Origin of the sequence: Paenibacillus xylaniclasticus, from assembly GCF_004001065.1 — a bacterium.
GTDB lineage: Bacteria > Bacillota > Bacilli > Paenibacillales > Paenibacillaceae > Paenibacillus_T > Paenibacillus_T xylaniclasticus.
The window spans coordinates 1-57,671 of the sequence record NZ_BIML01000019.1 but is presented as its reverse complement, the minus strand read 5'-3'; the positions used below and the strand labels follow the sequence as shown (position 1 = coordinate 57,671).

Annotated in this window: 52 protein-coding genes (2 of these 52 only partly in view); 50 read left to right on the top strand and 2 right to left on the bottom strand. The window is 52.8% G+C overall.

Annotated elements, in window-relative coordinates:
* On the top strand, window positions 1-47 hold the end of the coding sequence (locus PXY01_RS16270; protein ID WP_127571180.1) for a PDGLE domain-containing protein. 316 nt of this gene lie to the left of the window's left edge; only the last 47 of its 363 coding nucleotides appear in the window; its start codon lies beyond the left edge, outside the window; it ends in the stop codon at window positions 45-47.
* Window positions 1-1,671, top strand: the 3' portion of a protein-coding gene (cbiQ, locus tag PXY01_RS16265; protein ID WP_164744465.1) for a cobalt ECF transporter T component CbiQ. The gene continues 3 nt to the left of window position 1, outside the view; only the last 1,671 of its 1,674 coding nucleotides appear in the window; its start codon lies beyond the left edge, outside the window; it ends in the stop codon at window positions 1,669-1,671. The genes PXY01_RS16270 and cbiQ overlap by 50 nt, the downstream gene beginning before the upstream one ends.
* 2 nt (window positions 1,672-1,673) lie before the next feature.
* Complete coding sequence (locus PXY01_RS16260) at window positions 1,674-1,910, top strand: hypothetical protein (RefSeq protein WP_127571176.1); 237 nt, start codon at window positions 1,674-1,676, stop codon at window positions 1,908-1,910.
* 116 nt (window positions 1,911-2,026) lie between these two features.
* A complete protein-coding gene (gene spoVT / locus PXY01_RS16255) occupies window positions 2,027-2,569 on the top strand; it encodes a stage V sporulation protein T (protein WP_127571174.1) in 543 nt (180 codons plus the stop codon).
* 108 nt (window positions 2,570-2,677) lie between these two features.
* On the opposite strand, the gene PXY01_RS16250 is transcribed toward spoVT, so the two are convergent.
* A complete protein-coding gene (locus PXY01_RS16250; RefSeq protein ID WP_164744464.1) occupies window positions 2,678-3,406 on the bottom strand; it encodes a metal-dependent hydrolase in 729 nt (242 codons plus the stop codon).
* 207 nt (window positions 3,407-3,613) lie between these two features.
* Between PXY01_RS16250 and PXY01_RS16245 the strand changes: the two genes are divergently transcribed.
* From PXY01_RS16245 to spoIIE, 14 genes are all read left to right on the top strand, one after another.
* Window positions 3,614-5,302, top strand: a complete 1,689-nt coding sequence (locus tag PXY01_RS16245; protein ID WP_127571170.1) for an oligosaccharide flippase family protein — start codon at window positions 3,614-3,616, stop codon at window positions 5,300-5,302.
* A 76-nt stretch (window positions 5,303-5,378) separates the two neighbouring features.
* Window positions 5,379-6,911, top strand: a complete 1,533-nt coding sequence (gene yabN / locus PXY01_RS16240) for a bifunctional methyltransferase/pyrophosphohydrolase YabN (protein ID WP_127571168.1) — start codon at window positions 5,379-5,381, stop codon at window positions 6,909-6,911.
* 194 nt (window positions 6,912-7,105) lie between these two features.
* Window positions 7,106-7,378 carry an HU family DNA-binding protein gene (locus PXY01_RS16235; protein ID WP_127571167.1) on the top strand — a complete coding sequence of 91 codons (273 nt, stop codon included), beginning with the start codon at window positions 7,106-7,108 and terminating at the stop codon, window positions 7,376-7,378.
* A gap of 3 nt (window positions 7,379-7,381) precedes the next feature.
* Window positions 7,382-7,660, top strand: coding sequence for an RNA-binding S4 domain-containing protein (locus PXY01_RS16230; protein WP_127571165.1), 279 nt, complete (start codon window positions 7,382-7,384; stop codon window positions 7,658-7,660).
* 322 nt (window positions 7,661-7,982) lie between these two features.
* Window positions 7,983-14,756, top strand: coding sequence for an S-layer homology domain-containing protein (locus PXY01_RS16225; RefSeq protein ID WP_164744463.1), 6,774 nt, complete (start codon window positions 7,983-7,985; stop codon window positions 14,754-14,756).
* Complete coding sequence (locus PXY01_RS16220) at window positions 14,756-15,265, top strand: GNAT family N-acetyltransferase (protein ID WP_127571161.1); 510 nt, start codon at window positions 14,756-14,758, stop codon at window positions 15,263-15,265. The genes PXY01_RS16225 and PXY01_RS16220 overlap by 1 nt, the downstream gene beginning before the upstream one ends.
* A 24-nt stretch (window positions 15,266-15,289) precedes the next feature.
* Complete coding sequence (locus PXY01_RS16215; protein ID WP_127571159.1) at window positions 15,290-15,805, top strand: phage tail protein; 516 nt, start codon at window positions 15,290-15,292, stop codon at window positions 15,803-15,805.
* Window positions 15,806-15,838: 33 nt separating this feature from the next.
* Window positions 15,839-16,342 (top strand): phage tail protein, encoded by a 504-nt coding sequence (locus PXY01_RS16210; protein WP_307719389.1) that lies wholly within the window; start codon window positions 15,839-15,841, stop codon window positions 16,340-16,342.
* A gap of 17 nt (window positions 16,343-16,359) precedes the next feature.
* On the top strand, window positions 16,360-16,878 hold the full coding sequence (locus tag PXY01_RS16205; RefSeq protein ID WP_127571155.1) for a phage tail protein: 519 nt from the start codon (window positions 16,360-16,362) through the stop codon (window positions 16,876-16,878).
* 58 nt (window positions 16,879-16,936) lie between these two features.
* Complete coding sequence (gene yabP / locus PXY01_RS16200; RefSeq protein WP_127571153.1) at window positions 16,937-17,221, top strand: sporulation protein YabP; 285 nt, start codon at window positions 16,937-16,939, stop codon at window positions 17,219-17,221.
* Complete coding sequence (gene yabQ, locus PXY01_RS16195) at window positions 17,218-17,841, top strand: spore cortex biosynthesis protein YabQ (protein WP_127571151.1); 624 nt, start codon at window positions 17,218-17,220, stop codon at window positions 17,839-17,841. The genes yabP and yabQ overlap by 4 nt, the downstream gene beginning before the upstream one ends.
* A 17-nt stretch (window positions 17,842-17,858) precedes the next feature.
* Window positions 17,859-18,170 (top strand): FtsB family cell division protein, encoded by a 312-nt coding sequence (locus tag PXY01_RS16190; RefSeq protein WP_127571149.1) that lies wholly within the window; start codon window positions 17,859-17,861, stop codon window positions 18,168-18,170.
* Between the two features lie 132 nt (window positions 18,171-18,302).
* On the top strand, window positions 18,303-18,782 hold the full coding sequence (locus tag PXY01_RS16185; protein ID WP_127571147.1) for a S1 domain-containing RNA-binding protein: 480 nt from the start codon (window positions 18,303-18,305) through the stop codon (window positions 18,780-18,782).
* Between the two features lie 367 nt (window positions 18,783-19,149).
* Entirely contained in the window at window positions 19,150-21,627 is a 2,478-nt protein-coding gene (spoIIE, locus tag PXY01_RS16180) for a stage II sporulation protein E (RefSeq protein ID WP_127571145.1), read from the top strand.
* A 231-nt stretch (window positions 21,628-21,858) separates the two neighbouring features.
* On the opposite strand, the gene PXY01_RS16175 is transcribed toward spoIIE, so the two are convergent.
* Complete coding sequence (locus tag PXY01_RS16175; protein WP_127571143.1) at window positions 21,859-22,131, bottom strand: hypothetical protein; 273 nt, start codon at window positions 22,129-22,131, stop codon at window positions 21,859-21,861.
* 340 nt (window positions 22,132-22,471) lie between these two features.
* On the opposite strand from PXY01_RS16175, the gene PXY01_RS16170 reads away from it, so the two are divergent.
* The 32 genes from PXY01_RS16170 to lysS all read left to right on the top strand — a co-directional run bounded on the left by PXY01_RS16170 (window position 22,472) and on the right by lysS (window position 57,456).
* Window positions 22,472-22,888 carry a hypothetical protein gene (locus PXY01_RS16170; RefSeq protein WP_127571141.1) on the top strand — a complete coding sequence of 139 codons (417 nt, stop codon included), beginning with the start codon at window positions 22,472-22,474 and terminating at the stop codon, window positions 22,886-22,888.
* A gap of 95 nt (window positions 22,889-22,983) precedes the next feature.
* Window positions 22,984-23,676 carry an ABC transporter ATP-binding protein gene (locus tag PXY01_RS16165; RefSeq protein ID WP_127571139.1) on the top strand — a complete coding sequence of 231 codons (693 nt, stop codon included), beginning with the start codon at window positions 22,984-22,986 and terminating at the stop codon, window positions 23,674-23,676.
* A 1-nt stretch (window position 23,677) separates the two neighbouring features.
* Window positions 23,678-26,047 (top strand): ABC transporter permease, encoded by a 2,370-nt coding sequence (locus tag PXY01_RS16160; protein ID WP_307719390.1) that lies wholly within the window; start codon window positions 23,678-23,680, stop codon window positions 26,045-26,047.
* Window positions 26,048-26,078: 31 nt separating this feature from the next.
* Window positions 26,079-26,624: a VanZ family protein gene (locus tag PXY01_RS16155; RefSeq protein ID WP_164744461.1), complete on the top strand. Its 546-nt coding sequence runs from the start codon at window positions 26,079-26,081 to the stop codon at window positions 26,622-26,624.
* 321 nt (window positions 26,625-26,945) lie between these two features.
* Window positions 26,946-27,671, top strand: a complete 726-nt coding sequence (locus PXY01_RS16150) for a vWA domain-containing protein (protein ID WP_127571133.1) — start codon at window positions 26,946-26,948, stop codon at window positions 27,669-27,671.
* Window positions 27,655-28,587: a protein kinase domain-containing protein gene (locus tag PXY01_RS16145; RefSeq protein WP_127571131.1), complete on the top strand. Its 933-nt coding sequence runs from the start codon at window positions 27,655-27,657 to the stop codon at window positions 28,585-28,587. The genes PXY01_RS16150 and PXY01_RS16145 overlap by 17 nt, the downstream gene beginning before the upstream one ends.
* A 60-nt stretch (window positions 28,588-28,647) precedes the next feature.
* Window positions 28,648-30,093 carry a tRNA lysidine(34) synthetase TilS gene (tilS, locus tag PXY01_RS16140; protein WP_127571129.1) on the top strand — a complete coding sequence of 482 codons (1,446 nt, stop codon included), beginning with the start codon at window positions 28,648-28,650 and terminating at the stop codon, window positions 30,091-30,093.
* Between the two features lie 262 nt (window positions 30,094-30,355).
* Window positions 30,356-30,895 carry a hypoxanthine phosphoribosyltransferase gene (gene hpt / locus PXY01_RS16135; protein ID WP_127571127.1) on the top strand — a complete coding sequence of 180 codons (540 nt, stop codon included), beginning with the start codon at window positions 30,356-30,358 and terminating at the stop codon, window positions 30,893-30,895.
* Window positions 30,896-31,026: 131 nt separating this feature from the next.
* Window positions 31,027-33,045: an ATP-dependent zinc metalloprotease FtsH gene (gene ftsH / locus PXY01_RS16130; protein WP_127571125.1), complete on the top strand. Its 2,019-nt coding sequence runs from the start codon at window positions 31,027-31,029 to the stop codon at window positions 33,043-33,045.
* Between the two features lie 173 nt (window positions 33,046-33,218).
* Window positions 33,219-34,829, top strand: a complete 1,611-nt coding sequence (locus PXY01_RS16125; protein WP_127571124.1) for a glycoside hydrolase family 26 protein — start codon at window positions 33,219-33,221, stop codon at window positions 34,827-34,829.
* A gap of 402 nt (window positions 34,830-35,231) precedes the next feature.
* Entirely contained in the window at window positions 35,232-36,317 is a 1,086-nt protein-coding gene (locus PXY01_RS16120) for a BMP family lipoprotein (RefSeq protein ID WP_127571122.1), read from the top strand.
* 101 nt (window positions 36,318-36,418) lie between these two features.
* The gene (locus PXY01_RS16115; protein WP_127571120.1) at window positions 36,419-37,972 is read left to right on the top strand and encodes an ABC transporter ATP-binding protein; all 1,554 of its coding nucleotides are present in this window, start codon (window positions 36,419-36,421) and stop codon (window positions 37,970-37,972) included.
* The gene (locus PXY01_RS16110) at window positions 37,972-39,084 is read left to right on the top strand and encodes an ABC transporter permease (protein ID WP_127571248.1); all 1,113 of its coding nucleotides are present in this window, start codon (window positions 37,972-37,974) and stop codon (window positions 39,082-39,084) included. The genes PXY01_RS16115 and PXY01_RS16110 overlap by 1 nt, the downstream gene beginning before the upstream one ends.
* Window positions 39,071-40,033: an ABC transporter permease gene (locus PXY01_RS16105; RefSeq protein WP_127571118.1), complete on the top strand. Its 963-nt coding sequence runs from the start codon at window positions 39,071-39,073 to the stop codon at window positions 40,031-40,033. Before PXY01_RS16110 ends, PXY01_RS16105 begins: the two co-directional genes overlap by 14 nt.
* Window positions 40,034-40,177: 144 nt before the next feature.
* Window positions 40,178-41,128, top strand: coding sequence for a nucleoside hydrolase (locus PXY01_RS16100; protein ID WP_127571116.1), 951 nt, complete (start codon window positions 40,178-40,180; stop codon window positions 41,126-41,128).
* Between the two features lie 333 nt (window positions 41,129-41,461).
* Window positions 41,462-42,400, top strand: coding sequence for a quinolinate synthase NadA (gene nadA / locus PXY01_RS16095; protein ID WP_127571114.1), 939 nt, complete (start codon window positions 41,462-41,464; stop codon window positions 42,398-42,400).
* 36 nt (window positions 42,401-42,436) lie between these two features.
* Window positions 42,437-44,053, top strand: coding sequence for an L-aspartate oxidase (gene nadB, locus PXY01_RS16090; protein ID WP_127571246.1), 1,617 nt, complete (start codon window positions 42,437-42,439; stop codon window positions 44,051-44,053).
* Complete coding sequence (nadC, locus tag PXY01_RS16085) at window positions 44,046-44,909, top strand: carboxylating nicotinate-nucleotide diphosphorylase (protein ID WP_127571112.1); 864 nt, start codon at window positions 44,046-44,048, stop codon at window positions 44,907-44,909. Before nadB ends, nadC begins: the two co-directional genes overlap by 8 nt.
* Window positions 44,906-45,673 carry a type III pantothenate kinase gene (locus tag PXY01_RS16080; RefSeq protein WP_127571110.1) on the top strand — a complete coding sequence of 256 codons (768 nt, stop codon included), beginning with the start codon at window positions 44,906-44,908 and terminating at the stop codon, window positions 45,671-45,673. The genes nadC and PXY01_RS16080 overlap by 4 nt, the downstream gene beginning before the upstream one ends.
* A 34-nt stretch (window positions 45,674-45,707) precedes the next feature.
* Window positions 45,708-46,610: an Hsp33 family molecular chaperone HslO gene (gene hslO / locus PXY01_RS16075; protein WP_174721841.1), complete on the top strand. Its 903-nt coding sequence runs from the start codon at window positions 45,708-45,710 to the stop codon at window positions 46,608-46,610.
* 20 nt (window positions 46,611-46,630) lie between these two features.
* Window positions 46,631-47,560, top strand: a complete 930-nt coding sequence (locus PXY01_RS16070) for a peptidylprolyl isomerase (RefSeq protein ID WP_127571106.1) — start codon at window positions 46,631-46,633, stop codon at window positions 47,558-47,560.
* A gap of 91 nt (window positions 47,561-47,651) precedes the next feature.
* Window positions 47,652-48,590 carry a cysteine synthase A gene (gene cysK / locus PXY01_RS16065; protein WP_127571104.1) on the top strand — a complete coding sequence of 313 codons (939 nt, stop codon included), beginning with the start codon at window positions 47,652-47,654 and terminating at the stop codon, window positions 48,588-48,590.
* 285 nt (window positions 48,591-48,875) lie between these two features.
* Complete coding sequence (locus tag PXY01_RS16060; RefSeq protein ID WP_127571102.1) at window positions 48,876-50,474, top strand: anthranilate synthase component I family protein; 1,599 nt, start codon at window positions 48,876-48,878, stop codon at window positions 50,472-50,474.
* Window positions 50,475-50,500: 26 nt separating this feature from the next.
* Window positions 50,501-51,082, top strand: coding sequence for an aminodeoxychorismate/anthranilate synthase component II (gene pabA, locus PXY01_RS16055; protein WP_127571100.1), 582 nt, complete (start codon window positions 50,501-50,503; stop codon window positions 51,080-51,082).
* Window positions 51,079-51,960: an aminotransferase class IV gene (locus tag PXY01_RS16050; RefSeq protein WP_127571098.1), complete on the top strand. Its 882-nt coding sequence runs from the start codon at window positions 51,079-51,081 to the stop codon at window positions 51,958-51,960. The genes pabA and PXY01_RS16050 overlap by 4 nt, the downstream gene beginning before the upstream one ends.
* Window positions 51,961-52,011: 51 nt before the next feature.
* Window positions 52,012-52,878, top strand: a complete 867-nt coding sequence (folP, locus tag PXY01_RS16045) for a dihydropteroate synthase (protein WP_127571245.1) — start codon at window positions 52,012-52,014, stop codon at window positions 52,876-52,878.
* Between the two features lie 31 nt (window positions 52,879-52,909).
* Window positions 52,910-53,296, top strand: coding sequence for a dihydroneopterin aldolase (gene folB / locus PXY01_RS16040; RefSeq protein ID WP_127571096.1), 387 nt, complete (start codon window positions 52,910-52,912; stop codon window positions 53,294-53,296).
* A complete protein-coding gene (folK, locus tag PXY01_RS16035) occupies window positions 53,274-53,801 on the top strand; it encodes a 2-amino-4-hydroxy-6-hydroxymethyldihydropteridine diphosphokinase (protein ID WP_127571094.1) in 528 nt (175 codons plus the stop codon). The genes folB and folK overlap by 23 nt, the downstream gene beginning before the upstream one ends.
* The gene (locus PXY01_RS16030; RefSeq protein WP_127571092.1) at window positions 53,783-53,995 is read left to right on the top strand and encodes a helix-turn-helix domain-containing protein; all 213 of its coding nucleotides are present in this window, start codon (window positions 53,783-53,785) and stop codon (window positions 53,993-53,995) included. The genes folK and PXY01_RS16030 overlap by 19 nt, the downstream gene beginning before the upstream one ends.
* Window positions 53,996-54,057: 62 nt before the next feature.
* Window positions 54,058-55,086 (top strand): tRNA dihydrouridine synthase DusB, encoded by a 1,029-nt coding sequence (gene dusB / locus PXY01_RS16025; RefSeq protein WP_127571090.1) that lies wholly within the window; start codon window positions 54,058-54,060, stop codon window positions 55,084-55,086.
* A 212-nt stretch (window positions 55,087-55,298) separates the two neighbouring features.
* Entirely contained in the window at window positions 55,299-55,775 is a 477-nt protein-coding gene (greA, locus tag PXY01_RS16020; RefSeq protein ID WP_127571088.1) for a transcription elongation factor GreA, read from the top strand.
* 163 nt (window positions 55,776-55,938) lie between these two features.
* A complete protein-coding gene (lysS, locus tag PXY01_RS16015; RefSeq protein ID WP_174721840.1) occupies window positions 55,939-57,456 on the top strand; it encodes a lysine--tRNA ligase in 1,518 nt (505 codons plus the stop codon).
* The last annotated feature ends 215 nt before the right edge of the window (window positions 57,457-57,671 follow it).

The following is a 57,671-nucleotide window of genomic DNA, read 5'->3' as shown; positions in this document are numbered from 1 at the left end:
GGCAATCGACATCAGGCGGAAACAAGGGGATATACGACAGCAAATGAGCAGCATCATGAGAACAGCCTTGCAGCAGTAACAGACTCACAAGCCGTGAGAAGCAGAAGAACAAGCATCAAGCTGTTAAGTGTTCTAGGCATACTGGCGACGGTCATGTTCTTTCGACATCCTGCTGTCCTAATGGGGGCAGCGGGATGTTTTTTATTCGGTATGCTCTGGAGCGGCATTGGACTGCGAATGATTGGCCGGAGGCTGCTGCTTATCGTGCCGTTCGCGCTCGGCGCCATCGTATTCGTTCCATTCCAGCATACGGCTGGCGAGACGGCTGTTTTTCATTTGCTGGGACAGGCAGCGACGGAGGAAGGTATGGAGCGTGCGCTCGTTCTGCTGCTTAAAATTGTATGTGCGAATCTGCTGGTTACGTATTTGCTGCTGTCGACACCGACCTTCGAGTTGATCAAAAGTATGCGGTCGCTCGGCGTGCCCTCCGTGCTGCTGGAGATTGTCGGCCTCATGCTGCGATACCTCGTATTATTGAAGGAAGAGGTGCAGAGCATGGTGAAAGCGCAGCAGTCCCGTGGACTGCGAATTGACGGATGGCTGTGGACAAGAAGTGCGTATAGACGATTGGGAGAGCTGCTCGGCGTGTTGTTTCTGCGCGCTTATAGTCGAAGTGGCAGGATTTATCAATCCATCACTGCCCGCGGCGGCTTTGGAGCCGGGGATGGAGAGAACCGTGAACAAGCTGAAGACCACGAGGATAAGCAAGAGCGAAAAGGGGGAATGGACATGGACATGGTGCTGCAAGTGCAAGAGGTAACCTATCGGTACGGCCAGTTCGAGGCACTGCGCGGCATTACGTTCGGACTCGAGCATGGTGCTAAAGCGGTTCTGATGGGGCCCAATGGAGCAGGCAAGTCGACGCTTATTTCGTTGCTGAACGGTTTGGAGCAGCCGGCAAGCGGACACGTTACCGTGCTGGGTGAGACGATGTCGAAGGATAACGCGCTGCGGCTTCGCCGCAGCATCGGAGTCGTGTATCAAGACCCGGACGATCAGATATTCTCTTCAACAGTGGAGGAGGATGTCGCATTCGGGCCTCGTAACCTCGGGCTCTCTGAGCAGGAGGTGGAGGAACGGGTTGTAGAAGCGCTTCGCGCTGTCGGTATGAGCGAATACCGACGTTGGTCGCCATTTGAGCTCAGCTACGGGCAGAAGAGACGAGTCGCGATTGCGGGGGTGCTTGCGATGCGGCCGGAGCTTGTTATTTTGGACGAACCGATGGCATTCCTCGATCCGAGAAGCCGGGATGAGCTGCAGCGGCTGCTGGAGCAAATGCATGATGACGGATATACGCTGCTTGTTGCGACGCATGACGTCGATTTTGCGGTTGAATGGGCAACTGATGTGCTGGTGTTAAAGGACGGTAAGCTGCTGGCTGCTGGCAATGCAGATTTGCTGTTTGACGATCGGCTGTTGGAGCGGGCAGATCTCCATCTTCCGCGGCTTGCCAGACCGTTCCGGCTGCTTCACGAGATGGATCATGTACGTCCGCGCACCGTTCGGGATGCAGCGCAAGCCATCTGGCAGCTTATCGCCCGGGGAGGGGAAGGAACGAAAGGTCGATTGTTCAAAAGAATGGATGGAGAATCAAGACAGCGGGAAAGATAACGGTGCGGTCGACAGCAGGATTGCCTTTAGCAGGAGCACAGCGGGGCGAGGACGTTAAAAGGCGGCAATTCGCCAAGCGGCAGTCCAGAACTGGCAGTATTCCAAGCGTGACGGCGAACGGTCTGCATTCCGCTAAGCCGACTAGGCAGCGAATAAGAAAATGGGAGGGGATGAATACTATGGTCAAGTTCCAAACATCCCTTCTACACAATATAAGCGGACGAACGAGCGGCGGTTGATTAACGCTTATAGCAGGCAGCAATCCGGAACGTAACATAGCTTCCTTCACAGTGCGATAACCGGCGGCAGGTATCCAGTGGACTTAAAATCTTCAGGGAAAGTGGGGCATCAAGACATGAAAGCAACTGGTATTGTGCGTCGCATCGACGATCTTGGCCGTGTAGTAATCCCGAAGGAAATCCGCAGAACGCTTCGCATTCGAGAAGGCGACCCGCTGGAAATATTCGTGGACCGAGACGGCGAGGTCATCTTGAAGAAGTATTCCCCGATTGGGGAGCTTGGCGATTTCGCGAAGGAATATGCTGAATCGTTGTCCGAAGGTACAGGCCATGTAACGATCATCTCTGATCGCGATACGGTCATTGCAGTGGCCGGCGCCTCCAAGAAGGAATATCTGGACAAGGCGGTCGGCAATATTCTGGAGAATTGTATGGAGAATCGGAAGACGATCATTGAAACCAACAGCGGCACTTCCGAATTGATCAAGGATGTAGACGAAACATACGCCTCTTACGTCGCAGCGCCGATTATTGCAGGCGGCGATCCGATTGGAGCCGTCGTACTGATTTCTAAGGAAGAAGGCGTCAAGATGGCGCAAATGGAACAAAAAATGGCGGAAACCGCTGCCGGCTTTCTGGCTAAGCAGATGGAGCAGTAGGCTGAGCCCGCCGTATTCCATACGAATATTACAGCCTTCTCGTTGCTAGGGTCTAACGCCCTGGCATTGGGAAGGCTGTTATTGTTATAGCGGTGCTAGCTCTTCTCTTCAGGGAGTGATCCACTGCTTCCAGCCGCCCATCTGGGCGAAGACGATCCAGGCCAGGATGAACGTGACGCCGATGGCGGAAGTCTCCACGACGGCGGCGCTGAGCTTGCCCGAGCGCATGAGCGGAATACGCAGCTTCCAAGGAAGTGGAGGCAGCGGCTGAATGCCGCGCTTCGACAGGGCGTCGGCCAGCAGATGAAGCAGGTAAGATAGTCCGCCCGCGATTGGAACGGCGGGCGATTGCGGCGCCATCCAATAGAGCGCAGCACACCATAAGCCGGCTGCATACAAGGTATGGGTGAAACCGCGATGAGGGACGAGTGCGCAGATGACAAGCGTTATTCCGGCAGCGGTCCTTCTTGTATCGTAGACCGTACCGCCTATCGTTAACGCTCCGCCGACAATAAGCATAAGCAGCTGGCGCAGCCATCGAGTCGAGGCGAATGCCGAGAGAGCGATAACAGCTCCAGCTCCCCAATTCCAAGGATATTGTGTACGAGTTAGCCACACGGCGAGCCCGGCTGCTGTAAGCAGCAGTACCTGCAGCGTACGAATAGCTGGCTTAGGAAACGTTCGATTCGCGAGCAGGCCATTGGGTTCGTCGAGATCTGGCAGCAGACTGCCGACGATGGCTGCAGCGGCAGCGGCAGGAGTTAAAGTAACATCGAGTAAAGCGGATATGGACAACGATATCCCGGTGCTGACGACTAGATGTGTTGAGCCTTTCAAGGACGCACCGCCTTTCTTCCAAGCATAAATATCTCGAGTACACCCGTACTGCAATTGTATATAAGATAGTCAACCAATGCAAACGTATGTTTGTGTTCGAGCAGTAAGATCGGCTCGACATTATGAATAATATTTTTTAATTAAAAAAACACCGCCGCGTTCCTGCTATAATAATGCCATCGTATTGAATGGAAGGTAACGGACAGAATGAATAGTGTATTCGTGGATGAGCGGCGGGAATCTGCATGGAATGGAGCGCTGCTGATGGCGGCAACGATGATCGTATCGAAAATGATCGGCGTGCTTCAAAAAATCCCATTGCAAAATTTAGCGGGTGACCGCGTATTCGGCATCTACAATGCCGTGTATCCGCTGTATCAAATGCTGCTCGTCGCAGCAACGGCCGGGCTGCCGCCGGCAGTGGCGATCGTTGTCGCCAAACGGCTGGCAAGCGGCGACTATGAAGGGGCGAGAAGCGCGAGACGAGCTGCGCTCTGGCTGCTGGGGCTGACTGGCGCCGCCGGATTCGCCCTGCTATGGCTTGGAGCTCCACATATTGCAGCGGCGATTGGTGATCGTGCTGCAGCGGATGCCATTCGCTCCGTCGCGTTCGCGCTATGGTTCGTGCCGGCGCTGTCGGCACTTCGCGGCTATTCGCAAGGAACGGGCGATATGCCGGCGTCGGCGCTGTCACAGGTCACGGAGCAGCTGCTGCGCGTGTCCGTAATGGCTGGGATGCTCGCCTGGGGCATGTCGGACGCTTGGCAGGATGGTGATATTGCAGCCGGCGCAATGGCCGGATCCGCCGCTGGCGCGGCGGGAGCGATGTCTCTTATGGCTTGGAGGCAGCGCCGTCAGCGGCGGTTAAGACTGCAAGCGGCTATGGAGACGGCTTCGGCAGGAACAGCAAATGTGGAGCGTACGGGGAGCGGCCTGCCGTTTATGATTCGTCTTCGGCAGCTTGCGTCGGAGATGATCGGGCTTAGCAAGCTTGCTTTTCCGATGGCGTTCGGGGCGGCGGCAGTTCCGCTCGCGGCCGTTGTGGACGCATTCATGGTGCCTCAGCTGCTGGGCGGCACCGGATTGGCCGATGCGGAAGCGATGCGCCAGTTCGGCCTGTACGGCCGCGGACAGACGTTGGTACAGTTAATCGCAATGGTAAGCGGAGCGGCGGCATCGGCGCTCGTGCCTTCGCTTGCGCTTGCGCGCAAGCAGAACAGCTGGCAGGAGGCGAGGCTTGCGGCAAGCGTCGGATTGCGGGTATCCTGGTGGATCGGAGCGGGCGCTGTGCTCGGGCTCGCCTTGCTTGCACGGCCGATCAATGTTATGCTGTTCGCCGATGACCACGCGACGGGTACGCTAGTTATTGTCGGCTTTGGTACGCTTGCTGCGGCGGTTCAGACCGTGTCGGCCGCTGTGCTGCAAGGCTGCGGCAGAGTCCGTCTGCCGGTGCTGCTGCTTATTGCCGGCGCGGCGGGCAAAGCGCTGCTGAACGCGCTGCTTGTGCCGGCGTACGGCATCGCCGGCGCCGCTGCGGCGGGCGCAATCGCGCTGACCGCCGCAGCTCTTGCCGCCGCATGGGCGGCGCACGCCGCGCTGCGCGGCGGCGACAACGCGCCTGCCGCACCGCTGGCTGCGGCTTGGCGCATCGGCTTCGCGCTCGCGTGCATGGCCGCGGCGCTCATCTTGCTCGAGCTCGGCATGCGCGAGCTCGACAGCCTGCTGCCGCCGCGGGCGGCAGCAACAGCGCAGGTGCTGACGGGCGTAGCCGTCGGCGCCGCCGTGTTCGCCGCCGCGCTGCTGCGCAGCGGCGGCATAGAGGCGCGCGAATGGCGCGCGCTGCCGGGCGGCGGCAAGCTGGCCGCCCGGCTGAGGCGGCTGCGGCTTATTCCGTGAAGCAAGCCGCAGCCGCCTTGAGGATCGGCCGCCGCGCGAATGGCGGCGCCGGCATGATAAGGGGGAGGAACGATCGATGGCGACGAATTCCACATTGACGGTTGTCGGGCTAGGGTCCGGCGATGCGGATCAATTGACGCTCGGCGTCTGGCGCACCATTCAGAATGCATCTCGAGTGTATGTGCGAACCGAGCATCATCCGATGATGAGCCTGCTTCGCGATAACGGGATCGGCTATGAGTCGTTCGACCGTATCTATGAGCAGTTCGATAATTTTCCTGATGTGTACGATGCGATTGCTTCTGAACTGATCCGACTTGCGCTGTCCGCTGACGACTCGGATGAAGCAGGTGCAGGTGCGTCTTCTGCGGGAGGAAGTGCAGGGATTGTGTACGCCGTTCCTGGCCATCCGATGGTCGCGGAGCGGACGGTTCAGCTGCTGCGGGAGCGGTGTGAGGAGGCGGGCGTTGCCCTGCGCATTATGGGCGGCGAGAGCTTTCTCGATCAAGCGTTCGTCCGGCTCGGCTTCGATCCGATCGAAGGCTTCCAGCTTCTTGATGCGAGTGGTGTGAAGCCATCGCTGCTTCAGCCGCTGCTTCACACCGTTATCGGACAGGTGTATGACGTCTTCACCGCCTCCGATCTAAAGCTGACGCTGATGGAGCGTTACCCGGACGATCATCCGGTCGTCGTGGGGCACGCGCTCGGCGTGCAGGGTGAGGAGCAGATTGTGCGGGTGCCGCTGTATGAGCTCGATCGAATTGAGGGCTATGGCAATCTGTCGCTGGTATGGATTCCACGTTCGGAGGACGAGGCGCTACAGAACCGTTCGTTTGATCGTCTACACGAGATCGTCTCGATTCTGCGCAGCCCCGAAGGCTGCCCGTGGGACCGCGAGCAGACGCATCAATCCATTCGCAAAAATTTTATCGAGGAGCTGTACGAGGCGCTCGAAGCGATCGATAATGACGATCCGGACAACATGCGCGAGGAATTCGGCGACGTGATCCTTCAGGTCATGCTGCACAGCCAGATCGAGGAGGAGGTCGGATCGTTCAACGTGTACGACGTTATTCAGACGTTGAACGAGAAGCTCATTTTTCGCCATCCGCATGTGTTTGGCGACCGCGGCGCGAGCAACGCGGAGGAGGCGCTTGGCAACTGGGAGCAGATGAAGGCCGAGGAGAAGAAGCGTAACGGCACCGCCGAGCAGCGCAAGTCGGTTCTAGACGGCATACCGCGCGATCTGCCAGCGCTCATGAAGGCATATAAGCTACAGAAAAAAGCGGCCAAGGTCGGTTTCGACTGGGACGATCTAGACCCGGTATTGGCGAAAATTCAGGAGGAGCTGAGCGAGCTTCGCGAGGCTGCAGCGTCGGGCAGTGCAGATGAGAAGATCGGGGAGCTGGGCGATCTGCTGTTCGCGGTCGTCAATGTGGCAAGGTTCATCGATGCTGATCCGGAAGAGGCGCTTGCGCGTACTAATGCAAAATTCAAGCGAAGATTTTCCTATATTGAGGAACGGCTCCGTATAGAAGGTAAAACTTTTGACCAGACTGATCTAATAGAAATGGACCGGTTCTGGGAGGAAGCAAAGTCGAAAGAATAGCGTTTTTTTCGTCTTTGTTCGCCATTATGCGGCTCTATTCTTCATCATTCGCAAATTTTTTTACACAAATAGCAGGATTTTTTTAGCATCAGGAAGAAATACTAGGGAGCCTGACGGTGATACTTCCCGAGACGTATTGACTTCCGGGACCATTTCTACGAATCTGACCGATGAACTATAGGAGGCAATTACGAATGAACAAGACGGATTTGATTAACAACATTGCAACGAAGAGCGGTTTGACGAAGCGTGACGTAGAGGCTGTATTGAATGGCTTCCTCGGCGAGGTTACAGATGCGCTCGCTAGCGGCGACAAAGTGCAGCTGATCGGCTTCGGCACGTTCGAAACTCGTACTCGCTCCGGCCGTACAGGCCGCAACCCGCAAACGGGCAAACCGATCGAGATCGCGGAATCCAAAGTCCCTGCATTCAAGGCTGGTAACAAGCTGAAAGAAGCTATCAAGTAATCCATGCGTTTAGATAAGTTTCTCAAAGTATCGAGGCTGATCAAGAGGCGTACCGTCGCGAAGGACGTATCCGAGCAGGGGCGCGTCTGGCTGAACGGCCGGGAGGCTAAGCCTAGCAGCACGGTGAAGCCCGGAGACGAGCTGACTATTCAATACGGGACGAAGCTGGTTACGGTCCGCGTCGAGCGTCTGGCCGAATCGACTCGTAAGGAAGAGGCTGGAGAGCTTTATACTTTGTTGAAAGAAGAAACGCGTCAGCCTGAATCACAGGATTGGCCATAATTGAGAACCGCCCAGCAGGCCTGGTGATAACGCCAGCCTGTAGGGCGGTTTTTTTGCTGCGGTCATCCTCTTCCAATGTCCTTTCCTTACCCGCCTCATTATTAGTCCGGTAACATTCCCCACTGTAGTTCTAATAGTCTAGACACGTCGCAAAATATTCCTCTAGACCTCATGATGGATATAGTCAAAATGTTCCTATTATGCTAGCATAAACAATAAACAATATAAACATTTTTTGCTAGTTCAAAACTTTTAATTTTGCATGAAGGAAACATTCGAACTGTGCAAGCACGGCCTATTTTTCGTTAGAGGAGTGTGTTCAATGAAGCAGTTAGCAAGGTGGCTGTTGGCGGTCATGCTGATCGCAGTTGTACAGCCATTACTAGTAGCACCTAAGGTCTATGCGGCTACCCCGGATGCGACCATTACTACAGTGGAGGACAAGTCTTATGATGCGGGGGGCTATTACCCGACGGGAGCAGGTTCTAACGAGCATTTGGCCGGCTACTCCTGGTATGCAGGAGTGAACTACGGGGATTCTTACTATGTTATGAAGTATAAGATCGATTCCTCGAAATTCGATACAAGCAGAACGATAGAGAAGGCTGAGCTCGTTCTTAATATAGTAGCGAAGGAATTCCAACCCAACATTCCATCGGCACTAAGGAAATTAAGGATCTATACGTCTACGGATACAAGCTGGCTAGAAACGAATGCGGCAAGGGTCGACCCGGCGACGCTGGTGCTAGCAAGGGAGTATAACGCGGATGAAATTGCTAAGGATACGAATACACTGGATGTTACCGCTGCCTTTAATGCTTATCGGGCGGCCCATCCGAGTGCGACGGAAATCACGTTTGTGTTAGAGGGAACGACAGAGGCAGAACTTCTCGCCAACAACGTCGCGATAACCAGTGCAGATTTCAGTGCTTATTTTGTAATTTCCGACAGATTAAGTGCATCCGGTAATGCCCCGCATCTCGATTTGACTTACTCGGCGAACACTGCCCCGACAGGAATTAGTCTGGACACCAGTACGGTGTTAGAGAATAGTCCGGTCGGAACGGTGGTAGGCACACTGAGCGCCGACGATGCGGAAGGGGGTACCATGGCATACAGCATGGCACCAGGCGGGGTGGACAACAGTTCGTTCCAGATATCAGGCAATCAGCTGAAGACAGCAGCCTCATTCGACTACGAGACAAAGAACAGCTATTCGATCAAGGTGCAGGTTGCCGATTCGGGCAATCTGACCTACACTCAGGACTTTACTATTAGCGTAGAGAATGTAAATGAGGCCCCGACCGGATCGATTATCATTAACGGCGGTCAAACGGCAACGAACAGCCAGGATGTAACGCTCACTCTCACCGGCTCGGATCCCGAGAATGATCCGCTCATGATGAGCTTTAATGCAGATGGAGGGCCCTGGACTACTCCGGTAGTATTTGGCACATCGGCAACCTATACGCTGCCGGCGGTCGAAGGGACCAGAACCATCAATTTCAAGGTTACCGACAGCCAAGGTCTCAGTCATACCAGCAGCAGCACGATTATACTCGACAAGACGGCACCGACGGGGACGTTGTCGATTAATAACGGAGCGTCCGTGACTTCTTCTACGTCCGTGACGCTTGGGATAACGGCGTCGGACTCACTTTCGCCTTCTGTGGAGATGCGATTATCCAACGACGGTTCGACTTGGAGTGCATGGGAGCCGGCAGCAGCATCCATGCTGTGGACGCTTGCGTCCGGGGACGGCAATAAGACGGTAAGGCTTCAGCTTCGCGATATTGCTGGCAATACGGTAGAAATCACCGATTCCATCGTCCTCGATACGGTTCCGCCAAACGGCGTGTTGGCGATAGCGGGCGGAGCGAATTATACGAATTCGGCTACAGTGAATTTGAATCTGGCGAACCCGGATGGGACTGCAATCGAGATGCGGTTCCAGAACGAATCCGGAGCGTGGAGCAGCTGGGAGACCTATGCATCGACGAAGAGCGGCTGGTTGCTGTCGAGCGGAGACGGCGTCAAGACGGTCAATGCTCAGCTAAAGGATACGGCCGGTAATACGGTGGAAATCAGCGATACGATTACGCTCGATACCATTCCTCCCGTTGTAACGGGAATTGCTGATGGAGACGTTAAGAACACGGATGTCACCATCACCTTCGATGGTAGCGGCACTCTGAATGGAAATTCGTTCAGCAGCGGCACCAGTGTGACGGCAGAGGGCACATATACGCTAGTCGCGGTCGACGCTGCAGGTAATATGACGACTGTCCATTTCACGATCGACAAGACAGCGCCGGATGGTTCCGTCGTGATTAACGGCGGAGCGGCTGAAACGAACGATACGACGGTTACGCTGACGATCAGCAACCCGGACGGCACGGCGGAGCAAGTGCGGTTCTCCAATGATGGCTCGACATGGAGTACGTGGGAAGCTTATACGGCTACGAAGAGCTGGACGCTTGCAGCCGGCGACGGTACGAAGACGGTAAGCGTGCAATTGAAAGACGCGGCGGGCAACGCGGTGGTGGTGAGCGACAATATTACGCTTGATACGACGGAACCAGATGGTGCGGTTACCATTAATGGCGGGGCAGCAAATACGAACGATACGGTGGTCAGTCTCGCGATCAGCAACCCGGACGGCACAGCAAAGCAAATGCGGTTCTCGAATGACGGCTCGACGTGGAGCGCATGGGAAGCTTATGGGGCTACGAAGAGCTGGACGCTTGCAGTTGGTGACGGCACGAAGACGGTAAGCGTCCAGCTGCAGGATGCAGCAGGCAATGTGAAGACGGTGAGCGACACTATCAATCTCGATACGACCGCGCCGGTTATTACCGGCGTAACAGACGGCGGTCTGTATAACGCAGATCTAACGATTACGTATAACGAAGGCAGCGGCGATCTGAACGGCGCTCCGTTCAGCAGCGGCAGTCAGGTGACGGCGGAAGGCACTTATACTTTAACGGTGACGGATGCAACCGGCAACGCAGCAGTCGTAACCTTCACTCTGGATAAGACGGCACCGACCGGCACCATTACGATTAACGGCGGGGCATCGGATACGAATTCGCTGACCGCAGAGCTGACGCTGACCTCGGACGGTACGGCTGATCAGATGCGGTTCTCGAACGATGGCTCGACGTGGAGCTCATGGGAAGCTTATGGGGCCACGAAGAGCTGGACGCTTGCAGCCGGCGACGGTACGAAGACGGTAAGCGCGCAGCTGAAGGATGCAGCGGGTAATGCGCGTACCGTTAGTGACACGATTAACCTCGATACAGTCGCACCTGTTGTTACCGGCGTAACGGATAGTGGTCTGTACAACACAGATCTTACCATTACGTACAACGAAGGCAGCGGCGTTCTAGACGGCGCTCCGTTCAGCAGCGGCAGTCAGGTGACGGCAGAAGGTACTCACACGCTGAAGGTAACGGACGCTGCGGGCAATGTGACAACCGTTACGTTCACACTCGATAGGACGGAGCCGGATGGCACGGTCACCATTAACGGTGGTGCAGCGGCTACGAACGATACGACGGTAAGCCTGGCAATCAGCAATCCGGACGGCACGGCGAAGCAGATGCGGTTTTCGAACGACGGCTCGACATGGAGCGCATGGGAGACCTTCGCTGCGACGAGAAGCTGGACGATTGCAGCTGGTGAAGGCACGAAGACGGTAAGCGCGCAGCTGAAGGATGCAGCGGGCAACATACGGACGGTCAGCGATACGATTACGCTCGATACGACGGCACCGACCGGCACCATTACGATTAACGGCGGGGCATCGGATACGAATTCGTTGACCGCAGCGCTGACGCTGACCTCGGACGGTACGGCTGATCAGATGCGGTTCTCGAATGATGGCTCGACGTGGAGCGCATGGGAAGCTTATGGGGCCGCGAAGAGCTGGACGCTTGCAGCCGGCGATGGTACGAAGACGGTAAGTGTCCAGCTGAAGGATGCAGCGGGCAATGTGCATACCGCTAGTGACACGATCAACCTCGATACAGCCGCACCTGTTGTTACCGGCGTAACGGACGGCGGTCTGTACAACACAGATCTAACGATTACGTATAACGAAGGCAGCGGCGTTCTAGACGGTGCTCCGTTCAGCAGCGGCAGTCAGGTGACGGCAGAAGGTACTCACACGCTGAAGGTAACGGACGCAGCGGGCAATGTAACCACCGTCACGTTCACGCTCGATAAGACAGCGCCGGATGGCACGGTCGCCATTAACGGCGGCGCAGTGGCTACGAACGATACGACGGTAAGCCTGGCAATCAGCAATCCGGATGGCACGGCGAAGCAGATGCGGTTCTCGAACGATGGCTCGACATGGAGCGCATGGGAAGCTTATGGGGCCGCGAAGAGCTGGACGCTTACAACAGGCGATGGTACGAAGACGGTAAGCGTGCAGCTGCAGGATGCGGCGGGCAATGTACAGAACATGAGCGATTCGATCGACCTTGATACGGTTGCGCCGGTTATTACCGGCGTAACAGACGGCGGTCTGTATAACACAGATCTAACGATTACGTATAACGAGGGCAGCGGCGATCTGAACGGCGTTCCATTCAGCAGCGGCAGTCAGGTTGCGGCAGAAGGAACTCACACGCTGAAGGTAACGGACGCAGCGGGCAATACAACAACCGTCACGTTCACGCTCGATAAGACGGCGCCGGATGGCACGGTCACGATTAACGGCGGCGCAGCGGCTACGAACGATACGGCGGTAAGCCTGGCAATCAGTAATCCGGACGGCACAGCCGATCAGATGCGGTTTTCGAACGACGGCTCGACATGGAGCGCATGGGAGGCCTTCGCTGCTACGAAGAGCTGGACGCTTACAGCCGGTGAAGGTACGAAGACGGTAAGTGTACAGCTCGTAGATGTGGCAGGCAATGTTGGAACTATGAGCAGCACGATCGAAATGGATACGACTCCGCCGACCGGGAGTGTAAGCATTAATGGCGGCGCGCCGATTACGACCAGTTCCAATGTAGTGGTTACGGTATCGGCCTCGGGAGCGGCACAAATGAGCTATTCGATCGATAATGGAGCGACCTGGAGCGCCTGGACGGCATACGTACCGACACTTTCTGTCCAACTGCCGAACGGGTATGGAACGAAGACGGTGTTGATTAAGCTTAAGGATGCAGCGGGTAATGAAAGCACTCCATTGTCAGGCAGCATTATACTGCGCTCGGTTCCAGTATTGAACAATAATGAAGCTAACGGGACGGAGGATACCCCTTACGCATTCAAGGCATCTGATTTTGCATTAACGAATGAGGATGGAACGGCGCTTTCCACGATCGAGATCGTCTCCCTGCCGGCACATGGCTCGCTGCAATTGGGCGGAGCTGCAGTGAAAGCAGGCGATAAGCTGAGCGCGGGAGATGCCACTGCCCTTAGCTTTATTCCTGAAGCGGACTGGAACGGGCAGACATCACTGACTTGGAAAGGCGAATTCAGCGGCGTAGCTTCATCGTCAACGGCTGTGCTGACCCTGACGATTGCGGCGGTTAATGATGCTCCGATTGCACAGAACGCAAGCTATACGACAACCGATGAAGCTGAAGTTAAGGCAAAGCTCATTTCAACAGATATTGATGGGGACACATTAACGTACAGCATTGTCGATCAGCCGTTATCGGGACAGTTGACATTAGATGAAGCTTCTGGAGCGTTTACGTATAAGCCGAAGCAGGCTGGAACCTTTACGTTTACGTATCGGACGTTCGATGGAACGGTCTTCTCTAATACGGCAGAGGTAACCATTAAGCACAGCTATACGCCTTCATCTCCAGTGTCGGTGCCAGTAAATCCGAGTACATCGGCAGAAAGACTGGCTACGATCAACGGTGATGAGAAATCGCCGCTGAACGACAATTTGCAGATTGAGGCTTCGGAGACGAAGTCGGGTAGTACGATAGCCGTTACGGTTAGCGGTGACAAGTGGAAAGGTGAGTTCCCAGGCAAACCGGGCGAGTCGGTGAGGATTGTCATCGTGTCTAGCGCATATGCCGGAAGTGTCACCCTTGATTCTTCAATGGTAGATCGGCTTTCCTCGGGAAGCCGGGGTGTTGCAGTGGAGCTGGGCGATCGCGCCATTTCAATTCCGGCCGATATGCTTTCGCAATTAGCCGAGGCTATGAAAATATCAACAGCTGTGCTCCGAATTGAGATTACCAAGGCAACCGAAGCCGATGCTGAGACGGCGAACAAGGCGGCGAGTAGGAGCGGCGCCCGCATCGTAGCTGCTCCAATGCAGTATCGGGTATATGTAGAGGCCGACGGCAAGCGCACGGAGCTGTCTTCATTCAATGGGTATCTGGATATTTACTATAAATCAGAGGAACTGCAAGGCGCGAATCCGACTACAGCTGCACTGATCGGGAACAACAGTAAGCTCAGACCGCTGCCGACGAAGTTTGACCGCACGTCCAGCAGTACGTATATTCGCGTACATGGCTTAACGTATGGAACGTTCGTGCTGGTTGAAGCTGACGCAGCGTTCCATGATACGAAGGGCCATTGGGCGGAAGGATCGATCGACACACTCGCGGACCGTCTAATTATTAATGGTGTGGGCAACGGCAGGTTCGAGCCGAATCGAACGGCGACGCGCGCGGAATTCGCTTCGATTCTTGTCCAAGCATTCGGCTTATACGGACGCAGTCAAGCGTTGAATTATTCAGATACGACGGCAGGATTGTGGTATGAGGAAGCGCTGGAATTTGCGAGCGGCTATGGATTGATTACTGGTTACGCAGATGGCTCGTTCCGTCCGAATGCAACGATTACGCGCGAGGAAGCGATGGTTATCATGGCGCGTACGGCCAAGCTTCTTGGATTAGACAGTGATTTGACTAAGCAGCAAGCCGCGGATGCCCTTAATCCGTTCGGGGATCAAGATGCACTGCATGATTGGTCTCGCGAGTCGGCGGTATTGTGCGTTGCGCTTGGGATTGTGAACGGCATTGACGGAGATCTGAAGCCGGAGCAGCCGATCACCCGTGCGCAATTAGTGGTCATGATAGAAAACCTGTTGAACAAGGCGGACTACATCTAATGCCGAGGTTTGTAATTGAACGGCTCTTACTGGAAAGCAGCAGCATTCAACTTGTACTCACACGTCAGGATGACCCTTTCATGATGGCCGTGTATGAAGCGGTTCGGAGGGTAGAGATGGCAGGATGGGGATGGGAGGAAGAGGCTGCTGCTTCCTTCCTCGCGATGCAGTACAGTATGCAGCAGCGTTCATATGAGATGTATTACCCAGAATCGAGCTTGTTTATCGTCTCGATTGAGGGGGCCTCAGCGGGCAAGCTGCATGTAGCTGAAGGCGATCAAGCGATTACGTTAGTTGATATCGCTCTGCTCCCGACCTATCAAGGGCGGGGGGCAGGAACGATATTGCTGCGCGGCTTGCAGCGATACGCGCAAGAGGCAGGCAAGCCGCTCCGGCTGACGGTGAACACCGACAGCCGTGCATTGAGGCTGTACGAGAAGCTGGGCTTTCGTACCCTTGAGGCGAATGAAGTGAATACCAGAATGGAATGGAATGCGGTACATTTTTAAAGGAAATTGGAGGAGAGGCTACGAATGGAACCGTATATTGGAGAAATTAGAATGTTTGCGGGTAATTTCGCTCCGTCCGGCTGGCATATATGCGATGGATCGATTCTGCCGATCAGTGAGAATGAAGCCTTATTCTCGCTTATTGGTACGACGTATGGCGGCGACGGACAGACAACCTTTGCCCTTCCGGATCTGCGCGGTCGAGTGCCTGTCGGACAAGGCATGAATAGCGCAACAGGGACTACGTATACGTTAGGTCAGAAAGCGGGAACTGAGACCGTAACGCTGACGAGCAATGAACTGCCCGCCCACATCCATGGGGTGGTAGCATCATCGGCGGTGACGACATCCCACCCGCAGGGTGCGGTATGGGGAACTGGCGATACGGTGCAGTACGTAGCACCCAGCACAAGCGGTGCGCCTATGCTTGCAAGCGCTGTATCGGTCGCTGGCGGCGGACAGCCGCATGACAATATGATGCCGTACTTGCCGATCGGGTACATCATTGCATTGGAAGGTATATATCCAACTCAGGGTTAAGCTTGAGCTGGTAGCTTAGGAGGGACTTCGATTATGGAACCGTTCTTAGGGGAAATTCGTTTGTTTAGCTTCGGTTTTGCGCCGCAGGGCTGGATGCTCTGCCAAGGACAACTGCTGAGTATTAATTCGAATACGGCTCTATACGCTTTGTTAGGGACTCGATACGGCGGCGACGGCATAAGTACTTTCGCTCTGCCTAACTACAGCGGCCGCGTGCCGGTCCATCAGACCGCTGGTATGCCAGTGGGGGCTACTGGCGGGGAAGAGAAGCATACGCTGACCGTCTCTGAGATGCCAAAACATATTCATACCGTGTGGGCAAGCGCGAATGCGGGGAATTCCAAAACACCGAACGGCTTGACTTGGTCGGTACCACTCAATGATACGTCAATATACTCGAGCGAACCTTTTGACAAGTTGATGGCTAGCGATGCGATCAGTGTGGCTGGAGGCAGTCAGCCGCACAACAATATGCAGCCGTATACGACGCTTAACTACTGTATTGCCGTTCGGGGTATTTTCCCGCCAAGAGACTAGATAAGGAGGCGTTTGATATGGCTGATGCATATATTGGAGAAATTCGAATGTTCGCAGGTGATTATGCGCCCAAAGACTGGGCGTTCTGTGAAGGGCAGCTGGTGTCCATCCAGCAAAATCAGGCATTGTTCAGTATACTAGGAACGATGTACGGCGGCGACGGTAAAACGAACTTCGCCCTTCCGGACTTGAGAGGACGCGTACCGATCCAATATGGTCAAGGGCCGGGACTGTCGCCGAGGACTCAAGGCGTACCTGGAGGATCCGCTGCTGTTACGCTGCTAGAGAACCAAATGCCCGCTCATAACCATGTACCGCAAGGCGGCGGCGCGGCAGATAAGACGGACCCGGCTGGTGCAGTCTGGGGAGCAACAGGGCGATCGGGCACACAGCTCTACGATGGTACGATAAACGTTGACATGAACCCAATGGCACTGCAACAGGCAGGGAACTCCCAGCAGCATAACAATATGCAGCCTTATCTGTCGTGCAGCTTTATCATTTGTATACGAGGGTATTTTCCTCCTCGCTCATAGAGATGTTCTAATAGCGTCCCCTTCTTCATAGGCTAGTCTCGAAGGAGGGGACGCGTCTATGTTGGAACAAGGCAAGGGCCAGAAGCGGCAAGAGATGAAGATGATGAACCGCAAGCTGCTAGAATTGACAGGCGTGCTGAACGTTGACAGCTTTGACAGCGAGGAGTTTCTGCTCGAGACCGATCTTGGATTTCTAACCGTTCGGGGACAAAATCTGCATATGAAGCATCTTAGCCTTGAGCAGGGGCAGGTTGCAATTGAAGGGCTGATCCATTCGCTCGCCTATTTGGATGGCAGCTCGCAGACGAAGTCCAAAGGGCTGTTCGGGAAGCTGTTCAAGTGAACTTAACGTTAAGTGAACAGTGGCTTACGATGGGCCTCATGCTGCTGTCCGGCATCGGCATGGGTGTCGTCTTCGACGGCTATCGCGTCGTCTCGCACGAGCTGCGCTTCGCCAAGTGGACGCTCCCTCTGTTCGACTTGCTCTACTGGGCGGCAGCGACTTTCATCGTGTTCCAGGCGCTGTCCGCCGGCAATAATGGCGAGGTGCGGGCGTACGTGTTCCTGGGATTGGCAGTTGGAGTCATCATTTATTTTCTTATGCTTAGTCGAGCGGTCATCGCGATTGTCCGATGGACGATCGAGGCGATACGCTATTTAATTGGTCTGGCAATCCGCTTGTTCGATTTGCTCATATGGCGGCCGATGATTGCATTGTACAAGCTGGGTAAAGTGCTGATTGGTTTTTTCGCGGCGCTTACTATATTCTCTTTTAAAATTGTGGTACAATTGATGCGTCCTTTTTGGTTTCTCGGACGCTGGATGCTAGGGCCGCTGCTGCGGCCGTTGCTCAAGCGGCTACGACCTGTCGTTGCAGGCTGGGAGCTGAAGGAGAAGACGACGCGATTCTTTCACTGGATTCGTGAGTGGTGGAAGCGGACGTTCGGACGTTCATCATCGTGAAAGGTGGTACAGTGTTCATGGCGAATGAAAGACGACAATCGGGGCAATCGGCGGCATCCGGGACAAAGCGGCGTATGCGGTTCTATATTGCCGGAATTGTAATCTTCTCGTGCTGGGCATTGTACGCGCTGATTAACCAAGAGCATCGGCTGAATGTCGAGTCCGGAAGGCTGTCCGAAGCGAAGTCGGAGAAGGCGGCCACCGAACGGCAGATTGCTAACCTTAAGCAGGAAATCGAGCGTCTTCACGATCCTGAATATATCGGCCAGCTAGCCAATAAGCAGGGGATGGTGCGCGAGGGCGAGAAAGTGATTGAGGTGACCGAATAGACGCTAAACCTTATCAAATCGGGTTTTTCGTCTGTTGACCTTGCTTTCTTCGGTAAGCTATAATCATTTTTAGTAAGGTCTTTTATTTAAGGACCGTCATGTATAATTCCTTAGGGAGGAACGTTTTCTTTTATGGCAATTGAAGTGGGCGCAAAGTTAGAGGGGAAAGTGACAGGCATCACGCATTTCGGAGCATTCGTCGATTTGTCTGGAGGCGTGACGGGTCTTGTTCATATCTCCGAGATAGCCGACAACTACGTTAAGGACGTCAAGGATCACCTGAAGTTAGATGACATTGTTAAGGTGAAAGTCATTAATGTCGACAAGGACGGCAAGATCGGCTTATCCATTAAACAGGCAATCGACCGGCCAGAAGGTCAACTGGCACCGCAAGCGCGCGAGCCGCGTCCAGGCGGATTTAATCGTGGCGGCGGCGGTGGACAAGACCGCGGCGGACGCCCGTTCAAGTCATCCTCTGGTAAAGCGCCGTATGGAAAACCGTCATTCGAAGACAAAATGTCGCGCTTCCTGAAAGACAGTGAAGAACGCATTTCTTCCCTCAAGAAGAATACCGAGGGCAAACGCGGCGGTCGCGGTGCCAAGCGGGTATAACATCATAATGCGGATGCAAAGCAGAACCTACGGGTTCTGCTTTTTTTGCGTTATGGAGTCGTATTCCAAAAACTTTCCCCTGAAACTCCGGTAATCCCGACAATAGAGGACGCTTATTGCCACACGGATCGTGTCGTCTCCAGCGACGGGATACGCGCAAGTCCTCCTGGCAATCGCATTCAAACCCAGTCTGGGCCTGAACGAACACGTTGCCGACAAGCGTGCGGCGCGAAGAACGTTTTGTCGGAAAAAAATTAGCTGCAATGAACGAGTTGTGACAAACTTTATAAAAACAGGCCTCTATAATGGGACTCACATTAATTCGGAAATGGTGGTGTGTCTCGTGAAAGAGAGGAGCAAGCTGATCATGTTTCCAGATGTACAGCAGGCAGGAACGGCTGTAGTGCAGCGCGCGGTCCGCAAGGGGAGAGATTGGGCTGCCAGCCGCAAGCTGTTCCAATTCATTGCCGCTAAGAAGTGGACAATCCTTCTAGTTGTCGTCGGATTTCTGCTGGGACGAGCTGTCTTATTGGAATCGCTCATGCCGTTTGCCGCTGCCTATTTCGCCGTTTTGTATTTTTTGAGAAGAGATGCTAGCTTCTGGGCAGGTGTAGCGCTTGTCGCGGGAAGCTTCTTCTCTCCCGTTCCTTCGCCCGTTTGGATTGCAATGGAGCTTGCGGTCGTTTTCTTATTGGTGAAAGGGCTTGAAGCTTATGAGAAAGCCGAGCTGTCCTATGCGCCGCTGCTCGTGTTTATCTCTACGCTACTCGTTCAGCTGTTCGGTACTGTCATTGATAATCTGCTCGGCTGGTATGATTTGTTGATGATCGTCGTTGAAGCGTCACTGTCCTTTGTGCTGACGCTTGTATTCGTTCAGGCGATTCCTGTGATGACGATGACGAAGCGGACGAGCGGGCTGCGCAACGAAGAGATCATTTGTCTTATGATTCTGATGGCTTCGATTATGACAGGGGCGGTTGGCTGGAGCATTAGCGGCATGTCTTGCGAGCATGTCATGTCTCGTTACATGCTGCTGTTGTTCGCCTTCGCCGGCGGAGCGCCGCTTGGCGCCTCAGTCGGAGTCGTGGCTGGACTTATCTTAAGCCTCGCTGATTTTAATGCAATCGTACAGATGAGCTTGCTTGCCTTCGCAGGCTTGCTGGCTGGACTTATGCGTGACGGAGGTAAAATGGCAGTATCGTTCGGTATGCTGCTCGGCACTTCTATTTTGTCCATATATATTGGCAATCAATCGGACGTTATGTCATCCACTTATGAATCAGTTGCCGCTGCCGTGCTGTTCCTATTAACCCCACGCATTATGACTCGCATGATCTCTAGATATGTGCCAGGTACGCAGGAGCATGTTAAATCCCAGCACGAGTATGCTCGACGGGTGCGTCAAGTGACCGCTGAGCGCGTCGAGCAGTTCTCGGAGGTGTTCCGCCAGCTGTCGAAGAGCTTTGGTCAGCTGAATGGAGCAGTCGAGGCGGTGAAGAAAGAGGAGAAATTCAATCATTTCATGAATGCGGTTGCGGAAAGAAGCTGCCAATCCTGCCATCGCCGTAGTATGTGCTGGGAAGGAAAGTTCTATCAAACGTACAAGCTTATGACCGATATGATGACATCTGTAGAAGAAGGGAAGAAGCTTGCGAATAAAGATATGCCAAGAGAGTGGACGACGCACTGCGTAAAGCCGCAGCAGGTCATTGGTGTTATGCAGCAGCAGTATGAGCTGTACAAGAACGATCAGCATTGGAAGAAACAAATTATTGAATCCCGCCAGTTGGTCGCGGATCAATTGTCGGGTGTGTCGCAGGTGATGGAGGATTTAGCGAAGGAGATTAAGCGAGAGGGGCAGATGCTTCACCTGCAGGAGGAGCAAATTCGGGAGGCGTTAGAGGGACTTGGGCTGTCGATCAGCGGCATCGATATTATTAGTTTGGAGGAGGGGAATGTCGAGGTTGAGGTGTACCATACGTTCGCGAGGGGGTACGACGAATGCCGTAAAATTATTGCGCCGCTGCTGACAGACATACTTGGCGAGCATATTGCGGTCAAGTCGGAGCGTTATCCGGAAAAGCCGGGTGAGCCAGCGCTTGTGACATTTGGTTCGGCGAAGGAATTTGAAGTGGAAACTGGGGTAGCCGGTGTGGCTAAAGGAGGCGACCTGCTGTCAGGTGACAGCTTCAGCACTATTGAGCTTGGGAATGGCAAATTTGCGGTCGCAATCAGCGACGGTATGGGCAACGGTGAGCGGGCGCGGCTGGAAAGCAGTACGGCGTTAACCATTTTACAACAGCTGCTTCAATCTGGAATGGACGAGCGGCTGGCGATTAAATCGGTTAATTCAGTGCTGCTGCTGCGCTCACCTGATGAAGTATTCGCCACGGTTGATGTTGCTTTGATCGATATGTATACGGCCAAGACGACGTTCTTGAAGATCGGCTCGACGCCAAGCTTCATTAAACGGGGTAACGAGGTGATTCCGGTAACGGCGAACAACCTTCCAATCGGCATTCTGCAGGACATTGATGTCGATCTCATCACGATGCAGCTCCAGCCGGGCGATACGCTCATTATGATGACCGACGGCATTTATGATGCGCCTGGACATGCGGTGAACAAGGAGATGTGGATGAAGCGGATCATTCAAGAGATTAACGCAACCGAGCCGCAAGAAATCGCCGACACGCTGCTCGACAGAGTTGTGCGTCATCATAAGGGCGATATAGTGGACGATATGACGGTCGTTGTCGCAAGAGTGGACAAGCATCAGCCGGAATGGGCGACTTTTCGCTGGACCGGTATTCCGCGCTTTGAGCGCCCAAGGACGGTGAGCTAATATGAAGTGGAGAGTCAGTGTGAATGGGAAGAGAGTATCGAGGGAGAAGGTAAGTCGCCAGCGGAATGTGCAGGAGGAGCAGCAGAAGCCGGCTGTAGTGGAAGCGATAGAGCCGGTAGAGTCAATAGAGTCAATAGAGTCAATAGAGTCAATAGAGCCAATGAAGTCACTAGAGTCTGTAATGTTAATAGAGACTAAAGAGGTTAATAAAGAGTCATCATCAGAGGTCCGCTATGTCCAGCACGCTGCTGGGGTACAGCCTTTGATGCCGCTCGCGGGGTCTTTACTAACGCGGCTGCCGTTACCATTGCCAGTGCGGTTGACCCAAGCACAAGCGGAACCAAAACGGTCGACACGAGCGCCTGGGCATCCGAAAGCGCGAATGCGCATACGAACGCGGCGGCGGATCGCCGCGGCACACACGGTCCGAATGCGAATGGGTACCGATTGGCTGGCAGCCCATACTACCTCCTCCCGTAAATTACGACGAAGCAGCCCGCCCATTCGGGTGCCTCCAGGTTCAGTCAGGGAAGGCTGCTGGAGGTTGGCATAAGCTTATCTCCCGGCTGTTATAATGAATCCGCCGAGAACGTGCCCATTCGTGCGTCTCGGCATGCAAGTTATGAAAGCCCGATTGACGTGAGCGGTCTCGAGACGCTCACATCGATCGGGCTATTTGGCCTGTTGCTGGCCTATGGCTGAAGGGGCGGGTTACTGCGCAAAACTAGTAATAAATTACCAATATTAGAAAATACATTGACTTATATAGATAGAATGATTTAACCTTTTATTGTAATTATTAGCTAATATTACACTCATTAAATTGGATGGAGGGAATTTATAAGTGGCGCTTAGAAGTAAGTTGATTGTTGGTGCTGTTGTTAGTTCTTTATTTCTGGGGGCTTTGTCTGTATCGGCGTATAGCGGTAAATATTCATTTACGATTTCATACAGCATAAAAGGTAAGACCGAACATTCGCTGGATAATAAGTCAACTTCGACGGATGTTACTGCTCAATCCTATGACTATGACTATAGCTCCGGGTATGAAGGTCAAAAGATCAGCAGTAATAAGGATAATTTTACAGTATCCATTATAAAAGGTTTGTTTACGGAATATAGTGTTTCGGGAATAAAAGCAGATGGAAATTCATATTCTAAGAACTTTGGAGTTGTAAGTAAAGGGGACTATGTCGTAAAGGTGACTAAGAATGGCGGGGGCAGCGATTTTATAGATGGAATAGGTTATATTAAGCAATAGGATACACAGAGAGAAAGCAGCCCTGCATGAAGCGGGATTGCTTTCTCTTTTGCCAATATAGCAGTCTACACTGACTCTAAGGAGAACCGTTACGTATGGGGGATATTCTTACCGCTAGATCAATTAGTAGAAAATATAATCCTAATAGCGACCATCAGGAGCTAAAAAATGTGTATTTAAATTTTCAAGAAAATAAAATATATCTGATTAGAGGAAAAAGCGGGTCGGGCAAGACGACCTTATTGAATATATTGGGCGGCATGAGTAAGCCAGACACCGGAAGTGTAAATTATAAGCAGCGGTCAATCTACGATCTCTCCGAGAAGGAGCAGGCACTTATTCGCAATAAAAGCTTCGGATTTGTTTTTCAATCTTTTAACCTCATACCCGAATTATCGGCGAAGGAAAATATCCTGCTGCCTAAATATTTTAATCCGAAATTGACTCTAACCGACCGCGATGTAAAGGACTTGTCGGACGAGTTAGCGATTGGATCATTGTTACATAAAGAAGTTTACCTGCTATCTGGCGGGGAACAGCAAAGGGTCGCTATTGCACGAGCGTTAATTACCCAACCGGATATTATCTTTGCCGATGAACCTACAGGTAACCTCGACTCCACTAACTCAAGCAATGTGTTTGATTTGCTAATGAAAAGTGTTTTGGTTAGAAAAGCAACCTTGTTAATGGTTACTCATGAGAACCGAGCGATTCAGTATCCGCATGAGAATCTGTTCATTCGTGACGGAGTCGTGGAACAGCTTGAAGAGGGTGTGGAACGTGTATAGAATGGCGTTCAAGCTATTGCTTCAAAGGAGCAACTGGACAGTTCTAACGATAATATCTTTAGCCTTTACGATTGCGGTATTGGTTTCGGTTATCACTTCGACGGAGTCCATTAAGCAAACACTGCTTAATAATACGATGAAACAATACGGGGGGTATTCCGGAGCCATTACAGATGCAGCGAATGCAGAATCAGCGTCTCTCGGATTGCCAGTGGGGTTGTATAAGACAACAAAACCGATCATCCTAAAGGATAGAAAGGTTGTACTCGGCGCAGTAGATGAGAAATTTATATCAATTGGCAATATCGAGCTAGTTGAAGGGCGATTTCCTAAGAAGGCTGGGGAAGCAGCGGTCGAGAGCTACTATTTAAAGACGCTATTTCCCGATTGGCATGTTGGGGAGTCTGCAGTGATTCCGATTCAAGGAGACAATAAAGAATTTAGGCTGGTAGGCATCGTCGAAAACTACACGTCTAGGCTGTATTCTGGTGTTACATCATTTCCGAGCATATTTCTCTCATCCAGTGAGACAGGTATAAGGATGTCCAGCAATTATGTAGTGGGGTATGACCGTTCTCAGAGCGTTAACCAGAACATTGAGATGATGATGAGAATAATATCAAGAGAGGGGAGCCAGGGCTTTCTTAACGAGAGGTTGTTTAATAAAGGATTGTTGGAAGCCCGCAATCTAAAAAATATTTCTACAGCATTGCAATTGGCGATTTTGGTCACCTCGGCCATTCAGATTTTGACGTTGTTCTCGTTTTATTATTACAATAATCGCCAGAAATTTTCTGTCCTCAAGACGGTTGGAGCAACATCAGGACATTTGGGCAGGCTGTCTGTCATACAGATATCCATGATGTTTATCGGCAGCAGCATCATTTCTATCCCCATTATTATCGCGGCTCATCTTGCAATTACCCGCAGCACTTATAAGATGTCAGTATTTAATACAAGTGTAATGAAAGAAATCGTTCCTGCCATCCTGCTTTGGAGTGTTCTCGTTTACTCCATTGCAATTGTTTCTGCATTAGCATCTATTGTGAACAATAAGGGGACCATTGGAGCTGCTCTAATCAATCCTGGCAGCATATCTAAGCGCGTTCTGCAATATATGACCTCAATAAGGAAATTCGAGCGCAAGCAGCTGTTGATGCAGCTCGGCCTGTTCCCCAAGCAAATTATCTTTCTGGTGCTATCTCTAGCCTGCTCGATCCTCATTGTTCTTGTTTCTATTGTATACGCCAAAGAAGCAGCCGGAATTTGGAATACGGACATCGATTATTACCTGACCTCACAAGAGAATATCATATCCAGACAGATTGAAGGTCATCGAGTTTTAGTGTCAGAGGAACGTGTCTTTACGAGTCAAGCTGTAGACAAGCTTGAGTCGTTGGACGGGATAAAGCTTGTGGTGAAAGAGCCATTTATGAATGATGTTAAAATCACAATTAATCAAGGTCGATTTACAGGTGATCAACAACTATATTCGGTAAGCGGCGGTCCTGATGTGGAATATGTTTTGATGAACACGAATGAAATGACTCGTGCTTTTCATTTAAGTGAGGCTGAGGCCGTTAACTCGGCAGTCATTTATTCTCCCGACTTCCTAGCGGAAGAGGCGAATGAATGGCTGGGCGGTACGGTGACCTTATCCAAAATAAAATTGAACGGCCAGGGAGGGTATGATAAGAGAAGCTGGGATTACACTGTGGCGGCTGTCATCGATTCCAGTTTCGGTGATATCCCGACCGATATAGACAGCGGCACCAATCAGTTGGTTGTCATTTTAAACGAGGATTCTGCTATTCAGAACGGAATAACGGCCGGGTATAAAGATTTGTCTATTTATTTGGAAGATCATTTAACGGCGGAACAAAAAAATAACCTGTATAACCAAGTGTATGATATGACGCTCGGAGTTCCGGGCAGCCTGTTTCAGTATATACCGGACCTTAAGCAGGAGAACGGCAGATTACCTGGCTTTATGTCGTTTATCGGTTCTCTGGTATTTTACATCACCATGTTGTCATCAGGGTTTTGCATATATGTAGTATTACTATTTAAATATAAATTGCAAAGGAGATACTGGGGGATTTACAGATCGCTGGGCATGCAGCCTGGACAGGTCTTTAAGCTGTTATGCAGTGAGGCGTACATTTACTTCCTCATCGCAGCGGTATTAAGCAGTGCACTGTATGTTCTGTTCTTGCTGTTAGTTTCACCTTCCTATTCTACGTTGAGCTATGTCCAGGTTCTACTGACCATATTGCTGTCCGCAGGCTCAATCATCACGCTGGCTGTGCTGTCGTTATATAAGAGGGTAAAGAGCGATTCTATTGCCCGGTTGCTGAGAGTTTCGGGATAGTCGATTTGTCCAGATGAAAGGAGAAAGGCAAGTGCTGATAGAAGCTGAAAGGCTCGTATGGTTTGCGCTCCCAATTATTATATTGTATATAATCGTTCGACTGCTGCTGATTAAGATAGTCAGGTATAACCCGATGAACGATTGGCTTCGCTTCGGTTTTGTTTGCTACTTGGCAGCTCTATTCTATATTGTGTGGATCTACGGGGCACTTCCAGTCGACTATTTGTTATATAATTGGGTTCCGTTCAAAACAATCCTCGGGTATCTGAACTACAACATTCCGTCCATTGCAGTTAAGAATCTAGTCGGAAATATTGCGATTACGATACCGCTCGGACTATTCGCGGCGCTCGGTTTTCGAATACCGCGGCTTCATATTGTTGTATACGCTGTAGGAACTTCAGTATTTATTGAGGCTGCGCAGTTTGTTTTCTATCAGCTTGGTTTAGGCATGCGAACAATTGATATTGATGATGTATTGCTAAATACTTGCGGCACGATAATGGGGTACTATGCCGCGATAGTGGCTGTTCCTAGACGCATTCGTCTCCGTGCAGACGTTCGAAGAACGGCTTAGTATAGTGCGGTATGAAAGGGGAGCAGCCAATTAGAGGTGGCAATGCGGGGATCGTTGAGCCCTTGCATCGCCATTTCTTTATTTTATATCAGCGATCTCCACAACGTAGCTGCTCCATTATTAGGATAGCCCCTTTGATGCTGTTATGTAACGAGACGCGTGTGCAATAACAAAGGGTGCAAGTCTTAGCGGCGGCGTACTCTAAAAACACGCTTAATGTCGCAACATCCGATGCGTCTATTCTGTTCTTAATCTGGCAAAGCTAATAGAGACAACTAATAGATGCACTCGCACAGTCTCAATACGGCTAGGAGGTACGCGATGAAGCAGATTCTATTAATTACGGACGGCTGCTCGAACGTAGGGGTCAGTCCGGTCGTGGCGGCGGCGCATGCGTATTCGGAAGCGATTACGGTCAACGTAGTGGGAGTAATCGACCAGAGTGATGTGGGCGAGTTCGGAGCGTCGGAGATCGAAGAGATTGCAAGAGCGGGAGGCGGCATGAGCCGACTTGTACACACGAAGCAGCTGTCGCAAACGGTTCAAATGATGACGCGCAAGACAGTTATGCAGACGATACAGCAGGCGGTGCATAAGGAACTGAAGCAAGTGCTCGGCCAGTCGTCGATCGAATCGCTTCCGCCGGACAAGCGCAGCGAGGTTGTGCGCGTCATGGATGAGCTTGGCGAGTCGGCGAAGCTGCGCGTCGCTCTTCTTATCGATGCCAGCGCAAGTATGAAGCCTAAGCTGGCGGCTGTCGAGGAGGCAATTCGGGATCTGATGTTAAGTCTGAGATCAAGGCAAGGAGCAAGCGAGCTGGCTGTGTTCCACTTTCCAGGATCAGGATACGGTGACGATTGCACGCTAGACCTGGATTGGACGAATGATCTGACCGGAGTGCAGTCGATTTTTCCTAAACTTCAGATGAGAGGCACGACGCCGACAGGCCCGGCGATTATGCAGGTCATTGATTTTTACCGTCAAGGGGATTATCGTAGGGATAGCAGAGACGAAACGGACGGGATGATGAGTGACTACGTCGTTTAATTTCACCCTCGGCCGTGGATCGGTCGTGACAGGCAAGTGGAGAGGGGCCGCATACCACGTGGAGCGTCTGCTCGGCGAAGGAGCGAATGGCAAAGTATATCTGGTACAGCGGGACAAGACTTGGTACGCATTGAAAATCGGCGCCGATGCTGTCGATCTTCAGTCGGAAATCAATGTACTGCAATCGCTCGACCTGCAGAAACGATCGAAACGGCCCGACCTCGAGCCGTTTCTTGTCGATGTAGACGATGCTGTGCTCGAAGCGGGCAAGGAGTTTCCATTCTATGTCATGCGGTACGTTCGCGGCTCAACGCTGTCGGGGTTTCTAGCGAAGGCAGGGACGCAATGGTTTCCTCTGGCGATGTACAATCTGCTTCGCAAGCTCGGTGATCTCCATGAGGCAGGGTGGGCATTCGGCGACTTAAAGGTAGAGAACATTCTCGTAGCGGAGTATGGGCGGGTCGAACTGGTCGATTACGGAGGCTTGACCGGCTTCGGCAAGGGTGTACGTCAGTTTACCGAAATTTATGACCGCGGTTATTGGAATGCAGGGACGAGAACGGCGGATGCGGGATATGATCTATTCTCGTTTGCAGTGCTATGTATTCAGCTGTTTGACAGCAAAAGATTGCAGCTGCTTCCGCATCAATTGCTTCCACAGAATCGCTCGCCTGAGGAGCTGCTGCGCCTGGCGCAGAGTAACTCGGCGCTGCGCCCTTTCGTCGGCTGGCTGAACAGAGCCCTGACAGGCGGCTTTGCCGATACTAGGGAGGCGGCTGCGTCGTGGCAGCGGCTTGTGACCCGTTCCGATACGCATAAAATGGTGCAGCCTGTCCCGGCATGGGTGAAAGGACTGTTTCTGCTATCGGCGTGCGTCGCAGCAAGTGCAGCTGTCTGGCTGTGGCTTGGTGGATAGAGTCGGAATGATCTGCATGGTAGCAGTTGCATTCGATTAACGAAGGGGATTAGGCACAGCATGGATGAGTTGCTGAAGCGGTTAATGGCGGCCAAAGAAGCGGATGGGTTATGGGGCGAAGGGGATACGATTGTCGTGGCCGTATCCGGAGGGCCGGATTCGATGGCGCTGCTTCATTTGATGCATAGGGCGGCGGCTATCGACCGGCTGCAGTTGATTGCTGCACATGTCGATCACGGATTTCGAGGGAAGGAATCAGAGAATGAGGCTGCTATGGTGGAGGCATACACCCGAAGCTCGGGCATTTCATTTGAATCGATTAAGCTTGATATGCCAACATATATTGAAGAAACAGGATTAAACGGACAGCTCGCAGCTCGCATCAAGCGGTATGAATTTCTCCATCAGGTTGCCAAGAAGAGCGGCGCGTCACGCATTGCACTTGCTCACCATGCTGATGATCAGGCGGAGACGGTATTAATGCGATTGTTAAGAGGCACAGGCACAAGCGGCTTAGCGGGAATTCCGGTTCGCAGGGTCGATAAAAACGTGGAACTAATCCGCCCGCTGCTGCGTATTTACAAGACAGAGCTAGAAGCCTATGTGAAGCAATATGGAATTCCGTTCGCGATTGATAGCAGTAACCTGAAGCGTGATTATTGGCGTAATGAGCTGCGGCTTGATGTTCTTCCTCTGCTATCTCAATATAATCCACAATTGACGGTATCCTTGAACCGACTTTCTGAGATTGCAGCGGCGGAGAACGAGTGGATGCAGCAGGAGGCGCAGCGGGCTTTCAAGCATCTGGTCAAGCGCTGCCCGGGGCCGACGTTTGAACTGAATCGAGTGGACCTGATGAGCCTTCCTGTCGCTTTACAAAGGAGATTGATTAAACTAATATTAAATTATCTCTCCATGGAAACGGCTGGTCTAGCGCCCGGTGACGGCGCGGAATTTGAGCAGATTGAGAGAATGAGAAGTGCAGCGTCGGACGAGTCTCCATCGACATGGGGCATGGACGCAGGTGCAGGAATCCGGTTCGACCGTGAGTACGACCGATTGCGATGGGTATGCCGTGGAAGAGAGGCGCAAGAGCCTTGTCCGCCGTATGCGTACACGCTTAATGGGGAGAACGGAATCGTTCATATTCCGGAAGGGGGAATGACGTTCCGGCTGACGCACGACGCCGCGGCAGCCGTGGAGCGCGGGCCGTATATGGCAGCATTCGATGCGGATAAGCTTGCTTACCCGCTCATCGTACGCAACCGCAGGCCGGGTGATCGGATGAGCGTATTTGGATTAAAAGGAACGAAAAAGGTGCAAGATATGTTCGTTGATCTAAAGATTCCACCGTCCATCCGAGACCGAATGCCATTGCTCGTTGATGCGGAAGGGAAGCTGTTATGGATTCCAGGAGCAAGACGTTCAGCAGTTGCGCCGGTAACGCCGGACACGACGAGTCTGCTTTGCATTCATGCTGTACCTTTCGCAACGAACCTTGAATAAGCGGCCCTTGTATGATCATACATATAAGTTACAAGCTATCCCGATTAGGGCGGGAGCAGCTTGAGGGTAAAGTATCTCAGCAATGTCTCAGTACACGCTTAATCTAAGGTCATGCTTTTGAAGCAGCTTAAGCTTCACTCCGGCCGCAATACCGACCGAAGCAATACGCTTAATCTAAGCGAATGCTTACGAAGCAGCTTAAGCTTCGCTCCGGCCGCAATACCGACCGAAGCAATACGCTTAATCTTTAGGAGGAACCATTTTGCTAAACGATATCCAGGAAGTTCTTTTTGATGCCGAGACGATTCAGAACAAGATTAAGGAGCTAGGCGAACAGCTCAGCCACGATTTCGAAGGGCGGACTCCGCTAGTGATCTGCGTCCTGAAAGGCGCGTTTATTTTTATGGCGGATCTGGTTAAACAACTAAATATACCTTTGGAAATTGATTTCATGGCTGTATCGAGCTACGGTGCATCTACCAAGTCGTCTGGCGTAGTCAAAATCATCAAGGACCTGGACGTCACTGTTGAAGGTCGTGAGGTGCTGATTGTAGAAGATATTATTGACAGCGGCCTTACATTAAGCTATTTGATCGATGTGCTGGAACGCCGTAATGCGAAGTCGGTGACAGTCGTCACGCTGTTTGACAAGCCGGCCCGCCGGACTGTCGAGCTGGAGGCAGACTATAAGGGCTTCATCCTCCCGGATGAGTTCATCGTCGGCTATGGTCTCGATTATGCAGAGCGTTACCGCAATCTGCCGTTCGTTGGCATCCTGAAGCCTGAAGTATACAGTAAGTAATATACTCTTCTCGCGAAGGAACGCGCCCGATGGTTATGCGATTCACCTAAGTATGGCAACGTCCGTCTTCTATTGTGATGGAAAGTCATGCTATGGTAAAATATTTAAAGCGTCTCGAGAGGAGGTTGGGGATGAATCGAATCATCCGGAACACTGGATTTTATTTACTTATTTTTTTGGTGACCGTGGGGATTGTCCATTTTATCAGCAACCAAAACGACTCATCAGCCGAAATCCGCTACGATGAGTTCCGGCAAGCACTTAGCTCGGACAACATTAAAAGCTTGGATCTTCAATTTGATGGCTATTCCTATTTGGTCACTGGTGAATATAGAAACCCGCCGGAAGCCAACACGAAGAAATTTTATACCCGAACCAGCGTCGACGAGTTTGTTACACAAGAAATTGCCGATGCTTCGGAGCGTAATCACTTTGAAATCAAGTATAAGAAGATGAAGGGCGAGAGCATGTGGCTCACGCTGCTGACATCTATCATTCCTTTCGTGATTATCTTTATCCTGTTCTTCTTCTTGATGAATCAGGCGCAGGGCGGCGGCGGCAAAGTGATGAACTTTGGCAAAAGCCGTGCTCGTCTATACAATGAAGAGAAGAAGCGCGTTACGTTCGAGGACGTGGCTGGTGCGGACGAGGAGAAGCAGGAGCTTGTTGAGGTCGTCGAGTTCTTGAAAGACCCTCGCAAGTTCACAGCGGTCGGTGCGCGTATTCCGAAGGGCGTCCTGCTCGTAGGTCCTCCGGGTACCGGTAAAACGCTGCTTGCTCGTGCTGTCGCAGGCGAGGCTGGCGTACCGTTCTTCAGCATCTCTGGCTCTGACTTTGTTGAAATGTTCGTCGGCGTAGGTGCATCCCGCGTTCGCGATTTGTTCGAGAATGCGAAGAAGAATTCTCCTTGTATTATCTTTATCGACGAGATCGACGCTGTCGGTCGCCAGCGGGGCGCAGGTCTTGGCGGCGGTCACGACGAGCGCGAGCAGACACTCAACCAATTGCTCGTCGAGATGGATGGTTTCGGTGCGAACGAAGGTATTATTATCGTCGCGGCGACGAACCGTCCGGACATTCTAGACCCGGCTTTGCTCCGTCCAGGCCGTTTCGACCGTCAGATTACGGTAGACCGCCCGGATGTGAAAGGCCGCGAAGCGGTATTGAAGGTGCATGCGCGCAACAAGCCGCTCTCCAAGGACGTCAAGCTCGACATTATTGCGAAGCGGACGACGGGCTTTACCGGCGCCGATCTGGAGAACCTGCTGAACGAAGCAGCGCTTCTGGCAGCTCGCCGCAACAAGAAGGATATTGCAATGGTCGAGGTCGACGAAGCGATCGACCGTGTAATCGTCGGTACGGAGAAGCGCAGCCGCGTCATCAGCGACCGCGAGAAGCGCATCGTCGCTTACCACGAAGCGGGTCACACGATCGTCGGTTACTTCCTCGAGCATGCCGATATGGTTCATAAGGTTACGATTATTCCGCGCGGTAAGGCTGGCGGTTACGTCATTATGATGCCGAAGGAAGACCGCATGCTCGTAACGAAGCAGGAGCTGCTGGATAAAGTAACAGGGCTGCTGGGCGGCCGCGTAGCCGAAGAGCTGTTTATCGGCGAAGTCGGAACGGGCGCTTACAGCGATTTCAAGCAAGCGACTGGCATCGTACGCAGCATGATTATGGAATACGGGATGAGCGAGAAGCTCGGCCCGATGCAGTTCGGCAATTCGCAAGGCCAAGTGTTCCTTGGACGCGATATTGGACACGAGCAGAACTATTCCGATACTATCGCGTATGAGATCGATCAGGAGATGCAGCGTTTGATTAACGAGTGCTATACGCGCGCGAAGAACCTGCTCACTGAGAAATCGAAAGAAGTGCATTTGATTGCACAGACGCTCCTCAGCGAAGAGACGCTGGAGCTCGATCAGATCAAGCGTTTGATCGAGACCGGCACGATCGACGGCGAACTGCCGCCAGCTCTCGAGAACTCCTCGTCATCTGAAGAGTCCCGCAACGACGTAAAGATCGATCCGATCGGCGGCGTGAAGGTACGCATTCAGACCAAAGAGGACGAAGCTGCAGGACCGGTAAGCGATACAACGAATAACGGCGAAGACGAGGGCGGCTCCGGCTCTGACAAGGTATAGAGAGCAAGCTTGCCTAAGTTGAATTGAAGAAGGCTTAGATCCTTTAGCAGCGGCTAGAGGGGCTGAGCCTTCATTTTTATATGTGTAATCCCTTTAAGTCCACTAAAGCGTATGGTAAACTTATCCCGTTGTTCACAGCATAGCTAAGACCTATCAGATGGGGGATCGATACAGTGGGAGAGGGAAGACAGTGGAGAAAATTTGCGCTGGCAGCAGTCGCGGCATTGCTGATTATTGCAGTGTGGCCAGCGGGCAGCGCATATGCGCTCAATGTGTGGGCCGTTTACAAAGAGGCCCAGCAGCTTGACGCAAAAGGGAAATATGCGGAAGCGATAGCGAAGTATAAGATCATTGCCGAAGAGTTCGTTAAGAATAAGGAGTACGGCAATGCGACGAATATGTATCGTAATATCGGAAATGACTATGCGAAGCTGAAGAAGTATGATGAGGCGGTAGCGAGCTGGGACAAGGAGGCATTGTATGCCGACAAGGCCGGACAGCTGCAGGTGAGTCTGGCGGCTAAGCGCAAGGCGAACATGCTGCGCAGCAGCGTTCAATTGTACGTGCAGATCGACGCAGCGGCTGCAGGCAAAACAAATTATCATGGTGAGATCTTTGAGCCGAAGAATGGTGCGTACATCGGCGCATATGCGGAGCTTGATTCGGCTGTTCATAACGCCAAGACGGGCAAGCCGTTTTATACGGAGGCCTTTCCCGCAATGACAGGCAAGAAGCATGCGGCGTATTTGCTCTATTTTACATATGGAAAGCCGTTGTCGACGCTGAAGAGCCATCTAGAGCATGCGCGTGCGAACGGAACAGCGCTCCAGCTCGGTATTCAGCCGATGCAAGGACTGGATCAGGTGCAGGATAATGAGTATCTGCATCAGTTCGCCCGAGATATTGCCGAATCCGGTGTCAATGTGTTTCTCCGCTTTGCGAATGAGATGAATGGTAATTGGGTGCCGTGGCACGGCGACCCGGACAAGTATATCGAGAAATTCCGTCTTGTCGCGAATGTGATGCACAAGGAAGCGCCGAACAATGTGGCGATGGTATGGGCGCCTGGGGCGTCCCCAGAGTATAATATCGAGGAATATTATCCGGGCGATGCCTATGTAGACTGGGTGGGCGTAAGCGTCTACTCGATCTTTAATCCGACGCTTGATCCTCTCAAGGCAGGGGAGGACCGCGCCAGCCATCTGGACAAGTTCGATTATATTTATAAGCACTATGCCCAGAGGAAACCGGTGTTTATCTCGGAAGGCGGCGTAGCTTACATGTACCCAGAGAAGCTGCAGGATAAGACGGGATGGGCAAGCTACCAGCTGAAGCAGTTCTACCTTACGCTGCCGATGGTGTATCCGAAGGTGAAAGGGGTATTCTACTTCGATAGCAACCATGACTCTTCTAATAGAGTCAAGTATTATATGCTGTCCGCGAATGCAAAGCTTCTGGATGCGTACAAAACGTCGATTGCCAGCCCGTTCTATCTCAGTTCGATTGGTGAGGAATCGACGATCGCTTACCGGAAAGTGAGCGGCTCGACAATTTCGGCAGATGTACAGACCATTTCGGCTTATATGAAGACGTGGACACCAGTGCTGAGCAAAGTAACGTACGAAATTGGCGGCAAGACAGTCGCATCCTCGACACAGCTGCCTTGGAGCGTGAAAATCAACTTCAAACCGTATCATGGCAAGAAGATTGATGTTGTGGTTAAAGCGTATGATACGGCCGGCAAGCTGGTTACGACACAGAAGACGGCCGTTACGGTCAAATAGTGGTTGGGTGAAGAAGGGGCGAACCGGAAAGTCAGTGAAACAGACTGATTTTCTGGTTTGCCCCTTTTCTCAACCCATTCTTCAAACATAACGAATGGGGTTGCTTGCGCGATGGATTATCAAGGTGACAAATGCAATCCAGCATCTCTCTTGCAGAAAATGACCGTTGATTTGGTCATGCTGTTGAGTAAGCAGCATATACTTTTTTTGTGCAAGCAGTTTAATATTTTGTGTAGCGGCACAATATGTAAGGTTATCTCACTTCGTAATATTGACGGCACCTTCTGTCTCCCTATAATAGGGAGGTAAAAAGAGCAGCCTGATATGAGACTCGCATGTAAGTAACGCACCATGGGAAGGCTGCTGATCATTCCCATACTCAGTAGCAGGGGAGAGAGCGGTATGAACAAGAAGCTGGTTCTTATGATCGTGGCGGTTATGCTGGTCGTAATTGCATTAGCGGGCTGTGGAAGCGAGAAGAAGGAGCCGGACAAGGCGGCAGCTCCCGAGTCTTCGAACACGGCGGCGGGGACTGCAGCAGGCTCGAACCCGGCTGGGAGTAAGGGGACAGAGCTTAAGATCGGCATGGCGACTGACGGAGGCGGTGTGAACGATAAGTCGTTCAATCAGAGTGCGTGGGAAGGGCTGCAAAGGCTGGCGGAGGAGACGGGCGTCTCTGTTAAGTATTTGGAGAGCAAGACAGATTCGGACTATATTCCAAACTTGAACACCTTCGTGAAGAACGGCTACACCTTGACGTGGGGGATCGGCTTTCTGTTCGTTGATGCGATGAAGACGATTGCGGAGCAAAATCCTGATGCGAAGCTTGCAATTATCGATAACGTGGTGGAGGCGCCGAACGTGGAGTCGGTTACTTTTGCAGAAAATGAAGGCTCGTTCCTCGTTGGTGTCGTAGCGGGACTCATGACGAAATCTAATAAAATCGGCTTTGTAGGCGGAATGGAAATTCCGGTTATTAAGAAGTTCGAGGCGGGCTTCTCTGCTGGTGTCGCAGCGGTTAATCCGGATGCTAAGGTGCTCATTAACTATGTAGGGGATTTCAATAAGCCGGATATTGGCAAGCAGCAAGCGGCGACCATGTATAACGATGGTGCGGATATTATTTTTCAGGCGGCAGGTGCATCAGGTAATGGCGTCTTCACGGAAGCGCTTGACCGGTTTCAATCGGGCAATCAAGTGTGGGTTATCGGCGTAGATAAGGATCAGTCGCTAGAGTTCGGTGATGATGTAACGTTGACATCCATGATGAAAGGCGTTGAGGCGGCGGTTCTAAAAGTGTCCAAGGACGTTCTCGACGGCAAGTTTGAAGGCGGCACAACGGTAGAGCTCGGTCTGAAGGATAACGGCGTCGGACTGCCTGCTAAGAACAAGAACGTACCGGACGTCGTGCTGGCTAAGGTAGAGGAATTCAAGGGCAAGATCATTAGCGGTGAGATCGTTGTGCCGAAGGAGCCGGCGGCGAAATAATGCTAAGGCTGAAGTCAGCGATGCTGTGACGAAATGCTGTCCATCCAGGTGAGGGGGCCGGCCATCGGCCGGTCCTTTCGCCTATGGCGGGAGGATTCGAAATGAAGAATACGAACGTATCGGCGGCAGTAGAGTTGATTGGCATTACGAAGCGATTTCCCGGATTGACGGCGAACGATCGTATCGATTTGCGGTTGAATCGGGGCGAAATTCATGCCCTGCTCGGTGAGAACGGGGCGGGCAAATCGACGCTGATGAACATTTTATTTGGACTGTATCAGCCTGATGAAGGTGAGATACGCATTAATGGACGGACCATGAACATTGACGGGCCGTCACGGGCAATCGCGCTTGGCATTGGTATGGTACATCAGCACTTCAAGCTGGTGCAGACATTTACGGTAGCGGATAATATCATCCTTGGCAGCGAACCCGCAGTTGCAGGAGGGCTGCGTCTGAAGAAGCGAGCTGCAGAGAAACGGGTACGTGAGCTGTCGAACAAGTATGGCTTGGAGGTCGATCCACGGCTTCGGGTAGAGCAAATTTCGGTCGGAATGCAGCAGCGGGTTGAAATATTGAAGGCGCTGTACCGGGGGGCAGATATTCTAATTCTTGATGAGCCGACAGCGGTGCTTACAACTAGCGAGATCGAGGAACTGATGGCGATTCTGAAGGGGCTGGCAGCCGAAGGAAAAGCGATCATTCTCATTACACACAAGCTGAAGGAGATTATGCAGGCTGCCGACCGAGTGACCGTAATTCGGCGCGGTAAGGTGGTTGGGACGGTTGAGACGCGTCAGACGAACGAGAATGAGCTGGCTGCTATGATGGTTGGTCGGCCGGTCACGCTTCATACGCGTGCCAGGCGGCAGCCCCTGGGCAAAGTCGTGCTGCAGGTGGACGGCTTGCATAGGCAGGGCGGACGCGGCCGTTCGGGACTGCGAGGTGTTTCCTTTAAGGTGCGCGAAGGTGAGATTATCGGAATTGCCGGTGTAGACGGAAATGGGCAGCATGAGCTGGTCGAGGTGATTACAGGGCTTGCCCCCGCAGCGGCGGGGTCCGTGAGGATAAGCGGACGCGATCTGACGAATCGGACGCCAGGTGAGCTGCGAGACGCTGGCGTCGCCCACATTCCGGAGGATCGGCATAAGCACGGTCTCGTTCTTGAGTTCTCGCTGGGCGAGAATATGGTGCTCGGCAGCCAATCGTCTCCTGCTTATGTCAGGCGCGGCTTCCTGCGCCGTCAATCGATTGAGCGTAAGGCACAAGCGCTTGCGGAGCGGTTCGATGTTCGGACGCCAGGTATCGGGCATAAGGTGCGGGCATTATCGGGGGGGAACCAGCAGAAAGCCATTATTGCCCGGGAATTAAGCCGTGATCCACGGCTGATTGTAGCTGTTCAGCCAACGCGCGGTCTGGATATTGGGGCAATCGCCTTCGTCCATGAGAGGCTGCTTGCTGCCAAAGAGGAAGGACGGGCAATTGTACTCGTCTCCTACGAGCTAGATGAGCTGTTTAGCTTGTCCGATCGAGTGCTTGTGATGTGCGGCGGTGCTATCATGGGCGAAATGGACGCCGAGCAGCGAGATGATGAGGTGCTCGGTCTCATGATGGGCGGCAGAATGGCTGAGAGCGGCGGGAGACATAAGCCATGATGAATATAACCCGTAAGCTGTTCGATAAAACGTCGGTGCTTGTACCGCTGGTCAGTATTGTGCTTGGTTTGCTATTTGGCGCTGCCGTTATGACAGCTGGAGGTTATGACGCGGCCGCAGCCTATCGCGCCTTGCTGGATAAAGTGTTGGGCAGTAAATTCGATATTGGCGAGACGATTCGGCAGATAACACCTCTCTTGTTTACCGGCCTGTCAGTGGCGCTCGCTTTCCGCACAGGCTTGTTCAACATTGGGGCGGAAGGCCAGTTTATTATGGGCATGACAGGCGCGACAGTCGTCGGCGTCATGGTCAAGCTTCCTGCCCTCATTCACGTGCCGCTCGCGATTGCCGCTGGTGCAATTGCGGGAGGATTGTGGGGAGCACTCGTTGGTTATCTGAAGGCGAGGCGTGGTGTTAATGAGGTCATCTCATCGATTATGCTGAACTGGATCGCATTGTATGCTTCTAACTTCGTGATCAGGCGGTTTCTGCTGGAGCCGGGACAACAGCGCTCACGGCTGATTCATGAATCGGCCTCGGCGTCACTCGTCGGGCTTTCTGAGGCGATGGATTATGCTCGGATGCACATCGGCACGCTGTTCGCGCTCGCTGGAGTGCTGCTGTTCTATATCCTTCTATGGCGGACCAAGCAAGGGTACGAGCTTCGCGCCGTAGGCCATAATCCGGATGCGGCCCGTTATGCGGGCATAAGGGTAAGCCGAACGATCGTGAAGGCGATGTTCATCTCTGGTCTATTCGCCGGTCTTGCAGGCACATTCGAATCGCTCGGCGTCTTTCACTATGAGGTAATGGCAGCCTCGTCCCCCGGTTACGGCTTCGACGGCATTGCTGTATCGCTGCTCGGCGGCAATACGCCGCTTGGGGTATTGCTGGCTGCCATTCTGTTCGGCGCGCTAACTTACGGCTCGGCCGGAATGAGCTTCGGGGCTGACGTTCCGACGGAGATCGCCCGTATCGTTATCGGCGCGGTCATCTTCTTCGTTGCCTCGCATGGCATCGTCCGCTGGCTGTTGAAGCCTAGCTGGCTGTGGAAGGGTCAACGCTCAAGGCAGGGGCAGGAGAAGGGAGCGTCGGTACATGAACATCCTTGAGGTAATCGGACAACTGATGAATTCGACGACGGCCTTCTCGGCGGCGCTCATATTAGCTGCACTTGGCGGTATCTGTTCAGAGAGGGCCGGCGTCATTAACATCGGCTTAGAGGGATTGATGACGGCGGGAGCTTTCGCGGCGGCGGTGACGGCCGATTATGCAGCAAGGGGAGGGGCGGTCGGATGGTCACCTTGGCTCGGATTGCTTGGCGCAGTGGGGTGTGCCTCTCTGTTCGCGCTTTTGCATGCCGTCGCTACGGTAACCTTTAAGTCTAATCAAGTGGTGACCGGTGTTGTGATCAACTTTCTCGCACTCGGTATTGGCGTCTATTTGGTCAAAAGTATTTATCACGGCTCCGGCCAATCGGATACGCTGAAGGAAGTATTTCATCCGTTCTTCGTTCCATATGCCGCTGATATCCCGCTGATTGGTGAAGCGTTGTTTCATGCTTATCCGACCACCTATATCGCATTCGGACTGACCGCCGTCGTCTGGTATGCGCTGTTCCATACGAAGCACGGCTTGCGGCTGAGGGCTGTAGGTGAGCATCCGGGTGCAGCTGATACAGCAGGAATTCGGGTAAATCAGTACCGTTACGCAGGTGTGCTGCTTAGCGGCGTACTGGCAGGTCTCGGCGGAGCGGTCGTGACGCTGACAACGACGAGCAGCTTCGCGCATAATACGATATCGGGTCAAGGGTTCATCGCACTGGCGGCGATGATATTCGGGCGGTATCATCCGGTTTGGGCTGCCGCCGCTGCATTGTTCTTCGGATTCGCACAGGCGCTTCGCAGCTTTGTACAGCTGTTCGATTGGTCGGAGTACATTCCGATGGAGCTTCTATATATGCTGCCTTACGTGCTAACGTTGTTCGTTCTTGCGAGCGCAGTCGGTAAATCAAGACCGCCTGCGGCGCTAGGCGAGCCTTATGAGCCGGCCCAGCGGTGACCGTATTGTCGATCTTAGTACGCATACTGTAGTTGCTTCGATCGGTGCGATCGAGTATTCTTGGCTTGACGACACCGGCTGCACGGATGATCGTTAGGCTATCGTTTGCGTGTTGAACGGTTGGAAAGGAACGACCTACTGCTCATGAGACCTGTACTATTAGATTGCGATACCGGCATCGATGACGCGCTGGCGATTATGCTCGCCGTATTGTCGAAGGAGCTTCGCCTGCTCGGCGTGACGACAACATCGGGCAACGTCTCTCTCGACCTCGTATGTCGCAATACCGCCTACGTGCTGAAGCTTGTTGGCGCTTATGATCAAGTGCCGGTCATACCCGGCGCGTCGAAGCCGCTGATGCGCCCGGCGCATCACGAGACGCATGTGCATGGCGACGACGGACTTGGTGGAGCTTATGACGGCGATGGCTCAGAGGCGTCGGGAATCGATGTTAGCGTTGCCCGGGCAGCGGACTTCATCATCGAGCAAGTTCTCGCTTTACCAGAGGAAATAACGCTTATCTTCACGGGCCCTCTTACGAATCTAGCGCATGCATTAATGAAATATCCTGATCTGCCACGTCATGTGCGTGAGCTCATCTTTATGGGAGGCGCTGTTAAGACGGGCGGCAATGTGACCCCATCGGCAGAATATAATATGTACGCCGATCCAGAGGCGGCCAAGCTAGTCTTTCATTCCGGTATGCGGATGACGATGGTTGGACTTGATGTGACCAACCCGACGCTGCTTACGCCGAAGCATATTGAGCGGCTTCGCGGAAATCCAGCAGGTGAGTTCGTCTATCAGTGCACGAAGCAATATTTGGATAAGGCGGAGGAGCTGAACAGCGGCTATGGCAGTGGCTTCTCCATGCATGATCCGCTTACGGTAGGCATTGCCATCGACCGGACGCTGGCGCGTACAGGCAGCTTCTATGTCGATATTGAGACGCGAAGCGAGCTTAACGATGGGCGTACAGTGTGCGATTTTTTCGGCAAGTGGGGTAAGGAACCGAATATGGACGTCTGCTTGGAAGTGGAGTCGGAACGGTTCTTGGACCATTTTGTCCAGATCATTCGGCAATTTCCTAATTGATCATTTCGCTTGCTGGCTATGTGAGCCGTCTCCAGTGGCCCGTTATGAACCGGTGCTCTGCAAGAGACGGTTTTCTCTTAGCAATAACAAGCTTAAGATTCTATTGTGTTCCGGCATATAAGCGGCTTCATCGAAATAATACGAAAAGTTGGCCAATAGACTATGGTCTAGCAATTGACAGCTTACGCCTGCTTGTGTACATTTAATCTTAATCAAAAGAAATAGACATCATTTGTTCACACATTAAATAAGCGGCGGCAAAGTATGTGCACGAATTCACATAGTACATCATATCATGGATAAACAAGACCGCGCGAAGAGGAGAGACCTATAGTGGAAGCATTGGCAATGGAACGTAAGGCGGAGCAGAACCGTGAGCTGCGCGAACGTCTCATGCAATTGAAGAAGGAGCGCAACGCGATCATTCTGGCTCACTACTACCAACGGGACGAAATTCAAGAGGTAGCTGACTTCCGGGGAGACTCGTTCTTGCTCGCTCAGAAGGCGGCAGCGACGGATGCTGACGTTATCGTATTCTGTGGCGTTCATTTTATGGGCGAGAGTGCGAAAATTTTGGCTCCGAACAAAACGGTGCTTATCCCGGATGAGCGCGCAGGATGCCCGATGGCGGACATGGTCAATGTCGACGGCTTGCGGAAGCTGAAAGCGCAGCATCCGAACGCGACGGTCGTAACGTATATTAACTCTTCTGCTGAGATTAAAGCGGAGACGGACATTTGCTGTACATCGTCCAACGCATTGAAGGTTGTTAACTCTGTCGAATCGGACGAAGTCATTTGGGTGCCGGATAAGAATCTTGGTCATTATGTACAGCAGCATACGGACAAGAAAATGATTATTTGGGAAGGCTATTGCAACACGCATGACATGCTGACGGTGAAGGACGTTGAAGAGATGCGAGCGGCTCATCCGAACGCGCAGTTCGTCGTACACCCGGAATGCCGTCCTGAAGTCGTCGCGCTTGGTGATTACGTTGGCAGCACTACGGGTATTCTCGAATATTGTAAGAAGTCAGACTGCCAGGAGTTTATCGTTGGTACGGAGGACGGAACAGGGTATCAGCTGCGGGTAGATAGCCCGAACAAGAAGTTCCACTTTGCGACCAAATATTTGGTATGCCCGAATATGAAAGTAAACAATTTGAAGAAGCTGGTCAAATGCTTGGAGACAATGCAGCCGCAGATCTATGTACCGCCGGCAATTGCTGACAAAGCTCGGCTGTCGCTCGAACGTATGCTGCAGGTGAAATAGGCATCGTATCTCTAACGCTTGGAGGCATTGGCCATGATGATTCCTCATTATTTGATTGACTTCCGGCTGGACGAGCTGCCAGTCGTTGAGAAGGACGTTATTGTAATCGGGGCCGGCATTGCCGGTCTTTTTACCGCTATTAAGGCTAGTGAGCATGGCTCTGTACTGATGATTACCAAAAAATCGCTGATGGACAGCAACACCCGTTATGCGCAGGGCGGTATCGCTGCCGTTATATCTGAAGATGATTCGCCTGCGTATCACCGACAAGATACTCTTATTGCTGGAGCGGGGCTGTGTGATGACGATGCGGTTGATGTGCTTGTGCACGAAGGGCCGCAGGGCGTCGAGGATTTGATTCGGATGGGCACTCAGTTCGATTTGGAAGATGGTGAGTTTGCGCTGACGAAGGAAGGCGCGCACAGCCAGCGGCGCATTCTGCATGCGAATGGTGATGCGACGGGCTTTGAGATTGTACGTGCATTATCAGAGAAGGCGGTCGCCAAGGACTGCATTGAGGTATGGGACGATCATTTCGTCATTGACCTTGTGACGCAGAATGGTGAATGCTGCGGAGCGATCGTGCAGAAGCCTGACGGGGGGCGTCTATTCGTGCGCGGTAAGGCGACGGTATTGTGCTCCGGTGGCACTGGTCAGCTGTATCGCTATACGACCAATCCGGATGTTGCGACAGGCGACGGTGTTGCGATGGCATACCGCGCAGGGGCTTATATCCGCGACATGGAGTTTCTACAGTTCCACCCAACGTCTCTCTGCTATCCGGGCGCCCCACGCTTCTTGATCTCCGAGGCGGTTCGCGGGGAAGGCGCTTACCTGCGTAATATTAAAGGCGAGCGGTTTATGCATCGTTACCATGAGCAGCTGGAGCTGGCACCGCGGGATGTTGTTGCACGGGCAATCGTCAGCGAGATGGAGGAGACGAAATCGACATTTGTCTATCTCGACATTACGCATGAACCAGAGGAAATGGTTAAGCATCGTTTTCCTACAATATACGAATACTGCTTACAATATGGTCTTGATCTGACGACAGATTGGATTCCGGTTGCGCCGGCGATGCACTACACGATGGGCGGCGTGAAGACGGACCTGAACGGAGAGACGAATATTAAACGTCTGTTCGCTTGTGGCGAAGTGTCCTCTACCGGCGTTCATGGCGCGAACCGTCTAGCAAGTAACTCGCTGTCTGAGGCAATCGTATTCGGCCGCCGTATCGTGGAGCGGATCAAAGGGCTAGGTCCGCTGACATTCGTACCATCGGTCCAGCATGAAGTGGAGCGCAGCGGTGTGCCGATGCAGGCTGTCGTCGAGCGCAGGTTAAAGCTCCAGAAGGTGATGGTTCGTTACGTCGGGCTCCGGCGCAACGGCCAAGGGCTTGTGAAGGGGCTGGAGGAGCTGAAGCGCCAGCTGCCAATATTCCAAAGTGTGCTCACGAAACGGGAAGAGTACGAATTCGCGAATCTTCTGACGTGCGCACTGCTTACGGCGGAATCTGCCTTATCTCGCGAGGAAAGCCGCGGAGCTCATGCGCGAGAGGATTTTCCGCAGCGAGATGATATTCGATACTTGAAGCATACGCTGCTTCACCGAGAGTACGGAATGACAGAGGAGAGGGTTCACCAACATGTATGATTACGCGCTGCGAGAGCAGATCCGCGCCTGGCTGGCAGAAGATATAGGTATGGGCGATATTACGACGGAGACGACGATTCCGGTGGACAGCCGGTCGAAGGCCGTCATTCATATGAAGCAGGACGGCATTATCGCTGGACTGGATGTAGCAAGGCTTGTATTCGAGATCGTCGATCCGTCGATCGCATTCGAAGCTCTTGTTCGCGATGGGGCTGCGGTGACGAAAGGGACGGTGATCGCCGAGGCAGAAGGCAGCACGCATAGTCTTCTGACAGGTGAGCGGCTTGCGCTCAATCTGATGCAGCGGATGTCGGGTATCGCCACGAAGACGCGCTCGTTCGTCGATGCGCTCGAAGGCTTGCCGACTCGGCTGGTCGACACCCGCAAGACGACGCCGGGTCATCGGATGCTGGAGAAGTATGCGGTTCGGGTCGGGGGCGGCGCGAATCATCGGTTCGGTCTGTATGACGCGGTCATGATTAAAGACAATCATATTAAAGGGGCAGGCGGCATAACAGCAGCGGTCGAACGGGCACGCCAGCGCATTCCGCATACAATGAAAATTGAAGTCGAGACGGAGTCGATGGATCAGATCGAGGAAGCGGTAGCGTGTGGCGCGGACATTATCATGTTCGACAATATGGGGCTCGAAGCGATGACGGAAGCGGTGCGGTACGTAAAGTCGCGCGCGCCGCATGTTATAACGGAAGCGTCGGGGAACGTTCGGTTGGATACGGTACGGGGCATCGCTTTGACGGGAGTCGACGTAATTAGCGTCGGTGGTTTGACATACTCGTTCCAGGCGCTCGATATCAGTCTCGATCTGAACGAGAAGAAGGGCGGGGCGACAGCGTGATTCTAGTGATCGATGTTGGCAATACGAACATTGTACTCGGCGTTTATCACGGCAAAGAGCTGCTTCACCATTGGCGGATCAGTACGAACCGGTCTGCTACGGTCGATGAGTACGGCATTTCGATCTACAACCTGTTCCAGTTCAGCGGCCTGTCGCTCGACCGTATTAGTGGCGTTATTATCTCATGCGTGGTACCGCCGCTTATGCGTGCGCTTGAGCAGCTTTGCTTGAAATATATGCGCAAGACACCGCTTGTTGTCGGTCCGGGCGTGAAGACAGGATTAAACATACGCTACGAGAACCCGCGTGAGGTCGGCGCAGATCGGATCGTCAATTCGGTAGCCGGCATAGAGAAGTACGGCAAGCCGCTTATCGTTGTCGATTTCGGAACAGCGACAACGTTCGATTATATCGACGCCAGCGGCAGCTATCTCGGCGGTGCAATTGTGCCGGGCATCGGTATCTCGACCGAGGCGCTGTATCAGCGTGCGGCGAAGCTGCCACGCATCGAGCTTGTGCGTCCCAAAAGCGTTATTGGCCGTAACCCTGTGACGTCGATGCAGGCGGGGATTATTTTCGGCTATGCCGGCCAGGTAGATGGCATTGTCCGCCGTATCAAGGCAGAGTTCGGCGTAACGCCGCGTGTTATCGCGACAGGCGGGTTAGCAGAGCTTATTGCAGCGGAGTCGGAGACGATTGAGGAGGTCGATCCTCTGTTGACGCTGGATGGGTTGCGTATTATTTATGAGCGGAATCAAGAGTAGCTATTGAATGATATATGAAGTAAGGAGGCATCCGATGATGGAAGCGCAGAAAGATATATTAATACGAGGAACGGCATGGGGCGGCCGCATTCGGGTGTTTGCCGTACGCGCAACGAATCTTGTCAGTGAGCTTCAGCGCAGACACGGTACTTATCCGACGGCAACGGCGGCATTCGGCCGTACGCTGGCTCAGGGTGCAATGATGGGCGCTATGCTGAAGGGTGAAGAGAAGCTGACGATTCAAGTCAAAGGCGACGGACCGCTCGGTCAGATCGTCGTCGATGCTGACGCCAAGGGCCATGTCCGGGGTTATGTTGATCATCCGCAGGTACATATGGCCAGCAATTCGCAAGGTAAGCTGGACGTTGCCGGTGCTGTAGGACGCAACGGATTTATCCATATTATTAAAGACCTTGGCATGAAGGAGCCTTACCGGGGAAGCTCCCCGATTGTCTCCGGCGAGCTTGCGGAGGACTTTACTTATTATTTTGCCGTGTCGGAACAGACGCCTTCTGTCGTTGGACTTGGTGTACTCGTCGACACAGACGGCTCTGTCCTACATGCGGGAGGCTATATCGTACAGGTACTGCCGGGGCTGACGGATGAGGAGATTACACGGCTTGAGCAAGCGGTTAGCGTGATGCCGCCGGTAACGGCGCTGCTCGACCAAGGCGAGAGTCTAGAAGAGATTTTGAAGTTTCTTGTTGGTGATGAACTGACGATTCATGATTCAATGGACATTGTGTTCCAATGCCGATGCTCGCGCGAACGGACGGAACGAACGCTAATTAGTATGGGCCAGCATGAGCTGGAGCAAATCATAGAGGAAGACGGAAAAGCCGAAGTCGTATGCCATTTCTGCAACGAGACCTACTCATTCGACCGTGAGCAGCTGAAACAGCTGCTTCAACAAGCGAAGCCGAAGCCCCTCCAATAACTGAAAGGGCTTGAACGGAAATGAAGAAAGACCGGATGCTGCGAGCGCTTGTAGCTCTGCAAGCAGTGTGTATGATTGTGCTGTCCGTCGTAGTGACGAACCATTTCGCTCCGTTTCTTCGTACGAAGGGGCCAAATGGTGGCGGGCAAGCGGTTGTTGGCATTATTGGAGAGCATTCCATTACTGAGCGCGAGCTGCTCGCTGAGCTGCGCAGCAGGTATGGAGAAGCTATGCTGCGTACGATGATGCTGCATGAAGCGGCTAAGCTTGAAGCCGAGAAGTATGGAATTAAGGTAACGCCGGAGGAGCTTGCTGCAGAGCTGAACCGGATTATTGAGGGTTATTCGTCAGAAGACGAATATTATGAACAGATGAAGGAGCAGCTCGGGCTGTCCCGTGAGGACGTGCAGGAGGATGCGCATTACCGCCTGCTCCTTGAGCGGATTGCAACAAGAGAGATACAAGTATCGGAATCACAGATTGACGATTATATCGAAGAGCATGCGTCGGAATTCGAAGGCGAGACGGAGCTGAGGCTGCGTTGGATACTGACAAGCAGCTACGCACAAGCTGAAGAAATTCGCCGTAAGCTTGAAGATGGCGAGGATTTCGGCGATCTTGCGGCGATCTATTCGATCGATGCATTCACCTCCAGCAATGGCGGCGATCTGGGCATAATCGAAGAGGATGATCCGTTCGTTGAAGCTGCTTTGCTTGATGCTGCCCGCGGATTAGCAGTTGGTGAGACGACGGGGCCGGTGGAGACGGAGGGTGGTTATGCGCTTATTCGGCTTGATGAGCGGCGTGTGCATGATGGGCTGATCGGCGATGCGCTGCGCCAAGAGGTACGCCGGATGGTTGCGCTGGAGATGGCGCGTCCGCTGCAGGAAGTGGAGGATCAGTTGCTGAAGGAATACCATGCATGGCCAGAAATCCTGTCTACTCCGTAGGTAAACTATGTATTGACATTTACATATGTCATTGATAAGATGGTATCAGTAAAACCAACTGAACTAGTCGGAATAAGGAGGCAGTTTATCAATGGCTAAGATTGTACAAAGTGTTACGCAACTGATCGGGGACACACCGCTTGTTCGTCTGAATCGTCTCGTGCCAGAGGACAGCGCAGAAATTTATGTTAAGCTGGAGTACCAGAATCCAGGCGCAAGCGTTAAGGACCGGATCGCAATTAGCATGATCGAAGTAGCAGAGCAAGAGGGCATTCTGAAACCTGGCGATACGATCGTTGAGCCGACGAGCGGTAACACCGGTATCGGTCTGGCCATGGTAGCAGCTGCTAAAGGGTATAAAGCGATTCTTGTTATGCCAGAGACGATGAGCCTTGAGCGCCGCAACCTGCTTCGCGCATACGGCGCGGATCTCGTGCTGACGCCAGGATCGGAAGGCATGAACGGTGCTGTTAAGAAAGCGGAAGAGCTCGTACAAGAAAACCCTAGCTACTTCATGCCGCAGCAATTCAAGAACCAAGCGAACGTGAAGGTTCACCGCGAGACGACGGGTCCTGAGATTGTTGAAGCGATCAACTCGCTGGACGGCAAGCTGGACGCGTTCATCGCAGGTATCGGTACGGGCGGCACGATCACGGGTGCTGGTGAAGTACTGAAGAAGAATTTCGAGGGCATTAAAGTGTATGCGGTCGAACCAGCTGCATCGCCGCTTCTGTCCGGCGGTAAGCCAGGTCCGCATAAAATTCAAGGTATCGGCGCGAACTTCGTACCAGATATCCTGAATCGTGAAATTTATGACGGCGTTATTACTGTAGAGAACGACGATGCGTTCGAGACGGCGCGCCGCGCTGCTCGTGAGGAAGGCATCCTCTGCGGTATTTCGTCCGGCGCAGCGATTTTCGCAGCACTGAAAGTAGCGAAAGAGCTTGGTAAAGGTAAACGCGTGGTCGCAATCGTTCCATCGAACGGCGAACGTTACCTCAGCACACCGCTGTTCAACTTCGAGAACTAATCTTAATCGGTCAATCTATTAAGGGGCAGTCCAGCAGGTCAGTGAGAACTGACTGACGGACCGCCCCTTTCTTCAATTCGTCGTTCGCGTATGGATAATTTTATGCGGTGGATGTAGGAATTTCGCTTCGTTGGAGAACGAAACGGGCTTCATAAGTGAGGTGTCCCTTTTGCTATGCCGCTTGGTGAACGCAAACTACTTGTGGACTACTTTTCTTTTAGACCATGATTCTGTATACTAGGCGAAATAGACAGAAAGTAACGGATTGTGGTGGGGGTTGGTAGGATGTTGGTCACTGGATGGGAGCAATGGCGGCAATGGCATGTAGATGGCCGATTCACGACAATACCGCTGCTGCACAAGCAGTCACTTAAGGGGATGGAAGACTGTATCGTAGCCTCGTGGGAAGCGGGCTGGAAGGATGCGGGGCCATATTCCATCGTACTGGAGAGCGGCAAGGACGGACGTTATACCTACTTGGGCCTGCATCCGGTATCGGTTATCCGAGGGAAGGATGGAGCAGGTGAATCGTTCGATTGGTGCAGAAGTGGGAAGGTTGAGGGCTCTAAGAAGGAATGGCAGGGGACGCCGCTAGATGTTGTTCGTCGGTGGATGAGGCCATATACCGGCCCGTCGCTGCCTGAAGGTCCAAAGTGGATCGGCGGCTGCGCCGGGTTTTGGAGCTATGATGTGGCGCGCACCATTGAGCGACTGCCTGTGCTGGCGAGCGACGATCTCGGGACTCCTGATTATTTGTTCATGCGTCTGGATGAGCTCTGGATTGTTGATCGGGAGGAAGAGGCGCTCTATTGTGCTGTACATACAGGGATAAAGCCCGGCTGTGAGGAAACGGAATTGCGTCGGCTATTCGAGCGGGCCCAGGAGCGCGCAGGCCAGATGGTCCAGTTCTGGATAGATCGGTTCGGGAGTGGCTCTTCTGACCACCCGTCTCCAGAAGCACTGGCTGCCGCTGCGGTAAGGGACCGTCGGGAGCAGCTGCTGCGCGAGGATACGCTCGCGGTCGATGTTGAGGCACTAAATGCTACCTACTCTCCATTCGGTAAGCAAGCGTATGAACATGCCGTTCAGCGGATTCAACAGTATATTGGGGCAGGAGACGTGTTTCAGGTAAATCTGTCGCTTCGCCGCAGCAAGCAGGTTGCTCTAACAGCCGAGGAGCTGTACGAGTGGTTGAGGCTTGTGAATCCTTCGCCGTATATGGGATTTTTGCGTTGTCCGGATTTTCAACTCGTATCGGGTTCACCTGAGCTGCTCGTAGAGCTGCGGGACGGGAAGCTCGCAACTCGTCCGATTGCCGGCACGCGCCGTCGGGGCCGGAGCGATGAGGAGGATGCGGCGATGGAGCAGGAGCTGCGGACCTCCGAGAAGGAGCTGGCTGAGCATATAATGCTGGTCGATCTGGAGCGCAATGATCTGGGCCGCATTGCTCGATTTGGAACAGTGAAGGTTGAAGAGCTGATGGTCATTGAGCGTTATTCCCACGTTATGCATCTTGTTTCGCAAGTGGAGGGTGAGCTGGCGGAAGGCAAAGATGCGTTCGACGTCATTGCGGCTACGTTCCCGGGGGGCACGATTACTGGGGCACCGAAAATTCGCACGATGGAAATCATCGAGGAGCTGGAGCCTACGCGCCGAGGGCCATACACCGGATCACTTGGATGGATTGACTACAGCGGCAATATGGAATTTAATATACTTATTAGGACGATGACCGTACGTGATGGGGTCGTTCATATCCAGGCGGGAGCGGGTATCGTCATCGATTCGATCCCGGAGCGCGAATATTATGAGTCGCTTTCGAAATCGAAGGCGCTGTGGAAAGCGGTTCAGCTGGGCGAACGGTTCAATGCTGCCGACGCTTAAGAGCTGATTAGAAGGAGGGCATCGGAATGATTCTGGTTATCGATAATTATGATTCGTTTACGTACAATTTAGTGCAATATTTAGGTGAACTCGGCCAGGATATCGTCGTGAAGCGGAACGATGAGATTGGGCTGGACGATATTGCGGCTTTGAAGCCGGACCATATTCTGATCTCGCCGGGACCTTGCTCCCCGAACGAGGCGGGCATAAGCTTGGCTGTCATTGATCGTTTCAAAGGCGAAATTCCGATCTTTGGCGTCTGCCTTGGCCATCAATCGATTGGACAAGCATTTGGTGGAGACGTCGTTCGTGCGGAGAAGCTCATGCATGGTAAGACGTCCGAGATCTTTCATGATGGCAAGACGATATTCGAGGGGATTCCTTCGCCATTCACAGCGACCCGTTATCACTCTCTCATCGTGAAGCGCGAGACACTTCCGGATTGCCTTGAGATTACAGCGGAGACGACTGAAGGCGAAATTATGGGCTTACGCCATAAGGAGTACCCGATTGAAGGCGTGCAGTTCCATCCGGAATCGATTATTACCGAGAATGGCTTGACGATGCTCCGCAACTTCCTCTCTCAGCGGGTGGGCGCAGCGCAATGAAGGTCGGTTACAACGGTTCCGTCATAGAAGCGGAGAAAGCTGTGGTCAGCGTATTCGACCACGGCTTTTTGTACGGGATGGGTCTGTTCGAGACGTTTCGCACTTACGGAGGACAAGCGCACAAGCTGAATCGGCATTTGGCCCGGCTTACAGCAGGCTGCGAGGCGCTTCATATTCGTTACTTGCCGGATGAAGCGCATGTTCGGTCATGGCTGTCCGATGTAATGAAAGCCAATGGGCTGGAGGAGGCTTATGTCAGATTGACTGTGTCCGCGGGTGACGAGGGCCTGGGCCTTCCGCACGGCGATTATACGAATCCACAGTTATGGCTTACCGTGAAGCCGCTGCCGGAGATGCCGCCTTCCGTCTATGACCAAGGACGCGAGCTTAGGCTGCTGCGGACGGTGCGAAATTCGCCAGAGGGCGACACCCGACTAAAATCACTCCACTATATGAATAATATTATCGCTAAGAGAGAGCTGCAGCGGACAGGAGCTGCGCCTGGAGCGGAAGGACTGCTGCTTACGAAGGAAGGCTGGCTGTCTGAGGGGATCGTCAGTAATCTGTTCTTCGTACGGAATGGCAAGCTGTACACGCCTTCGCTGGCGACCGGCATTTTGCCTGGTATAACGCGTGAGCTTGTACTGGAATTGGCGGCTCAGTCCGGCATTGCAGCGGAAGAAGGCTTGTACAGCTGGGAGCAGCTCATTCAAGCTGATGAAGTATGGGTAACGAGCTCCATACAAGAGCTTGTGCCGGTGACGACGTTGACGGATATGGACGGGCAATCTGTAATTGTAGGCTCTGGCCGCGCTGGAAGGCTGCATCGTCTGCTTCTTGAACGGTATCGTGCGGATGCTGTATCGAGAAATGCATGATTGTTGAACGATATGGAGACGGGCTACAAGGGGAGACTTCGATTGAATATTATGAACGGCAACGTTGTACCTCAGGTAAGAGAGGTTCGGCTGCGAGGCGGCCTCAAGCTGGAGCTCGGACGCCGGACGCTTATTATGGGCATCTTGAATGTCACGCCGGATTCATTCTCTGATGGCGGAAGTTATGATTCAGTACCAGCTGCCGTGGAGCGGGCTCGGCAGCTAGTAGACGAGGGCGCAGACATCATCGACATCGGTGGTGAATCGACGCGTCCAGGCTTCGTGCCTGTGCCGGAGGAGGAGGAGCTCCGCCGCGTTATTCCGGTTATACGCGCGGTGCGGGAGGCGCTGCCTCACGTGCCAATATCGATCGATACTTATAAGGCGGAGACCGCTCGTCAAGCGGTGACCGCTGGAGCACATATTGTGAATGATATATGGGCACTTCGATACGATTCGGGTGACATGGCGCAGGTGGTGGCCGAATTTCAATGCCCGGTCATTCTGAATCATAATAGACCGGATCAGAATTATTCCGACCTTGTCTCGGATGTTATTGCAGATCTGCAGGACAGCATTCGAATTGCCCGCGCCGCTGGCGTAAGCGATGAGCAAATCTGGCTCGACCCGGGCATCGGCTTCGCGAAAAATTATGACAACAACCTAGAGATGATGGGACGGCTATCCGATTTGGTAGCTCTTGGCTATCCCGTTCTGCTTGGCACGTCGCGCAAAGGGTTTATAGGCCAGGCACTCGGCGGAGTATCGAAGAGCGAGCGGGTTGAGGGGACGGCCGCAACGGTCGTTCTTGGCATTGCGCAAGGATGCGGCATCGTGCGAGTGCATGATGTGCTTGCGATGAAGCGGGCCGCGGTTATGGCTGATGCGATCGTATATCGTAATCAGCGGCACGGATAAAGCGCGAACAGGAAGAGGGGCAGTTCAGAAGATGGATACGATGACGTTGAAAGGAATGCGGTTTTTCGGTTATCATGGCGTATACGCCGAAGAGAACAAGCTAGGACAAAAGTTTGAGGTTGAGCTTGAGCTGAAGCTTGACCTGTCCAAGGCTGCAGCTTTGGATGATCTGGAGGCGACGATCAACTACGCGGAGCTCCATGCAGTGACGAAGTCGATTGTAGAAGGAACTCCCTTTAAACTAATAGAAGCATTGGCGGGTGCCATTGCAACGCGGCTTCTACAGTCTTATACTAATCTCAATGAAGTGACGGTTCGTGTCACGAAGCCGAATCCGCCGTTTGACATTCATTTCGACGGCGTGACGGTGGAGCTGCGTAGAAAGCGGGATGAGCATGGTACAATCGTTCCCGCCTGAACAGACGGGACTTATAGAAGCTTACGTGGCGCTTGGCTCCAATCTTGGAGACCGAGAGCTGACTCTTCGTGCTGCCGTTGAACGGCTGGCAGCATGTCATGAAATTATCGTCGATCGGGTATCTGATGTGTATGAGACCGACCCGGTCGGTTATACGGACCAGCCGGCATTCCTGAATATGGCGGCGGCCATCCGCACGTCGCTTGGACCGGAGGAATTGCTCGGTACCCTTCTTCATATCGAGCAGCAATTAGGGCGTGTACGGGATATTCGATGGGGGCCGCGCACAATCGATCTTGATCTGCTCCTGTATAGCGGAGTGACGATGGATACGGATTCGTTGACGCTGCCGCATCCGCGTATGATGGAACGGGCATTCGTGCTGGTGCCGCTTCGCGACGTGCTGACGAAGACACATCCGCTTTATGCAGCGGTGAAGGAAAGTGCTGACACGGCTTGTCGGAACGGAAAGGAAGGCATCACGCGATGGAAAACGATCAACTAGCACAGCGCATCCGCGCATTTCGGAAGTTGAAAGGATATACCCAGCAGAAGCTGGCCGAACGTCTGGACGTATCGGTTGCTGTTCTCGGATCGCTTGAGCGCGGGACGCGCAAGCCGGATCCGAAGCTGTTGGCTAGCATTGCGGAGACACTGGGTGTCGATTATAACGAGTTGACTAAGATTACCAAATCTTAGAGCGCTGCGAGACATGTTCGAATAACGCGGCCGAGGAAATAGCGGAAGGAGTAAGGAGCAGCATGCTAAAAATCGGAGATATCGAAATGAAGAATAACGTGGTGCTTGCGCCGATGGCCGGCGTCTGCAACCCGGCCTTTCGTCTTATCGCCAAGGAGTTCGGAACAGGGCTCGTCTGCGCGGAGATGGTAAGCGACAAGGCTATCCTGCACGGAAACAAAAGAACGATGGAAATGCTCTACGTGGATGACCGGGAGAAGCCTCTCAGTCTGCAAATTTTCGGCGGCGACCGAGAATCGCTTGTCGAAGCGGCGAAGATCGTCGACAAGCAAACGAACGCTGATATTATCGATATCAATATGGGATGCCCGGTACCGAAGGTAACCAAGTGTGAAGCAGGCGCAAGATGGCTGCTTGATCCGAACAAAATTTATGAAATGGTGTCCGCTGTTACAGATGCGGTCGACAAGCCGGTAACGGTTAAGATGAGGATTGGCTGGGACGACGAGCATATCTATGCGGTCGAGAACGCCCGAGCTGTAGAACGTGCTGGCGGCAGCGCCGTCAGCGTGCATGGTCGGACACGTGAACAGCTGTATACGGGTAAGGCGAACTGGGATATTATAAAAGAAGTCAAGGAAGCCGTGTCCATTCCCGTCATTGGCAACGGAGATGTCTTTACGCCCGAGGATGCGAAGCGGATGCTGGAGCATACCGGCGTAGACGGCGTTATGATCGGACGCGGCGCGCTCGGCAATCCATGGATGCTGTATCGGACCGTGCATTACTTAACGCATGGCGAGCTGCTCCCGGATCCGACTCCGAGGGAGAAGATGGACATCGCCATTTTGCATATGGATCGTCTGGTGAAGCTGAAGGGTGAATCGACGGCTGTACGTGAGATGCGCAAGCATATGGCCTGGTATATGAAGGGGCTCCCAGGTTCGGCGCGTATTAAGGATACGATCATGGAAGAAACAAGCCGAGATGCGATGGTTGCGATTCTTAACCAATACATCGAGACGCTGCCGGAGGATGCTCATGTTCCGAAAGCGGCCAACTGGGCGGATGGGGAGGCAGCCGCGCAGTAAACGCACCGTGTGCTTGACAACGGCTGGCTCTGATTGACATTTGGTCCCCGACTGCAATATAATCAAGCAATATAAACACGAGCAAGCGCTTTACTGGCAAGCATTCGATTAGAGCATGTTAATGAGCTTGCTTAAATATATTTAGTAATAGTGAATTCATACAGTGGCTGTGCGTTGTATGAAAATTTGTCACGCGACAGGAGAATCACAAGATGAGCGATAAAGAGGTTATTCTGACTCAAGACGGATTGAAGAAGTTGGAAGAGGAACTTGAGAACCTCAAGTCGGTTAAACGCCGCGAAGTGGCAGAGCGGATTAAAGTCGCCATCGGGTACGGTGACATCAGTGAGAACTCGGAATACGAGGACGCGAAGAACGAGCAGGCATTTATCGAAGGGCGCATCATTACGCTGGAGAAGATGCTTCGCAACGCGCGAATTATTAACAACGACGAGATCGATACCGATATTGTAAGCATCGGATCGACGGTGGCGGTGGAGGATTTGGAATTCGGCGATATCGTAGAATATACGATCGTCGGTACAGCTGAATCCGATCCACTTAACAATAAGATTTCAAATGAAAGCCCTGTGGGTAAGACCATTTTGGGTAAGAAAGTCGGCACAATCGTTGAAGTGAGCGTTCCGGCCGGCATCATTCAGTATAAAATTCTTGAAATTAAAAAATAAGGTTTGCGTACGGCTCATTCGAAAAAGCTTCCCTTGGAAGCTTTTTCGTTCGTAAGCGAGGATGGAGCTTCGAGCCCGTTATTCGCTTTAGCTTTTGCGGCCTGTTAAGGAAAGCGGGTCTTGTGGCTTTGCGTCGTCGTCAACCGGTTTAGGAGTGTTAATAATGGAACAAGATCAACAGCAACTGCAAGAACAACAGGAATTAAGCGAGCTTCTGCGAATCCGCCGCGATAAGCTGGACGAGCTTCGCGAGCTCGGCGTCGATCCGTTCGGCAGCAAATTCGATCGGACGCATCATGCGCAAGATATTTTGAATGCGCACGAGAATACTTCTAAGGAAGAACTCGAAGCCCAGCAGAATGAAGTAACGGTTGCAGGGCGCATCATGCAGAAGCGCGGAATGGGCAAGGCGTCGTTCGCACACATTCAAGACCTGTCAGGCAAAATTCAAATCTACGCGCGCAAAGACACACTGTCTGAGACGCAGTATGCGGCATTTAATCTGCTTGATATTGGCGATATTATCGGCGTGCGCGGCGTAGTGTTCAAAACGAACACGGGCGAAACCTCGATTAAAGCCAAAGAAATCGTCGTCCTTACGAAATCACTGCTTCCGCTGCCGGACAAGCACCACGGCCTGAAGGATGTCGAGCTGCGCTACCGCCAGCGCTACGTCGATCTGATTACGAATCCGGACGTTCAACAGACATTTATTATGCGTTCCCGCATTATTCAATCGATGAGACGTTATTTGGACTCGCTCGGTTATCTTGAGGTAGAGACGCCGACGCTGCATGCCATTGCCGGTGGTGCTGCAGCGCGTCCATTCATTACACATCACAATGCGCTCGATATGCAGCTCTACATGCGGATTGCAATCGAGCTGCATTTGAAGCGCCTTATCGTGGGCGGGTTGGAGAAGGTATATGAGATTGGCCGCGTATATCGTAATGAGGGTATTTCGACTCGTCACAATCCAGAGTTTACGATGATTGAGCTGTATGAGGCTTATGCCGATTACAAAGACATCATGACATTGACGGAGAATGTGGTGAAGCACATTGCTCAGGAAGTGCTCGGAACGACGACGATTGAGTATCAAGGGCAGCAAGTAGACCTCGGCACGCCGTGGCGCCGTGTATCGATGGTCGATTTGGTTAAGGAAGCGACGGGCGTTGATTTCGCTTCTCAAATTACGGATGAAGAGGCGCATCAAGCTGCACGTGATCATAAAGTGCCGGTCGAGAAGCATTGGGCGGCAGGTCATATTCTGAATGCGTTCTTCGAGCATTTCTGTGAACATACACTTATTCAGCCGACCTTCGTAACGGGACATCCGGTCGAAATTTCGCCGCTTGCGAAGAAGAACGAACAGGACCCGCGCTTCACGGACCGCTTCGAGCTGTTTATTGTTGCGCGCGAGCACGCTAATGCGTTCACGGAGCTTAACGATCCAATCGATCAGCGCGAGCGTTTCGAAGCGCAGCTGTTGGAGCGCGAGCATGGCAACGATGAGGCACACGAGATGGATGATGACTTCATTCGCGCTCTTGAATACGGCATGCCGCCTACTGGCGGGCTTGGTATCGGAATCGACCGCCTCGTGATGTTGCTGACGAACCAGCCGTCGATCCGCGACGTGCTGCTGTTCCCTCATATGCGTCAACGCGCAGGCGAATAAATAGGTGCTAAAGGTTAACGGCGGGCATATCATGCTCGCCGTTTTCTTATGTTACAGAGACGGTTCACAGATAGAAGAATAACTTTTTATGAAAAAGGGTTGCAATATATCGTTAGCCTATGTTATATTATTTAAGTCGCCGCTGAACGAAACGGTGACGTGAAAGAAAAGCTTGACCAACGAAATAACATCTGTTAAGATGTTTAACGTTGTTG

Excerpts from the sequence above, each read along its gene's own strand:
- dusB (WP_127571090.1), top strand. The coding sequence starts at position 54,058 with ATGCTAAAAATCGGAGATATCGAAATGAAGAATAACGTGGTGCTTGCG.
- tilS (WP_127571129.1), top strand. The coding sequence starts at position 28,648 with ATGGATGAGTTGCTGAAGCGGTTAATGGCGGCCAAAGAAGCGGATGGG.
- folP (WP_127571245.1), top strand. The coding sequence starts at position 52,012 with ATGAACGGCAACGTTGTACCTCAGGTAAGAGAGGTTCGGCTGCGAGGC.
- PXY01_RS16220 (WP_127571161.1), top strand. The coding sequence starts at position 14,756 with ATGCCGAGGTTTGTAATTGAACGGCTCTTACTGGAAAGCAGCAGCATT.
- PXY01_RS16120 (WP_127571122.1), top strand. The coding sequence starts at position 35,232 with ATGAACAAGAAGCTGGTTCTTATGATCGTGGCGGTTATGCTGGTCGTA.
- PXY01_RS16245 (WP_127571170.1), top strand. The coding sequence starts at position 3,614 with ATGAATAGTGTATTCGTGGATGAGCGGCGGGAATCTGCATGGAATGGA.
- PXY01_RS16230 (WP_127571165.1), top strand. The coding sequence starts at position 7,382 with ATGCGTTTAGATAAGTTTCTCAAAGTATCGAGGCTGATCAAGAGGCGT.
- PXY01_RS16215 (WP_127571159.1), top strand. The coding sequence starts at position 15,290 with ATGGAACCGTATATTGGAGAAATTAGAATGTTTGCGGGTAATTTCGCT.
- cysK (WP_127571104.1), top strand. The coding sequence starts at position 47,652 with ATGGCTAAGATTGTACAAAGTGTTACGCAACTGATCGGGGACACACCG.
- PXY01_RS16060 (WP_127571102.1), top strand. The coding sequence starts at position 48,876 with ATGTTGGTCACTGGATGGGAGCAATGGCGGCAATGGCATGTAGATGGC.
- hslO (WP_174721841.1), top strand. The coding sequence starts at position 45,708 with ATGATGGAAGCGCAGAAAGATATATTAATACGAGGAACGGCATGGGGC.
- PXY01_RS16190 (WP_127571149.1), top strand. The coding sequence starts at position 17,859 with ATGGCGAATGAAAGACGACAATCGGGGCAATCGGCGGCATCCGGGACA.
- PXY01_RS16030 (WP_127571092.1), top strand. The coding sequence starts at position 53,783 with ATGGAAAACGATCAACTAGCACAGCGCATCCGCGCATTTCGGAAGTTG.
- pabA (WP_127571100.1), top strand. The coding sequence starts at position 50,501 with ATGATTCTGGTTATCGATAATTATGATTCGTTTACGTACAATTTAGTG.
- PXY01_RS16185 (WP_127571147.1), top strand. The coding sequence starts at position 18,303 with ATGGCAATTGAAGTGGGCGCAAAGTTAGAGGGGAAAGTGACAGGCATC.
- ftsH (WP_127571125.1), top strand. The coding sequence starts at position 31,027 with ATGAATCGAATCATCCGGAACACTGGATTTTATTTACTTATTTTTTTG.
- PXY01_RS16165 (WP_127571139.1), top strand. The coding sequence starts at position 22,984 with ATGGGGGATATTCTTACCGCTAGATCAATTAGTAGAAAATATAATCCT.
- nadB (WP_127571246.1), top strand. The coding sequence starts at position 42,437 with ATGATTCCTCATTATTTGATTGACTTCCGGCTGGACGAGCTGCCAGTC.
- PXY01_RS16105 (WP_127571118.1), top strand. The coding sequence starts at position 39,071 with ATGAACATCCTTGAGGTAATCGGACAACTGATGAATTCGACGACGGCC.
- yabP (WP_127571153.1), top strand. The coding sequence starts at position 16,937 with ATGTTGGAACAAGGCAAGGGCCAGAAGCGGCAAGAGATGAAGATGATG.
- PXY01_RS16050 (WP_127571098.1), top strand. The coding sequence starts at position 51,079 with ATGAAGGTCGGTTACAACGGTTCCGTCATAGAAGCGGAGAAAGCTGTG.
- PXY01_RS16115 (WP_127571120.1), top strand. The coding sequence starts at position 36,419 with ATGAAGAATACGAACGTATCGGCGGCAGTAGAGTTGATTGGCATTACG.
- greA (WP_127571088.1), top strand. The coding sequence starts at position 55,299 with ATGAGCGATAAAGAGGTTATTCTGACTCAAGACGGATTGAAGAAGTTG.
- PXY01_RS16175 (WP_127571143.1), bottom strand. The coding sequence starts at position 22,131 with ATGGGCGGGCTGCTTCGTCGTAATTTACGGGAGGAGGTAGTATGGGCT.
- spoVT (WP_127571174.1), top strand. The coding sequence starts at position 2,027 with ATGAAAGCAACTGGTATTGTGCGTCGCATCGACGATCTTGGCCGTGTA.
- spoIIE (WP_127571145.1), top strand. The coding sequence starts at position 19,150 with ATGTTTCCAGATGTACAGCAGGCAGGAACGGCTGTAGTGCAGCGCGCG.
- PXY01_RS16205 (WP_127571155.1), top strand. The coding sequence starts at position 16,360 with ATGGCTGATGCATATATTGGAGAAATTCGAATGTTCGCAGGTGATTAT.
- PXY01_RS16225 (WP_164744463.1), top strand. The coding sequence starts at position 7,983 with ATGAAGCAGTTAGCAAGGTGGCTGTTGGCGGTCATGCTGATCGCAGTT.
- PXY01_RS16210 (WP_307719389.1), top strand. The coding sequence starts at position 15,839 with ATGGAACCGTTCTTAGGGGAAATTCGTTTGTTTAGCTTCGGTTTTGCG.
- PXY01_RS16110 (WP_127571248.1), top strand. The coding sequence starts at position 37,972 with ATGAATATAACCCGTAAGCTGTTCGATAAAACGTCGGTGCTTGTACCG.
- folK (WP_127571094.1), top strand. The coding sequence starts at position 53,274 with ATGGTACAATCGTTCCCGCCTGAACAGACGGGACTTATAGAAGCTTAC.
- yabN (WP_127571168.1), top strand. The coding sequence starts at position 5,379 with ATGGCGACGAATTCCACATTGACGGTTGTCGGGCTAGGGTCCGGCGAT.
- PXY01_RS16235 (WP_127571167.1), top strand. The coding sequence starts at position 7,106 with ATGAACAAGACGGATTTGATTAACAACATTGCAACGAAGAGCGGTTTG.
- PXY01_RS16160 (WP_307719390.1), top strand. The coding sequence starts at position 23,678 with ATGGCGTTCAAGCTATTGCTTCAAAGGAGCAACTGGACAGTTCTAACG.
- folB (WP_127571096.1), top strand. The coding sequence starts at position 52,910 with ATGGATACGATGACGTTGAAAGGAATGCGGTTTTTCGGTTATCATGGC.
- PXY01_RS16100 (WP_127571116.1), top strand. The coding sequence starts at position 40,178 with ATGAGACCTGTACTATTAGATTGCGATACCGGCATCGATGACGCGCTG.
- PXY01_RS16150 (WP_127571133.1), top strand. The coding sequence starts at position 26,946 with ATGAAGCAGATTCTATTAATTACGGACGGCTGCTCGAACGTAGGGGTC.
- PXY01_RS16070 (WP_127571106.1), top strand. The coding sequence starts at position 46,631 with ATGAAGAAAGACCGGATGCTGCGAGCGCTTGTAGCTCTGCAAGCAGTG.
- lysS (WP_174721840.1), top strand. The coding sequence starts at position 55,939 with ATGGAACAAGATCAACAGCAACTGCAAGAACAACAGGAATTAAGCGAG.
- nadC (WP_127571112.1), top strand. The coding sequence starts at position 44,046 with ATGTATGATTACGCGCTGCGAGAGCAGATCCGCGCCTGGCTGGCAGAA.